Here is a 54,602-nt window from a genome sequence, read left to right on the forward strand (position 1 = left end):
ATTGAGTCAGGAGCTCAAACGCCTGCTGGACCAGTACGAATTGGCCGGGCGCTACGGCGGTGACGAGTTCTGCGTGATCCTGCCGACACTGCCCCTGCACAAGGCCGAAGCCCTGATGGAGCAATTGCGCGAGGCATTGCAGCAGTATCGTCATCCGCAGGTGCCAGAGTTGCGAGTGGGCCTGAGTATCGGTTTGGCGCGCTATCAATCCTTGTACAAGGATGCACTGGACTGGCTGGACGATGCCGACAAAGCGCTCTACATCGCTAAACACACGGGCCGCAACACCATCAGTGTGGCCTTGACCAGGACCGCGACTGACAACGCCGACGCCTAAAAAGTTATACAAAATTACAAATAATTACTCTCTTGTACAAGTTTATGAAGTTTTGTATAAGTAGCCATCTGCCAGCTAAGGAATACTGGCATTGAGCAGTCATTGCCGAATGCCGTCCGCGCATTCGGTCTGCCGGCGCGGAAATAGGGACTGAATCCTCGATCTTCCCCACTTCCTGAGTACTGCGAACATGTTCTTTAATCGCCACAAAGCCGTCGTCGACGATCTTCAGCGCACCCTCACCGAACAAGCCGGCTTGCTCGAAGCGATCAATCGCTCGATGGCGGTCATTGAGTTCGACCTCGATGGCGTCGTGCTGCGCGCCAATGACAACTTTCTCAAGACCATGGATTACACCGCCGAACAAGCGATCGGCCAGCCCCATCGACGTTTTTGCACACCGGAGTTCGGGCGCAGTGCTCAATACACGGATTTGTGGTCACGCCTGAAAAACGGCCAGTTTCAGTCCGGTACGTTTGAGCGGGTCGACGGCAAGGGCCAGCCGATCTGGCTGGAAGCCAGTTATAACCCGATCAAAGATGCCTCGGGACGGGTGGTGAAAGTGGTCAAGTACGCCATGGACGTGACCGCCAAGGTGCAGCGGGAAAGTGAGGCCAATGCCAAGTTACAGGCGATCGACCGGGCAATGGCGGTCATCGAATTCAACCTCGACGGCAGTATTCTCACGGCCAATCAGAACTTTCTGACACGTATGGGTTACACCCTCGCCGAGCTGAAAGGCAAACATCACCGTTTGTTCTGCACGCCGGCACTGGTCAACAGCAGCGCCTATGAGGATTTCTGGCGGCGCTTGAATCAGGGCGAATTGTTCCAGGGGCAGTTCGAACGGGTGGATAAACGCGGGCAAACAGTCTGGCTCGAAGCCAATTACAACCCGGTTTATGACGCTGCCGGGCGCTTGTGCAAAGTGGTGAAATTCGCCTCCGATGTGACCGCGCGCGTCGAGCAACACGAACAGGACGCACGCAGTGCCAGCGCGGCTTATCACATCTCGGTAGCGACGCGAAAAGTCGCCGAGCAAGGTACGCAGGTGATCCAGCAAGCCGCCAGCGAAATGCGCGAAATCGCCGAAGACATTGCCGAGTCTTCAACGCTGATTGCACAACTGGGGGAACGCTCCGAGCAGATCACCGCCATCGTCAACACCATCCGCTCGATTGCCGACCAGACCAACCTGCTGGCGCTCAACGCTGCAATTGAAGCGGCGCGCGCCGGTGAACAGGGCCGCGGGTTTGCCGTGGTTGCCGATGAGGTGCGCCTGCTGGCGGGGCGTACCAGCGGCTCGACGGCGGAGATATCCACCATGATCGGTTTGATCCAGAGCGAAACCCGTCAGGCCATCAAGAGCATGGAAGGCACCCGTGGCCGTGCGGCTGAAGGCGTCGAGTTGGCGAATCAGGCGGGGACGGTGATTCTGCAGATTCGTGATGGTGCCAGTGAGGCGGTGGATGCGGTGAGCATGTTTGCCAATGAACGGGTGCCGGGGTAATCGATGCAGGGTCAGTAGACCGAGGCGCGACCTTCGCGAGCAGGCTCGCTCCCACAGGGAAATGCAATCCAATGTGGGAGCGAGCCTGCTCGCGAAAGGGCAATGAGCCGCGATGCAGGACTATAGTGAGCTTCAGTCTCAAGTCCTGCCGAGTGCACCATGACCACTGAAAAACCCGCATTGCCTGAAACAGCTCCCGTCGACCACCTGCGCTTCCACCGCCCCCACGCCCACCTCAACACCACCTTCGGCAACGACAAGTTTGCCCTGCGCGCCGAGGCTTTCGCGCGGTTCTTCGGCACGCCGCTGTTTCTCGGGGCGCAAACCGTGATCGTCGCGGTGTGGATCGGCCTCAACGTGTCGGGCGTGACGCAATTCGACGTTTACCCGTTCATCCTGCTCAACCTCGCGTTCAGCCTCCAGGCCGCCTATGCCGCACCGCTGATTCTGCTGGCACAAACCCGTCAGGCCGCGCGCGACAAGGCACAAGCCGATGCCGATGCGCTACACCGTGAAGCGTTGGCACAGGCCAATACCGAGCGTCAGGCCCAAGCGGCGAAGAACACCGCGCAACTGCTTGAGCTGCTGGAGCAGAACACCCGCCTCACCGAGATGACCAAAAACCTCACCGAACGCATCGCCAGCCTGACCAGCGAGCTGCACGATCATATGCGCCAGAACCCGCAGCGCTGATCACGGCAAACGCAGCGCACGCCCAAGTTCATCGAACAACGTCACCACCGAACGCAAGGCTCGGCAATCCGCGCGGGTCAGCAACCATAACGCAGTGTCGTAACCGTGCAGCGGCTCGCTCAACGCCTGCAAACCGTCGATGATCAGAAAGTCCGGTAACGCCGCCACACCGAGGCCCGCACGAACCAGCTCTGTCACCGACAACATGCTGTTGCAGCGATACCCCGGAGTGACGCCGGGCAAGTGATGGCGACGCCAGGCGACAGTCGGATGATCGGGCAAAAAGTCATCCGGGGCGATCCAGGTCAACGTCGTCAGATCCGAAGCATCGACATTTTGCAGATAGCGCGAACTGGCGCAGACCCGGTAGGAAATCTTCGTCAGTTGCCGTCCGACCAGATGCTCGGGCGGTGTCCGCGTCAGGCGCAGAGCAATGTCGGCATCACGGCGACTGAGGTTGGCGAAGTCGTTGGAGGTGCTCAGTTCAAGGGTCAGCGCCGGATAATTGGGCATGAACTGCGCCAGCGCCGGCAGCAGCAAACCCTGCAACACCGAATCGGTGCAGGTCAGGCGCACCGTGCCGCTGACCACTTCGCCGCCCTGCTCCACGCCGATACGTGCGGCTTCCAATGCCTGTTCGGCGCGTTCAGCTTGCTCGGCCAGCGTCTGCGCGAGGTTCGTCGGCAGGTAGCCGGCGCGGCTTTTTTCGAACAATTGCTGGCCGAGTGCGGCTTCGAGACGGCGCACGGCACGGAATACCGTCGACACATCGACCTTCAACAGCTGCGAAGCGCGGGCCAGGGAGCCGCCACGCACCAAGGCTAGAATCAGGGCGAGGTCGGGGTAGTCGAGCTGATAGTGCGTGGCTGCATTAATCACTTGGGGAAACGCCCATATTGAGTGCGTGAACGCCAATCTATAGTGAGCACCATCAATCAACAAGCGCAGGGAACTCCCATGGAAAACAGCGCCGTCCGTATCGCCCTGAGTGGCGATTACGACCCGCAAGTCACCGCCCACCAAGCCATTCCCGTCGCCCTCGGTCTGGTCGCCGAACACCTCAATCGCAACGTGCAATTCGAATGGCTGGCCACCGAGCAGATCCACGCCGATACACCACTCGGCGATTTCGACGGTTTCTGGTGCGTACCGGCCAGCCCCTACAAAAGTGAAGAAGGCGCACTGCGAGCGATCCGTTTTGCCCGCGAACAGCAGCGCCCTTTCCTCGGCACCTGCGGCGGCTTTCAGCATGCCGTGCTGGAATTTTCCCGCAACGTGTTGGGCTGGGTGGATGCGGAACATGGTGAAACATCACCCGACTCAGAACGCGCGGTACTCACGCCGTTGACCTGTTCGCTGGTCGAAGCGGTGGACAGCATTCACTTGGTGCCCGGATCGTTGATCGCCAAGGCGTACGAAACGTCTGAGATTCGTGAAGGTTATCGCTGCCGCTTCGGTGTGAATCCGCTGTTCGAACGGCAACTGTTGAACGATCGGCTACAAGCTGTCGGTCATGATTCGTCAGGGGATTTGCGCGCGATTGAACTTAAGGATCAGCGGTTCTTTGTCGCCACGCTATTTCAACCGGAACGTGCGGCGCTCAAAGGGTTGATGCCGCCGCTGGTGCGCGCGTTTGTCGAAGCTTGTGCGGAGGCACGTTGATGGCTTCCTGCTTTGCGGTGATTTTTACCTCGACTCGAACCGAGGGTGACAACGGCTATGCCGAGGCCGCTGAGCGCATGGCTGAGCTGGTCAGTGAGCAGCCGGGGTTTCTTGGGGTGGAGTCAGTCAGAGGCGCGGATGGCGTCGGGATTACGGTGTCGTATTGGCAGAGCGAAGCGGCGATTCTGGCGTGGCGGCAGAACCCGGAGCATCGGGTGATTCAGGAGCGTGGGCGCTCGGAATGGTATTCGGCGTTTCATACGCGGGTGTGCAAAGTCGAACGCGAGTATCGGTTCAGCCTGTGATGTTGGTGGTGAACTCACCGGCCTCATCGCTGGCAAGCCAGCTCCCACAGGTTATGCGCTGTTCTGAAGATCACACCGTATTTGTGGGAGCTGGCTTGCCAGCGACGGGGCCGGTACAGCCACTAAAAATATCAGCCGCGCACCAGACTGCGCACCGCCTCAATCTCCGGCACCTCAACCTTGCTCATATACACCCGCAACGGCTCGGTGATGTTGATCCGCTCGTCGATGTTCTGATCCAGCAATAGCTGAATCAACTCGCGCTTAAGGGTCATGGTCTGCGCCGTCGCCGGCGCCCAGACGAATTCACTCACAGGAATAATGCCGTCATCCGCCACGTCCATGCCGAACGAATCTTCGCTGAAACGCACGATGTATTGACCGGTCTTGCGGTTGAGGCCGACAAACCCCTTGAGATCGTCGGCAGCCTGGCAGATGAGTTGGGAGGTGATGCGCATGGTAAACCTCACGAAAAATGATCGATGGTTTACACGCAGGGCAACGGAGCGGCGCGCCCTCTGCCGGGACGTCTGCCGAGGGCAAGCGTACTGCAAACCGCGCCACAAAAGTGCAGGAAAAATCGCTTTTAATACGTTTATGTCGGTCCTGCGATAGCACGCAATCGATTCAGTTGTTAAAAGGTAGGTCTTTGAAAATGCCCTGCGAAAGGAACTCGAACATGCCCGCCACTTTCACCAAAAGCGCCCTGGTTCTGAGCCTGCTGCTCGGCCTCGGTCAGGCGCACGCCGCCAGCCACGCTGATCCCGACGCCGTTGCTGCGGCCCACGGCATCCCGCACCCAGCGGTGATCGCTCACCGTGGCGCGTCCTTCGATGCACCGGAATCCACCGCAGCGTCCTACAAACTGGCCCGCGACCTGGGCGCCGATTACCTGGAAATGGACCTGCAGCGCAGCAAGGACGGCGTGCTGTTCGCCCTGCACGACGACAACCTGCAACGCACCACCGACGTCGCCAGCAAGTTTCCGGAGCGCAAGGACGCCTCGGCCACCGCGTTCACCATGGCCGAACTGAAAACCCTCGACGCTGGCAGCTGGTTCAACGCCAAGTACCCCGATCGCGCGCGCCCTTCCTACGCCGGGCTGAAAATTCTGACCCTCGATGAAATCATCGACATCGCCCAGGCCAACCCGCAACACAAGCCGGGCCTGTACATCGAGACCAAAGAGCCGCAGCTGTTTCCCGGGATCGAGAAAGACCTCAAGGAAAAACTCCAGGATCGTGGCTGGCTGAGCCCGGCCGGTTCGAAGCTGGCGAAAAGCGCACTGGGTGTGGGTCAGGGTAAAGGCAAGGTGATCCTGCAGACGTTCGAGAAGAACAGCCTCGCCCTGCTGGAAAAAGAAATGCCGCAAGTGCCGAAGATCCTCCTGCTATGGGTTGGCGAAGGCAGCATCGAGCCAAAATCGAAAGTGACCTTTGCCGAGTCTGGCGAGAAAGACAAAAACGTTTTCTACGGCAAACAAGAGCCGAAGTCCGAAGCCGAATTCAAGCAATGGGTGGATTACGCCAAGGCCCAAGGTGCCATCGGTACCGGCCCGTCGGCGAAGCTGACCAAGGGCGGCGACCAGAGCTATTCGGATCTGGTGCAACCGTGGATGAACCAGTACACCCATGATCAAGGCCTGCTGGTGCACGTCTACACCGTCGATGAGCCGGTGGACTTCGACAAAGTCATGGCGGCCGGTGTCGACGGCATCTTCACCAACCGCGCCAGCGAATTGTTGAAGTTCTACAAACGCCCGGCGGCTGGCACGGTTGATCAGGTGTTGAAGAACAACGGCTTCTGATCTGAAATCGAGGCGCCTTCATCGCGGGCAAGCCACGCTCCCACAGGTTCTGTGCCGGTGCATGGCTTGCCCGTTTTGTTTGGGTGCGGGGTTTTAAGGGTGAGTTAAGTTGCGCTGGTTAACCTGAGGCCACTTAAACGAATCACCCCAAGGAATGAACCGATGAAAACTTTGACTGCCCTGTTTACTGCCGCTGCCCTGACTCTTACCGCTGGCCTGGCCCAGGCTGATGTTCGCGTTGACCAGATTCCGCAACTGGTCAAGGAAGGCAAGATCAAGTCGCTGGAATCGATGAATGCCGAAGCGCTGAAACTGCATCCGGGTGCAACTATTACTGACACGGACCTGGATAACCACTTCAACGGTTATGAGTATGAAGTTGAATTGAAAACTGCTGATGGCAAAGAGTTCGATGTGGACTTTGATGCGACCACTGGCAATGTGTTGAGCAACAAGCAAGACACTTGATACCGCGTATAAAGCAAGCCGCACGATTGAGAGATCGTGCGGCTTTTTTGTGTTCGGCTTTTTTAATTGGTTGTCAGTGAGATTTTTTCCCCCTCACCCCAACCCTCTCCCCCAGGGGGGCGAGGGGGAAGGGAGCAGATCGGGGACTTTTCAATGCCTGAGTTCGACTCGCAATCTTGAAGCCGATCAGGAAAACAACAAGGGCCTGAGTGCGCCTCGATATTTCAGGTCGGCGTAGCTCGAACAGTCACCGCGGTCAGTTCCCTCTCCCTTGGGAGAGGGCTAGGGTAAGGGGAAAAGGCGTCACACCGAGATGCTGACCAACGCCCCCGAAGTGCTCGAGTCGGAATCCTGCAACGCCTGCAACAGCGAGGCGGTGGCGGTGGACAGGGAGGCCGAGGTGGCGGTGATCTGCGCTTGTGCGGCAGCTACTTCGGCGGTTTTGGCATCCGAACTTTCCTGCTTCGCCTGGGCCGCTTGCAGCGCTTGCTGCTCCTCCTGCAATTGCTTCTGCAACTCGGCAATCTGCTTGCGCAGTTCTTTCACCGAATCCGATTCTTCACCGCTGGAATCGCTGTCACCCGCGGGTGCCGCACCACCGCCCGCAGCCACTTTGCTGGTGTCCGCTTTCACGCCAGTGCTGGCGGCTGCCGTGGTCGAGGTATCGTCACCAACGTCGCTGATTGCGGTTTTACTGGTGGGTGTCGTGACGGTCTGATTGATCGAAACTGAAGTAATGCTGACCATGGAAAGGCTCCAATGCCGGTTATAGATAACCGGTCATCGACCACGGCTGCTTCAATTTGAGATCGACTGTGTACCGACTCGGTATCCGAACCGGTACACAGGCATTGGCGTCAGGCACTCAGACGCGCGGTGACTTCGTTCAGCTCCCCCGACAGACTATGCAGGTTCTGACTGGCGCTTTCGGTGCGCTGCACGTTGTCGAGGTTGGTGCTGGCGATCGAGGTGATCTCGGTGAGGTTGCGCGAGATGTCCTCGGCCACCGAGGTCTGCTCTTCGGCGGCGGTAGCAATCTGACGGTTCATGTCGCGGATCGCTTCCACCGCGTGGGTGATGCGCTCTAGCATCGCGCCGGCCTGGGTCACCTGCTCGACGCTTTCATCACTGCGCGTCTGGCCGCTGTCGATGGCTTGCGCCGCGTCCACCGCGCCGGTCTGCACGCTCTGGATGATCTGGTTGATCTCGATGATCGACTCGGCGGTGCGTTGTGCGAGGTTGCGCACTTCATCGGCGACCACGGCAAAACCACGCCCGGCCTCACCGGCGCGCGCCGCTTCGATGGCCGCGTTCAAGGCCAGCAGGTTGGTCTGTTCGGCGATGCCGCGAATCACTTCCAGCACTTTGCCGATGCGGCCGCTGTCGGCTTCCAGACGACGGATCACCGTGGCGGTATTGGCGATTTCGCCGCGCATCTGGGTGATCGAATGGATGGTGCTCTGCATGACCTTTTCACCCTGCTGGGCGGACTGGTCGGCATCGTCGGCCGCACGCGCAGCATCAGCGGCGTGACGTGCGACTTCTTGCGCGGTGGCGGACATTTCGTTCATCGCCGTGGCCACTTGATCGGTGCGATTGAATTGTTCGTTGGTGCCGCCGGCCATGGTCGTGGCGATCGCATTCAACTCGCCACTGGCGCTATCCAGATCGCTGGCGCTGCGTTGCAAACGGGTGAAGGTTTCGGCGAGGAAATCGCGCAAGGTGTTGGCGGCGGCGGCGAGGTTGCCCAGCTCATCCTGGCGGTCGCTGACCACGCGCTCGGCGAGTTTGCCGCGACTCAACTGAGTGACGTAATCGATGAGTTTGCGGATCGGTTCGACCAGGTTGCGGTTGACCAGCCACAGGCTCAGCAGGCCGATCAGCAGGCCCGATGCGAGCATCACCAACAGCCCCAGCCACACGGTGCGATCGGCGTCAGCACTGATCAGCGCCGATTGCGCGGTGCCCTGTTTGCGCAGTTCGGCAACCAGTTCACTCATCTGGTCGCTGGCGGCACGGTCGACACCTTTGACCGCGCTGTCGCCCGCCGTCGGATCGCCACCAGCCGCTACGTAGGCATCGCGGCCCTTCTGGTAGGCAGCGCCGAGCAGACGATGTTCTTCACGCAGACGTTCGATGCGGTTTTTCAGGCTCGGCTCGATGCCTTTCTGGCTGGCCAGTTCACCGAGGATGTTCTGCACATCGCGCTGACGATCCTCGAACTGACCCCAATATTTGGCCAGATCCGCCGGCTGCTTGCCGCGCAGCAGAACGTTTTTCCATTCCTGCACCTGCACCTTGAATTGCAGGTTGGCCTCGTCGATCAATTGCGAAGTGTGCAAGGGACCGGCGATCAACTGGCTGTAACTCTGCACGCCGTTGGAGAGGAAATGAAAACAGGCCAGGGCAATCAACAGCACCGCCAGCAGGCTGCCGCTCAGCAGGGCGAGAATTTGCGCTCTCAGGGATTTTTGCAGCATCGAAAGATACTCAGGACAAGGATGAGGCACGCCCGGTAAGGCGTGAAATTTTGCCGGACATCCCTGTCGGCACGCCTTGGCTCATGGCCAAGCGCGCGCAACGTAACCCAAGTGTGATCGGCACGCCAGAGCGCCTCTTGAAGAAAATCCGACCATCGGTAAGTCGCTGACTTGACGTCACTTTGCCGTCACATAAACGTCATGTGACATTGCGATGATGCGGCTCAGTGAACCTGCCATTTGCACAACCGACGCACCCTCCTCGCAGCGAGCCTTCATGAACCACAGCCTCGATATCAGCCATCGCGATCCCGATCTGTTTGGCCTGCTCTACGGCTATCGCTTCCTGCCCGGTGAACGTGGCCGCGAAGTCGATTCCGCCACGGCGTTGCGCTGTTTGCAGGACGACAGCGACAGTGGCGAATTTCTTTGGCTGCACCTCAATCTGGCGCACGCGGCGTGCGAGCGCTGGATGAAAAGTCATCTGCAATTGCCCGAAGAGTTTTTCGAGGCGTTGCATGAAGGCTCGCGGTCGACGCGCATCGAGCATGTCGACTCGGCGTTGCTGGCGGTGGTCAACGATGTGGTGTTCAACCTCAGCAGCATGGTCTCCTCGGACGTGTCGACGCTGTGGGTCTGTGTGCGCAGCAAACTGATCGTCAGTGCGCGTCTGCAACCGCTGCACTCGGTGGATAAATTGCGCTCGTCGGTGAAAGCCGGCGAGCGCTTTCGTTCGCCATCGGAATTGCTCGTGCATCTGCTGCGCGATCAGGGTGAAGTGCTGACGCAGATTGTGCGCAAGACCAGCATGAGCGTCGATCAAGTCGAGGACGAATTGCTCTCCTCCCGGCTGTCGACCAACCGTGCCGAACTCGGTGCCAATCGCCGCGTGTTGGTGCGTTTACAACGGCTGCTGGCGCTGGAGCCGGGCTCGTTGCTGCGTCTGCTCAACCGGCCGCCGCCCTGGTTGCAAAAGGAAGACGTCAAGGAGTTGCGCAAATCCACCGAGGAGTTTGCGCTGATCATCAACGACCTCACCGCCCTTGGCGAGCGGATCAAACTGTTGCAGGAAGAGATCGCCGCCAACCTCAACGAACAGAGCAACCGCACGCTGTTCACCCTGACCGTGGTGACGGTACTGGCGCTGCCGATCAACATCATTGCCGGTTTCTTCGGGATGAATGTGGGTGGGGTGCCGTTGTCGCAAGATCCGGAAGGGTTCTGGATTTTGGTTGCACTGGTGGCGACGTTTACCGTGATTGCCGGGCGTTGGGCGTTTCGCAAACGCGGGGATTACTGACGCCTGAACGCTCGTTCCCACGCTCTGCGTGGGAATGCATCAAGTGACGCTCTGCGTCACAGGGACGCGGAGCGTCCCGGGCGTCATTCCCACGCAGAGCGTGGGAACGAGCAGAAGACCGACGGTGGGGCTAATCAGCCAAACACTGACATGGCGCAGTCTCTCTGTAACATTCTGCAACGATCATGGGCGACATTCCTTCCCTCGCTCAGGATTGTCCTGCCATGGCTACTCCCTCCCTGACCGCCAGCCCCGCGTCCGCCCACAGTGGCAGGCCAGCCCTCGACAAAAAAACCGGCCCGTTTACCTACGTGATCTTTTTCGCCGTGTTGGCGATGGGAATGCTGTTCACCGCTTACAGCCTGATGCACGACATGCACGAACTCGGCACGGTAGTCACCACGTGGACGCCGTTCCTGCTGCTCGGCGTGGCGCTGCTGATTGCCCTGGGTTTCGAGTTCGTCAACGGTTTCCACGACACCGCCAACGCCGTCGCGACGGTGATCTACACCCACTCGTTACCGCCGAATGTCGCGGTGGTCTGGTCGGGGTTCTTCAACTTTCTCGGCGTGTTGCTTTCGAGCGGCGCGGTGGCGTTCGGCATCATCGCGTTGCTGCCGGTGGAGTTGATTCTGCAGGTCGGTTCGTCTGCCGGTTTCTCGATGATTTTCGCCCTGCTGATCGCGGCGATCCTGTGGAACCTCGGCACCTGGTGGCTGGGCTTGCCGGCGTCGTCTTCGCACACGCTGATCGGTTCGATCATCGGCGTCGGCGTGGCCAACGCCTTGATGCACGGCCGTGACGGCACCAGCGGTGTCGATTGGGCGCAGGCGACCAAGATTGGTTACGCCTTGCTGCTCTCGCCGCTGGTAGGTTTCGGTTGCGCGGCGCTGTTGCTGCTGGCGCTGCGTGCGTTCGTGAAGAATCGCGCGCTGTACAAGGCCCCTAAAGGCAACACCCCGCCGCCGTGGTGGATTCGCGGTTTGCTGATTCTGACCTGCACCGGCGTGTCCTTCGCCCACGGCTCCAATGACGGCCAGAAAGGCATGGGCCTGATCATGCTGATTCTGGTCGGCACATTGCCGATGGCCTACGCCTTGAACCGCACCATGCCCGAAGAACAATCGCTGCAGTTTGCCGCCGTGGCGCAAGTCACCCAGCAGGCGCTGGTGAAAAGTGCACCGCTGCCGACGCCCGCCGATCCGCGTGCGGTCCTCTCCGATTATGTGCGCAGCAAGGACGCCACGCCGCAACTGATCCCCGCCCTCGCCGCCCTCACTGGGCACATCGGTGAAGAAGTCAAAGGCTACGGTTCACTGGCGAAAGTCCCGGCCGAAGCCATGGGTAACGTGCGTAACGACATGTACCTGGCCAGCGAAAGCATTCGCCTGATGGACAAAAACAGGGTCGGCAATTTCGACGCCGACACCAGCGGCAAACTGCAACTGTTCAAGCAACAGATCGACAACGCCACGCGGTTTATTCCGCTGTGGGTGAAGATCGCCGTGGCCATCGCGCTGGCGCTGGGCACCATGGTCGGCTGGAAGCGGATTGTGGTGACGGTCGGCGAGAAGATCGGCAAGACCCACCTGACCTATGCCCAGGGCGCCTCGGCGGAAACCGTGGCGATGTTGACCATTGGCGCGGCGGACATGTTTGGTTTGCCCGTTTCGACGACCCATGTGTTGTCTTCGGGGGTGGCCGGGACCATGGTCGCCAACGGTGGCGGGTTGCAGATGAGGACCATCCGCAATCTGTTGATGGCGTGGGTGCTGACACTCCCCGCCGCCATTCTGCTGTCAGGCAGCCTCTACTGGCTGTTCACCCAGATCTTCTGACCGACGAAGATCCCCTGTAGGAGTGAGCCTGCTCGCGATAGCGGTGTGTCAGTCAACATTGATTAAACTGACACACCGCTATCGCGAGCAGGCTCACTCCTACAGTTTTGGTGTTCAGGTTCAGAGCGCGGAGCGAATCAGATCGCCAAGCCAATCCATGAACACGCGCACTCGCAAAGGTAAGTGTCGCTGCCTGGCATAGAGCAATGAAATCCCCATCGCCGGCGCGGTGAATTGCGGCAATACGGTCACCAGTTCGCCGTTTTCCAGATGCGGCTGCATACCGGTGCGCGGCACCTGCGTCAGACCAAAACCGCCCAGGCACGCCGACTCGTAAGCGTCAGTGCTGTTGACCGTAATGCTGCCAGCCATCGGCAAGCGTTTAACCTGACCGCCCTCCTCGTACACAAAACCTTCCGAACGCGAACCCAATACGCCGACGTAATGCACCAGCCGATGCTGCGCGAGATCTTCCAGGGTTTGCGGCACGCCGTAGCGCTCGAGGTACGCGGGGCTGGCGCAGTTGACCATCTGGAAGTCGCCGAGGTGCCTCGCGACCACCGACTGATCCGGTTGCGCGCCGATGCGCACCACGCAATCGAAGCCTTCGCTGAGCAGATCAACCCGGCGATCGGTGCTGCTGATTTCCAGTTCCAGGTTCGGGTGACGCTCCATGAACTGCGGCAGGCGCGGCATGATCAGACGCCGCGCGAGAATGTTCGGCATGTCCACCCGAATGCGCCCGGTCAGCGACGCCTCGTCCTGGCGGAACAAGCCCTCGATCTCGTCCATGTGCGAGAGCAGATCCTTGCTGCGCTCGTACAACACCAGGCCGTCCTGCGTCGCCTGCACCTTGCGCGTGGTGCGTTGCAGCAGACGCGTGCCGAGCAGGGTTTCCAGCGCTTGCACATGTTCGGACACGGTCGAGCGCGGCAAGCCAAGGCTCTCGCCCGCGAGGGTAAAACTCGACAGTTCGCTGACCCGGACGAAGGTGCGCAGCAGTTCCAGTTTGTTCATGGGCCACCTATTGATTGTTCGGTTTAACCGATCAGTGATTCCGGTTTCAGTCTGTTTATCACCATAGGACGGACAAATAAACTTTGATCCATCACCTGATCACTCACGGCAATCGAGGAAAAACCATGGACCGCAAAATCGCATTGATCACCGGCGCCAGTCGTGGCCTGGGAAAAAACGCCGCCCTGCACCTCGCCGCTCAAGGCATCGACATCATCGGCACCTACAACAGTCGCGCCGATGAGGCCCAAGCGCTGGTGCTTGAACTGGAAAAATTCGGCGGCAAAGCCGTGATGCTGCAACTGGATGTCAGCCGCAGCGAGAGTTTTGCCGGTTTCGGTGCGCAGGTTGAGCACGCGTTGCAGGAAACCTTCAAACGTCAGCGCTTTGATTTCCTGATCAACAATGCCGGGATCGGCGTGCACGCGCTGTTCGCCGAAACCACGCCGGAGCAGTTCGATCTGCTGATGAATATTCAGTTGAAAGGGCCGTTCTTCCTGACCCAGCAATTGCTCCCCCTGATCAACGACGGCGGCCGGATCATCAATATTTCCAGCGGCCTGACCCGTTTCAGCTTGCCGGGTTACGGCGCTTATGCGGCGATGAAAGGGGCAATGGAAGTGCTGACCCGTTATCAGGCCAAAGAGCTGGGTGCGCGGCAGATTGGTGTAAACATTCTCGCGCCGGGGGCCATCGAAACTGACTTCGGTGGTGGTGCCGTGCGCGACAATGCGGCGGTGAATGCGATGGTCGCCGACAACACCGCGCTGGGCCGGGCCGGGCAGCCGGATGATATTGGCGGGGCGTTGGCGTTGTTGCTGTCGCCCGGTGCGCAGTGGATCAATGGTCAGCGGGTCGAGGCATCTGGCGGCATGTTCCTCTAACCAACGCTGAAAACACTTGCCCCCTATAGGAGCTGTCGAAGGCTGCGATCTTTTGATGTTGCCCTTAAAAATCAACAGCAAAAGATCGCAGCCTTCGGCAGCTCCTACATGGAGATGGGGGTTAGCCCTGACAAGCGTTGCGGGTCATGAAGCGTTCGCGCAGTACGTCGTAGCCCCAGTGATACGCGTAGGTGTACGGCAGAAAGAACAGCAACACGCCGATGTCGAGCAAAAACGCCTGCCACAGGCTGACCGACAGCCACCAGGCAATCAGCGGCACGCCCATCACGATCAAACCACCTTCGAACAGCAACGCGTGCACCACCCGTACCCAGGCATTGTGCGCAACGTTCATACGCGCCAGCAGACGATCGAAGAAGCGGTTGAACACCACGTTCCAGCCCAGCGCCAACAGGGCGATCAACACCGTCACCGCGCCCATTTCAAGCATCGGTTTTTGCATGATCCACGCCAGCAACGGGGTGCAGATCAGAATCGCCAGCAGTTCGAAACCGATGGCCTGGAAAATACGTTCAGAGATGGATTTGTGGGCAGTCATGGCCTGACTCCTTGAGTGAAGATGGTTGCCATGATCTATCTTGATACCGATACTTCATAACCAATAACCATCGATCAAGGCGATAGTTGATGATCTCGCAGGAAGTGCTGTTGGCATTTGTCCAGGCGGCGACCCAAGGCTCGTTTTCGGCAGCGGCGCGCAAACTGGGGCGCAGTCAGTCGACGATCAGCGCGGCGGTGGCCAGCCTTGAGATCGATCTGGATCTGCAGTTGTTCGATCGCAGCAGCCGCAAACCGGCGCTGACCCCGGCCGGGCATGTGATGCTGCAACGCGCTGAGGCGATTCTGGCGGCCAGCAGTCGTCTGGAAATGACTGCGCGGCAGTTGTCCCAAGGCGTCGAGCCGAAGCTGACCGTGGCGATTTCCGACACTTATCAGTCGGACCGTTTTGAAGCGGCGCTGGTCGGGTTTGAGCAGCGTTATCCGGATCTGGAGCTGGAATGCCTGATCGCCGAATGCGATGACCTGATCGAACTGGTGCAGCGCGGTCGTGCGCATCTGGCCTTCGCCGAAATGCAAGAGAACTACCCACCGGACCTGGCGACCTCGACGGTGGCCGAGCGCACGGAAATCGCCCTGTTCGTCAATCGCGATCACGCGCTGGCCAAGCTTGATCTCGTTGATCAACACATCCTGGAACAACACCGTGAATTGCGCCTGGCGACTATCGTCAATCCTTACGACAGTCGCGGCAAAGGTCGGGTGTGGTCGGCGCCGAGTTATCTGATGTTGCTGGAAATGGCCGAAAAAGGTTTTGGCTGGGCGCCGTTGCCGCGTTGGCTGGCGCAGCGTTTTGGCAATGATTTGCTGGTGGAGTTGAAGGTGCGCGGCTGGCCTAAGCCGGTGTTTGTCGATGCGTTGTGGTCGCGGCTGTATCCGCCGGGGCCGGCGGGGAGCTGGTTGTTGAGCAAGATGCTGGAATAGCGGCGCTGCCAATCGCTGGCAAGCCTGAAGTCAAAAGCCCCTCACCCCAGCCCTCTCCCGGAGGGAGAGGGCTGGGGTGAGGGCCATTCCAGCGCCATGAGCCGCCCTTCGATAAAACGCCGCTCCGGCTCTTGCCGGGTCAGCTCCAAGGCCCGCATATACGCAGCCCGCGCTTCTTCCACCCTACCCAACTGCCGACAAAACTCCGCCCGCGCCGAATGCGCCAAGTGGTAATCCTGCAACTCGCCGCGACCCAAAATCCCTTCAATCAGATTCAAACCGTTCAGCGCCCCATCCCGCTTGGCCACCGCCACCGCCCGGTTCAACTCGATCACCGGCGAAGGCATCGCACGCAACAGCACGTCATACAAACCAACGATCTGCTCCCAATCCGTCTCCCCCGCCGACGGCGCCTCAGCATGAACCGCCGCAATCGCCGCCTGCAAACAGTATGGCCCAAACCGCCGTGTCGTCAGCGCACGCTCAACCAGCGCACTACCTTCAGCAATCAGCCCGGCATCCCACTGAGATCGATCCTGATCATCCAGCAGCACCAGTTCACCACTCGGCGAAGTGCGCGCCGACCGTCGCGACTCGTGCAACAGCATCATCGCCAGCAGCCCCATCACCTCCGGCTCCGGTAGCAATTCCATCAACAGTCGGCCAAGCCGTATCGCCTCGCGGGTCAGATCTTCACGGATCAACTCGGCTCCGCACGACGCCGAATACCCTTCGTTGAACACCAGATAAATCACCCGCAACACGCTATCGAGGCGCTCGGGCAGTTCGCTCAGGCTCGGTACTTGATAGGGAATTTTCGCGTCACGAATCTTCGCTTTGGCGCGCACGATGCGCTGGGCAATCGCTGCCGGCGCGGAGAGAAAGGCGCGGGCGATTTCCTCGGTGGTCAGGTCGCAGACTTCGCGCAACGTCAGCGGCACTTGCGCATCCGCCGCCAGCGCCGGGTGACAACAAGTGAAAATCAGCCGCAGACGATCGTCTTCCACGTCTTCACCGCTCCAGTCCGCCTGTTCCAGTTCTTCCAGCTGCGCCAACAACAATGGCTGCGAGGCCTTGAACCGCGCGCGGCGGCGCAACACATCAATTGCCTTGAAGCGCCCGGTAGACACCAGCCAGGTGCGCGGGTTGTCCGGCACGCCGTCGCGCTGCCAGCGTTCGACCGCGACGAAGAACGCCTCGTGCAAGGCTTCTTCGGCGAGGTCGAAATCACCCAGCAAGCGAATCAGCGTCGCCAGGATCCGCCGCGATTCTTCGCGGTAGACCTGCTCGACCCGCGCCTTGACCTCAGACATTCAATTGCCGCACCGGTCGTACTTCAACGCTGCCCACCCGCGCGGCCGGAATATCGCCGGCAACCTGAATCGCTTCGTTGAGGTCCTTGGCGTCGATCAGGTAGAAACCGGCCAATTGCTCCTTGGTTTCGGCGAACGGGCCGTCGGTGATCGACAGTTTGCCGTTGCGCATACGCACCGTGGTGGCGGTCTGCACCGACTCCAGCGCCTCGGCGGCAACCATCCGCCCGCTGCCCTGGATCGACTCGGCGTAGGCCCAGCACTCGGCGTCCTCCGGGCTGTCGGGCGATGAATGCAGCAGGCGTTCATCGCTGTAGACCAGGCATAAATACTTCATGGCGTTCTCCTGAATCGGACGGTTCAACTATGGCTGAAGATCAGGGGGTCACATCGAACAGCGTCGCACCGCTCATCGGATCAAACGGCGCCGACCAGTGTTCGTGGGCGATTTTCCACGCCCCACCAACCTGCCGATAGCAAACGGTGACGCGCATCCAGCAGCTCTGGGTTTCGCCCTTGTCATTGGTGCCGCCGCAGTTGGCCACCCAGTGGGCGAAAGCGATGTTGTCAGCACTTTCGATGGCGATTTCGTGGAACTCGAAAATGTGCGGGCCGGGGCACATTTCCATGCACTCGACCCAGTGCGCGCGGTAGGCGGCTTTACCCTTGAATTGCAGGGCCTTGATCGCGTCGAAAGAGACGATGTCGTCGGCGTACAGCGCCATGACTTTCTCCACGTCCTTTTTCATGACGGCTTCGCGGTAGGTGTTGATCAGGGTCTGGATATCGGTTTGTGCGCTCATGCTGTTCTCCGTGGTTTTTGTTGTGAAGACACCCTTAGTCGTTCGGCGAACGGGCAGATCGACAGGCGAAACAAAAAATTTCCGCAGAAGACAAAATCGCTAGAATCCGAGCCTCATCTTTGTAGGAAAAAGGAAATTCCCGTGTCAGCCCAACTCGTGCCGTACGACAACCTGAACGCCTTGCAGCGTGAGCAAGTCGAGGCGATTGAAATCCATGCCGAGCAGATCAAGTTCTCCGGTGATATCCACGGTGCTTTGCACACCCTGCTGTCGAAACCCGGCCCCGGGGTGAAGGGCTTTGCGCTGCTGGCGGATGACGTGCCGGTGGCGTTTCTGTTGCTCAAGCGCCCGCCGGTGTTGCCGGCTTGGGCCGATGAACACAGCGCCACCCTGCATGCGTTGCAGGTCGATCGCCGCGCTCAGGGCAAGGGTTACGGCAAGGCGTGTCTGCAAGCGTTGCCCGAAGTTGCACGTCAGGCGTGGCCGGAGATCAAGGGGCTGGAATTGTCGGTGGATGCGGATAACGACGCGGCCATCGCGCTGTACGCCAAGCACGGCTACGTCGACAGCGGCGAAGCGTACAAGGGCCGGATCGGTTACGAACGGCGCATGGGCCTGTTTTTCTAAGTCATCGAGGGAAGCACGATGATCGACTCAATCGAAGCACTGGAAGCGATTTACGGACTGCCGCATGAACGAGCGCTGCGCAAGCAGATCGGTTTTCTCAACGAGGACTATCAAGCAATGGTGCGCCTGTCGCCGCTGGTGATTGTCAGCTCGGTGGGCACCGATGGCCTGGATAATTCGCCGCGCGGTGACAAAGCCGGGTTTGTGCGGATCATTGACGAACGCACGCTGGCGTTGCCCGATCGCCCAGGTAACAACCGCATCGATACTCTGCGCAATGTGCTGCACGATTCGCGGGTGTCGTTGTTGTTCATTATTCCGGGGATTGGCGAGACGTTGCGGGTCAATGGTACGGCGACGATCAGCGCTGATCCGCAGTTGCTGGAAAGCTTTGCGGTGAACGGCAAACCGGCGAAAACGGTGTTGCTGGTGACGGTGGAAGCGGCGTTCTTTCATTGTTCCAAAGCGTTTGTACGCTCGGATGCGTGGAATCCTGAAACGCATCTGCCGCGCTCGGCTCTGCCCTCCGCCGGCGCGTTTCACAAACGCCTGAACGATGGCGAGTTCGACGCCGAAACCTACGACCGCGAAGCACCGAAACGAGTTGCCGACACCCTCTACTGATACTCCCGTAAATGATCGTTAAATGATCGTTCCCACGCTCTGCGTGAGAATGCAGCCGGGGACGCTCTGCGTCCCAAAGTCGTGACGCAGAGCGTCACAGGAAACATTCCCACACGGAGCGTGGGAACGATCAGTATCGGGCTGGCTTTAGAGAGTAAGGATCATCTCGTGCCACGCCATGCCGCCGTGATCCGACTCCGACGGTTTGATGTAGGCAAAACCAAACCCGGCATACAAAGGGATGTGCTTTTCCTTGCACATCAGATGAATCGTCGCCTTACCCATCCCGCGCATCCGCTCGATGAACTCGCCCATCAAGCGCTTGGCCAGCCCCTGCCCTTGATAATCCGGGTGCACCACCACGGACATGATCACCACGTTCGGCCCTTTCGGGTCGTGGCCGATCAGCTCCTTAAACGCCTCGTCCGACATCTGCACGTCAAACGCCGCGCCGGAATTGACGAAGCCTGCCACCACGCCCTCCACTTCGGCGACGACAAAACCTTCCGGCCAGGTGGCAATGCGCGTGGCGATCTTCTCGCGGGTGGCCGCTTCGTCACCTTCGTAGGCAACGGTTTCGATGGCGTAGCAGCGGTCCAGGTCGGCGGCGGTGACGTTGCGGATAACGGTGTTCATGGCGGCTCGGAAATCGGCAGAAGAAAGTGCCGAAAGCATAAAGGAATAAGGCCTGCATATCGATGCGCAAGGGCGGCGTAAAGCCTGCGTATAAGTGCTTTTCTTCGGGTTCGCGGCGGGCTATTTCTCAGGTGTGTCTCTGACTACCCTTGGGGGAAACCGCTTATGAGCAGCGTTGAAATCGGCCTGTTGATGGTGTTGGGCATCAGTACGTTCGGCTTTATCACTCTGGGCATCGACCTGTTGCGGGCGCGACGGTTGGGCAAAGGCAAGCGGGGTTGAAAACCATGAGGCGGATCATTGATCCGCCTCATGCTTGTCGGCTCAGGCCTTGGTATCGACCGGCACGCAGATTTCCAGTTTGCCGGTGTGCAGCTTCGGATTGAAATCCGCGCTGTAACGCTCCAGCTCCGGGGCGTTGAGCTCCACGTAATGAGAGGTCGGCAACCAGGTCTTGTAGATGTATTGCAGGGTTTGTGGCAATTGCTCGAGCGGTCCTTTGTGCTCGAATACTGCGTACTGGCGAGGCAGCACTTCGACCCACTGGTAGACCTTCTGGTCGAGGTCATCGAGCTTACTGATTTCCACCCCGGCGATGTAATCGAAGCCGCCCTTGCCGTCGAAATTGCTGCAGACACCGTAGGTCACTTCGTTCTTTTGCCCCTGGATCTTTCCCAGGTGCGGCAAGAACTTTTCCCACAGCGCCGGGATGTCTTTGGCTGTGTCTTGGGTAAATCGACCGCGAAAACCTGCAATCAGCAAGAAGTGTCCATGTTCGAAGCGAGGTTCAGCCACTTCGACGCGTTTTTGCTCATCCATGACTCGACTCCTGGAACAAAAAAAGGGGTTCGGCTGGGAGTATAGAAAGCCCGATCCAAATCGCACGGTTACAGCGCGTGCAACTGCTCGACGGCGCCCGAACCGACAAATTCGTTGTAGCCAGATACGATCACGTACACCGCGAAATAGCAGAAGATCGCTGCAGATGCCATGTAGGAATAGCGTAATAGCTTATCGCCCAAGAGCTTGCCGCCATGGCTCGCAGCGAAGCACAAACCGGCGGACCACAGCAGTCCGGCGCAGAGGAACCCACCGAGGAACAGCGCCGAACTCAAAGGACCGCCACCACCGGAACGCGCAATCAAGGTGCCGCCCACCGCCGCGAACCAGAGAATCGCGCTCGGCGACGACATGGCGAGAAATATCCCCCGGAAGAACTCTTTGCGATGGGAGTTCTGCCCCACTTCCGCCGTCTCGGCCAGCAGCGCTTCGTGATGGATCGCCGAGTAAATCATCTTCGCCGCAAAGTAGATCAGCAGCGCCGAACCACCAATCCACAAAACCCAACGCACGGTCTCGTATTGCAGCAAAACGGTCATCCCGGCCAGCGCCAGAACCGCATAAACCAGGTCGCCAACACAGGTGCCGAGGCCCAGCGCAAAGCCCTGAAAGTAACCGCGCTGCATCGCCAGGGTGATCATGGCGATGTTGGCCACGCCGATATCCAGGCACAGCGAAAGGCTCAGCAAGAAGCCGCTGGTGAATTCCATCTACCGATTTCCTTGGGACAAAATTGTTTACAAACGGGCTGGACAGTATGCCATCACTGACCTTATCTTCCGCCACAGGTCACCGCAGTGACCAGCGTCGCTCGGACGGTTCCGGGCGCTTACGTTATCCGAGGCAACAATGGCTGAACAAGGTTCGCCGCGCCGCTTTGCGCGCATAGATCGACTCCCCCCTTATGTTTTCAACATCACCGCCGAGCTGAAAATGGCTGCCAGGCGTCGTGGTGAAGACATCATCGACTTGAGCATGGGCAACCCCGACGGCGCCACGCCGCCGCATATTGTCGAAAAACTCGTCCAGGTTGCCCAACGCGAAGACACCCATGGTTACTCCACATCCAAGGGTATTCCGCGTCTGCGCCGGGCGATTTCCAACTGGTACAAGCAACGCTACGAGGTCGACATCGACCCGGAAAGCGAAGCCATCGTCACCATCGGTTCCAAGGAAGGCCTGGCGCATTTGATGCTGGCGACCCTGGATCAGGGCGACACCGTATTGGTGCCAAACCCGAGCTACCCGATTCACATCTACGGTGCGGTGATTGCCGGTGCCCAGGTGCGTTCGGTGCCGCTGGTGCCAGGCGTGGACTTCTTCGACGAACTGGAACGGGCCATTCGCGGTTCGATTCCGAAACCGAAAATGATGATCCTCGGCTTCCCATCGAATCCGACCGCACAGTGCGTGGAACTGGATTTCTTCGAACGGGTGATCGCCCTCGCCAAGCAGTACGACGTGCTGGTGATTCACGATCTGGCTTACGCCGACATCGTCTACGACGGCTGGAAAGCCCCGTCGATCATGCAGGTGCCAGGCGCCAAGGACATTGCGGTGGAGTTCTTCACCCTGTCCAAGAGCTACAACATGGCCGGCTGGCGCATCGGTTTCATGGTCGGTAACCCGGAACTGGTCAACGCTCTGGCGCGGATCAAGAGCTACCACGACTACGGCACCTTCACCCCGCTGCAAGTGGCGGCGATTGCCGCGCTGGAAGGCGATCAGCAGTGTGTGCGCGACATCGCCGAGCAGTATCGCCAGCGCCGCAACGTGCTGGTCAAAGGCCTGCATGAACTGGGCTGGATGGTTGAGAATCCGAAGGCGTCGATGTACGTCTGGGCGAAGATCCCTGAGGCCTACGCGCATCTGGGTTCGTTGGAGTTTGCCAAGAAACTGCTGGCCGAGGCCAAGGTCTGCGTCTCGCCGGGGGTGGGGTTTGGTGAGTATGGCGACGATCATGTGCGCTTTGCGCTGATCGAAAACCAGGACCGGATTCGTCAGGCGGTGCGCGGGATTCGCGGGATGTTCCGGGCGGATGGGTTAGTTACCAAATAACTGACCCACCTCTGATCGTTCCCACGCTCCGCGTGGGAATGCCTCAATGGACGCTCTGCGTCCGCTTTGGGACGCAGAGCGTCCCGGGCTGCATTCCCACGCAGAGCGTGGGAACGATCACCCACAAAAAAACCGCATCGCTGCGGTTTTTTTGTGTCTGCGTGAAGCCGCTTAAACGAACAGCGACAACAGCAGGATAAAGCCCAACGCGACGATGGAGAGGATGGTTTCCATCGCCGTCCAGGTCTTGAACGTCTCGGCCACGGTCATGTTGAAGTACTGCTTCACCAACCAGAAACCGGCGTCGTTCACGTGGGACAGGATCAGCGAACCGGCGCCGGTGGCCAGCACCAGCAACTCACGGTTAACGCCCGGGATCATCCCCACCACCGGCACGACAATGCCCGCGCCCGTGATGGTCGCCACAGTCGCCGAACCGGTCGCGATACGGATCACCGCCGCCACCAGCCACGCCAACAGGATCGGCGAGATCTGCGCGCTGACCGCCATGTGGCCAATCACGTCGCCCACACCGCTGGTGACCAGCATCTGCTTGAAGCCACCGCCGGCACCGATGATCAGAATGATCGCGGCGGTTGGCGCCAGGCTCGCGTCGAGCCACTTGAGCATCTGCTGCGAACCGATGCCCTGCTTGTGCCCGAAGGTGTACAGCGACAGCAGCAACGCCAGCAGCAGTGCCGAGATCGGGTGACCGATCATGTCCATCCAGGTGCGGAAGAAGTGACCGTCCGGCAGCGCCACGTCAGCGAAGGTTTTCAGCAGCATCAGGAACACCGGCAGCAGCACGGTGATCAGGGTGATGCTGAAGCTCGGCAGCGTGGTCGAGTCGTCATTTTCGCGGGCCAGTTGATCGACCAGTTCCTGATTCGGGTGACCCGGAATGTGCTTGGCGATGAACGTACCGAAGATCGGACCAGCAATGATCGCGGTCGGCAGCGCAACGATCAGACCGTAGAGAATGGTCTTGCCGATGTCAGCGCCAAACACGCCGATGGCCAGCAGCGGACCCGGGTGCGGTGGCACCAGACCGTGCACGGCGGACAGACCAGCGAGCAGTGGGATACCGATCTTGATGATCGACACGCCGGTGCGGCGCGCAACGATGAACACCAACGGAATCAGCAGGACAAAGCCGATTTCGAAGAACAGCGGGATGCCCACCAGAAACGCGGCGAACATCATCGCCCACTGGACTTTGTCTTTACCGAACGCACGGATCAGGGTCTGGGCGATCTGATCCGCCCCGCCCGATTCGGCCATCATTTTGCCGAGCATGGTGCCCAGCGCAAGGATGATGCCGACAAAACCGAGCACGCCACCGAAGCCGTCCTGGAACGCTTTGATGATGGTGCCGATCGGCATGCCCGACGTCAGGCCGAGGAACGCGGCGGCGATGGTCAGGGAAATGAACGGGTGAATCTTGAATTTGGTGATCAGGATAATCAGGCCGATTACCGTGACCACTGCATCGAGCAGCAGGTAGGCGTCGTGGGACATGCCAAACATTGGGGGTGTCTCCTGGATTGTTGTTGTTATTAAAGCGGGTTAAACAGAAGTCGGAAGGACAGCGCTATCTCTTTCAACACACTCATACCGCCTGCTTCAGACCGTGGGCCTGCCACCAGACGTGAGCCTGGGATGCCAGCTCTTCAACGCTGTGGATCGAAGCATTCAACGCCAACGTCAACGGCTCACCCTTCGGCGATTCGAGGGTGGCGAACTGGCTTTCGATCAACGTCGCGGGCATAAAGTGGCCCGGACGGTGGGACACACGTTCAGCGGCAACTTCAGGGGTCAATTCAAGAAACACGAAACCCAGGCCCGGCAAGGCGCTGCGCAACACTTCGCGATAACTGTGTTTAAGGGCCGAGCAAGTCAGCACCGGGCGTTTGCCCAGCGCGTCGACGCGACGCAGTTCATCGCACAGGCTGTCGAGCCAGCCGGCACGGTCGTCGTCGTTCAGGGGGATCCCCGCGCTCATCTTTTCGATGTTCGCGGCCGGATGGAAAGTATCGCCTTCAATGGCAGTGGCGCCGCTCAATTGGCACAGGGCCTCGCTGACGCACGTCTTGCCGCAACCGGCAACGCCCATGATGACCAGGGCGGTGATGGGATGACTCATATAACACCTCAGCGCGCAGACAGCGCTACCTTTGCTAGCTATGACTCTAGTGCACAGGCAGAAGTTGCCGACGCCTTCTTGTCGTTTTTTTGGGTTGCAGCAGGTTTGTTCCCAACGCCAAAAAGCGAAGATCAGGCAGGACCTCGCTTACGCATTTACAGCTGCATCAGGACAGCGCTACCTTAGTGCCTTGATTTTTGTTTGGCAAGCCGCCCGATGACCTCCCCTAAAAACGATAAAAATACCCGCACCACCGGCCGTCCCACCCTGAATGAAGTTGCCCGCCTGGCCGGTGTCAGCCCGATTACCGCCTCCCGGGCCTTGCGCGGTGTCAGCACCGTGGCCACTGACCTTGTGGAAAAAGTCCAGAAAGCCGCGCTCGAACTCAACTACGTGGTCAACCCTGCCGCCCGCGCATTGGCCTCGGCGCAGAGCCATTCGGTCGTGGTATTAGTGCCTTCACTGTCCAACCTTCTGTTCATCGATACGCTGGAAGCCATTCATCGGGTGCTCACGCCCAAAGGCTTCGAAGTGCTGATCGGCAACTTCCACTATTCACGCGATGAAGAAGAAAACCTGCTGCGCAACTACATGGCCTATCAGCCGCGTGGATTTTTGCTGACCGGGTTTGATCGCACGGAAAGTTCACGACGGATGATCGAGGCGAGCAATATTCCCTGCGTGTACATGATGGAACTGGACAGCGCTGCCGGGGTGAATTGCGTCGGCTTCTCGCAGCTCAGTGCCGGTGAAACGGCGGCCGAGCATTTGCTCTCACGTGGGCGCAAGCGTCTGGCTTACATCGGTGCGCAACTTGATCAGCGCACGTTGTTGCGCGGTGAAGGCTTTCGCAAAGCGTTGCAAAAGGCCGGGCGTTACGACCCGGATCTGGAAGTACTGACGCCTCGTTCTTCATCGGTGGGCTTGGGCGGGGAGTTGTTTTTGCAATTGCTCGCGGCGCATCCGGACGTTGATGCGATCTTCTTTGGCAACGACGACCTGGCGCAGGGTGCGTTACTGGAAGCGCTGCGTCACGGCATCAAGATTCCCGAGCAGGTGGCGATTCTCGGTTTTAACGACTTGCCGATGTCAGAGCACATGGTGCCGCGCCTGAGCAGCATCAACACCCCGCGTGAAGCGATCGGCCGGCGCGCGGCGGAGCAGATGCTGACGTTGATGGCCGGTAACAGCGTGGCGCGTCCGGTGGAAGACATGGGCTTTGAACTGAAGATTCGCGAAAGTACCTGACAACAGGTAACCGATCGTTCCCACGCTCTGCGTGGGAACGATCAACCGCCCAACAATTCGACGAGGGCATGCGCGCCCTTCTGCAATGGCTGGCTCTTGAGCCACACCGCATGCACCGGCATCACCAGTCCGTTTTCGATGTTGCGGAAATTCAGCCGTTTCAGTCGCCCGGATTCGATCCGCGACTGCACCACCGACAACGGAAAATTGCCCCAGCCCAATCCCGCCTCGACCATTTCCATCGCCGTCTCAAGGCTATCGGTGCGCCAATACGACTCCGCCACCAACGGCCGCGTTTCACTGATCGGCAAGTCACGACTGGCGACGATGATTTGCCGTACATGCACCAGATCCTCAAGAAACAGATCCTGACCCCGCAACAACGGACTGTCCGCCGCCAGGGTGGCAATCATCCGTTCGCTGCCGACAAACTGAAAACGCTCCAGCACATTCATGCTCAATCCGGCGAACGCCAGGCACAGGCTGACGCGGCCGCTGTGCAGCATCGCCAACACGTCGTCCTGCGGTGCGGTCAGCACTTCGATATCGAGCAACGGATGGTGCTCGGCGATCACCTTGATCGCCGCCAGCAAACGGCGCCGGTCGATGTCCGCGACTACGCCGATCGACAACTTGCTCTCCAGCCCCAACGACAGTTCCACCGCATGCACTTGCAACTGCTTGAGTTGCTCGGCAATCAGCCGCGCGTGTGGCACTAGCGACAGCGCCATCGCCGTGGGTTGCGGTTCGCGATGGCTGCGGTCGAACAGCAGATAACCGAGTTCCGCCTCAAGGTTGCCGATCCCCATACTCACGGCCGACGGGACTTTGCCCAACGCACGCGCCGCCGCCGAAAACGAGCCGCGTTCGATTACGGCAAGAAACAGCTCGATGCTGTCACTGTTGAAATTCAATTTGCACACCTATCAACAAAACTGAAAGCTACTGACTTTTTCTGTCAGCCCTATTGAAGCTATCTTTTGCCGCCTTCGCCAGTCCCGCTGGCGACAAACGGCAAGAAAGAGGCAACTCCCCATGCAAGGCGTCAAACGCAAACTGGTCTACGTGTCGCTCTACGAAGTGATCGGCATGACTTTCTCCGCCCTCGGTCTGGCGTTATTGTCCGGCACCTCACCGGGCAGCACCGGGCCACTGGCGGTGATCATCACCACCATCGCCGTGACCTGGAATTTCATTTACACCTCGCTGTTCGAGCGCTGGGAAAGTCGCCAGGTATCGCGCACGCGCACAGTGAAACGCCGTATCGCTCACGCGGTGGGCTTTCAACTGACGCTGATCGTGTTCCTGATTCCGTTGATTGCCTGGTGGATGAACATCAGTCTGGTGCAGGCGTTTCTGCTCGATCTGGCGCTGATCATTTTCATCCCCTGCTACACGTTTGCCTTCAATTGGCTGTTTGACAGGATTTTCGGGCTGCCAGCCTCGGCGCTACCAGATTCGGCGGCTGCGGCATAAATCGTTAATTCGTAAGCAGATATTGCGAGAATTCAGCGGTTTATCTGTTTAATCCGCCGATATTCACAATCCGTGAACTCCGATAGCAGGCTAAGCTTTTCCATCAATAAAAAATGGACCAGCCCATGACTGCACACGCCCCCGCCACCGCACAAAGCGACGGCATCGACCCGATCCGCGCTGCTCAGGTATCCGCCCGCATCGATCGCCTTCCGGCGGTCGCGACGATCTGGCGGCTGGTGGCGCTGCTGTCGATCGGTGGGTTTTTCGAACTCTACGACCTGTTCCAGACCGCTTACATCAGCCCCGGACTAATCCGCGACGGGATCTTTGCCACTGGCAATCAGGGCGTGTTCGGTTTCTCTGATCAGGCAGCGTTTGCCTCGGCAACGTTTCTCGGCCTGTTCCTCGGCGCCAGTCTGCTCAGCCCATTGGCGGATCGTTTCGGCCGCCGTGCGATCTTCACCTTCGCGCTGGTCTGGTACACGGTGGCGACGGTGTTGATGGGGATTCAGAGTTCGGCGCTGGGTATCATCTGCATGCGCTTTCTGGTTGGCATCGGCCTGGGCATCGAGCTGGTCACCATTGATGCTTACCTCTCGGAACTGGTGCCGAAACGCATGCGCAGCTCAGCCTTTGCCTTCGCGTTTTTCGTGCAGTTCCTGTCAGTGCCGGCGGTGGCATTGATGTCGTGGTGGCTGGTGCCGCAAGCGCCGTTCGGGGTCTCCGGCTGGCGTTGGGTGGTGCTGGCCAGCGCGGTGTTTGCGCTGTTTATCTGGTGGCTGCGCAAACGTCTGCCGGAATCGCCGCGCTGGCTCGCGCAGCATGGCCGCTTTGAGGAAGCCAACCGGATTCTCGATGGCATCGAAGCACGATGCGCGAAGGATCACGGCAAAGCGCTGGACGTTCCCGAAGCCGTACCGGTCGACGTCGAAGGCAAGGGCCGCTTCGCCGATATCTGGCAGCCACCGTATCGCCGCCGCGCGTTGATGCTGATCGTGTTCCACATCTTCCAGGCCATTGGGTTCTTCGGTTTCGGCAACTGGCTGCCGGCGCTGCTGTCCGGTCAGGGCGTCAGCGTCACTCACAGTTTGATGTACGCCTTCATCATCACCCTCGCCTACCCGCTCGGGCCGCTGCTGTTCGTCAAGTTCGCCAACCGCTTCGAAAACAAATGGCAGATCGTCGGTTCGGCCCTCGGCGCGATGACCTTCGGCACCTTGTTCGCCCTGCAGACCAGCGCATTCGGGCTGATCTTCTGCGGGGTGATGATCACTTTCTGCAACGCCTGGCTGAGTTTCAGCTATCACTCGTACCAGAGCGAATTGTTCCCGACCAACATCCGCGCGCGCGCCGTGGGTTTCTGTTATTCGTTCAGTCGCTTGTCGACAGTGTTCAGCAGCTTGTTGATCGGCTTGTTTCTCGACAATTTCGGTACGCCGGGGGTATTGGCGTTTATCGTCAGCAGCATGCTAATCGTGATGCTGACCATCGGCTGGTTCGGCCCGCGCACGCGCAATCTGGCGCTGGAAAACATCGCTCATCGCTGATGGACAACGGTCATCCTCTGCCGCTTATCGGCAAGGGATGACCGCCACGAATACCTGACTGACGATCAACTTGTTGAAATAAAAGGATTTATTCAGAAGGCACGGTAATTGCTCCGATACGCGAGCCAGCAATTACCTACAGGTCTACACGTCATGTTGATCAGTGCCAAACAACAGCAAATCATTCACCTGCCCAAAGCGCTGAATGACGATGCCACCACCACGGCAGCCGCCGGTCTGCAAGGTGGCCTGCACGGCGCCATGCTGCAAACCCTGCAAAACCAGACCCAGGCGCAAACCGCTGAAGCCACTGCCAAGGTGCAGGACTCGGCGACGCAGATCGCCACCCAGCAAGTCAGCGAAGCCACACGCATCAGCGATAACGTCGACGAAGCGTTCGCCAAGACCCGCGTGAACCTGCAATCGACCGACGCCACCAGCACCTCAGCGACATCCGCCACCGACGAGTTCAAGGACTACATGAGCAAGACGCCGGAACAGCGTCTGCGCGACAGTATCCTGCAATCCATGGGGCTGACCGAAGACGACATCAAAGCCATGCCGCCGGAGAAACAACTGGCCATCGGCAAAGAGATCGCCGAGCGCTTGCAGGACAAGATGAAGTTGGCGCAGGCGGAAAAAGACAACGATGTGAAGGACAGTGACAAGCAGGCCAACAAGTTTCTTGCTGCGCTCTGATCTTCAAGTCACCCGAAATCAAATGTGGGAGCGAGCCTGCTCGCGAAGGCGGTGTATCAGTGAAATTTCCACCTACTGACACATCGCTTTCGCGAGCAAGCTCGCTCCCACATTGATTGTATCCAGCTGAAGAAATCAGTTCAGTTGCAGGGTCTCATTGAACTGACTGATCGCGTCCACCACATGCCGCGAGCCCTGCTGAATTTCCAGAATCACCTCCCCCGCCTCATTGGCCAGCTCAACCCCGAGCCCGGTGCGACTCAGGCTCGACTGCATACTCGACACCGCACTCAGCGACAGGTCATGGTTCTTGCGCACTACCTCGACAATTTCCAAGGTAGCCTGACTGGTTCGCGCCGCCAGGCTGCGCACTTCATCCGCAACCACGGCAAACCCGCGTCCATGTTCACCGGCTCGCGCCGCTTCGATGGCGGCATTGAGCGCCAGCAAGTTGGTCTGGTCGGCAATCCCGCGAATGGTCTGGACGATGGTGCCGATGATGTCCGATTGCTTGCTCACCGCATCGATACTCGCCGCCGCTTCGTTGAGGTCGCGGGAGATGTCCTGAATGATCTGCACGGTTTGCTGCACGACCTGTGAGCCTTTTTGCGCGCAGGCGTCATTTTGTACCGAGGTGCTGTGGGCCGATTCGGCAGCGTTCTGCAGCGTGGTCATCTGATGGGTGATGTCGCTGGCGAACTTGACCACTTTGTACAGTCGGCCCTTGGCGTCGAACAACGGGTTGTACGAGGCTTCGAGATAAACCATCTGCCCAGACTTGTTCTTGCGCTCGAAACGGTGCGAGTGATATTCGCCGCGATTGAGCGACGCCCAGAATGCCTTGTATTGCGGGGACTCGGCTTCGGCGCGATGGCAGAACAGGCTGTGATGATGGCCGACGATTTCGTTGAGCGAGTACTGCATGGTCTTGAGGAAGTTGTCATTGGCGGCGATGACATTGCCTTCCGGAGTGAACTCGATCACCGCCATGGAGCGACCAATCGCGGCCAGCATGCTTTCTTCTTCGTGTTCCTTGTTGATCCGCGCGGTGATGTCCGCCGCCACTTTGATCACACTTCTGACTTGCTTGTCCGGGCCATACACCGGCATGTAACTGGCTTCGAGCCAGACTTCCCTGCCGGCCTTGTTCAAGCGCAGAAAAGTCCCGCTGATCGGCTCACCGCGAGCCAGGTCACGCCACAATTTGGCGTACTCCTCGCTGCGATAGAAAGCCTCTTCACAAAACACCCGGTGATGTTTGCCGCGCACCTCATCGGCGCTGTAGCCCATGGTCTTGCAGAAGTTTTCATTGGCATCGATAACGATGCCGTCAGGGCTGAACTCGATCATGGCCATCGAACGGCTGATCGCAGCCAACTTGGCATTGGCCTCGGTCAGGGCGCAGCTGAAGCGCTCGATTTCCTGCAGGTCAGCCTTGTGATGTAGGTTGAACATGGTTGTATCACCTTCCGCGCGGACTTTTGATTTGATGAAAGTTCAGTTCTTTCACGATCCACCACTACGTTCCACAGAACAGGCACACGCATTCCTCCACGGGAGGAAGTTGTCAGGTGATAAATGATGATCAATCGGAGCGTCCATGCAGCGACGCTCTAATCAAGACATCCTTCTCTTGATAGCCCGCACGCGGGCCAGCCCTAACGCGTTGAAGAACTTCCATGTAAGCGACGCTCCTTGTTGGTTCAGTGTCGGTGCCTTGGGTTGCGCACTCTGGCAGCATGAATTCACGGACCAACGATGTGTTTCAGCCATGTTTTGACATGACGGTCGACATAGTTAGTTACGGGAAGCATAGCCAGTGCAAAGACCTGCGCAAGGCCACTAGTCGGCCAGTATCTGGCACTTTTTGCACAAGAAACGGTTCAGCGCGGGAAGAAATGTTGCCGGGGCGGACGCTTTCGCTGGCAAGCCAGCTCCCACAGGATTCTGCGCTTCTGCAAATCAGCGCGATTCCTGTGGGAGCTGGCTTGCCAGCGATGAGGCCATTACAAACACTACAAAAACGACAGAAACGACTTACAGACTTCCAGTCACCTTGGTCGCCACCTCCGCGGGCACCCAAGGCTTCCAGACCTGCGGCTGATCACGCAAAAACGCCTGCGCCACCACTCTCGGCTGCAAACGTTTTTCGCTCATCCCCGCCAGTGTCTGGTTCAACAGATCGATCGGCAGATCGACCTTTTCAAAGAACGTCACCAACTCCGGATACTGCGCCTTGAACGGGGCCGACACGCCAATCGCCAGGCTCGCCGGCATTGAGCGGGTGCCCTTGGGGTTGGGATTGTTGGCATCGGCCAGGGTCTTCCAGGCCTCCGCATCGAATGGCGGCTCATCCAGTTTGACCAGTTTGAATCTGCCAAGCAGCGGCGTCGGTGACCAGTAGTAGAACAACACCGGTTTGCCACGCTTGATCGACGATGCCACCTCGGCATCCAGCGCCGCGCCGGAACCGGTACGGAAGTTGACGAAGCTGTCATTTAGCGCATAAGCCTTGAGCTTCTGGCTGTTGACGATCTCCGAGGTCCAGCCGGTCGGGCTATTGAGGAAGCGCCCGCGAGACGGATCTTCCGGGTCGCGGAACACGTCTTTGTAGCGCGGCAGGTCCGCCACCGACTTCAACTCCGGCGCCAACGCTTTGATCCCGCGTTCAGGGTCGCCCTTAATCACATACTCAGGTACCCACCAGCCTTCGGTGGCGCCTTTGACCGTATCGCCCAAACCGAACACCTTGCCTTCGGCGGCCGCCTTGACCCACGCCGGACTGCGCCCGGCCCATTCTTCGCCAATCACCTGGATATCGTTTTTCGCCAATGCGGCCTCAAGGCTGACCGTACTGCCGGGCAACGTGTCGGTCGGGTAGCCATAGCCTTTCTCAACGATCAGGCGCAGCACTTCGGTGATGAAACTGCCGCTCTCCCAGGTGATGTCGCCGAAGTGGATCGGCACGGTTTTCTCCGTAGCCGAAACAGTACCAACGCTGAGGCTCAGAGCCAGCAACGACGTGCCGAGCAGGGTTTTGATCGATCTCATGCAGACCTCTTGTTTTGCAGGAATTGGTTGGCGCTGTGGCGATCGCACAGCGCTTGGGAACGGCTCATGTACACGCTGACCGAACGCTGGGAGATACCCAGTTCGGTGGCGATTTGCGGGTAGGTCAGGCCGTCGATGCGGGCGAGCAGAAACGTCGCGCGGACTTTGCCGGGCAAGCGCTGCAAGCTGTGATCGATGCGGTTGAGGGTTTGCGACAGCGTTACGAGGTCTTCAGGCGAAGCGGCGTAATCGACATCGATGTGCTGGCGATGGTGACGTTCCAGATCACCGCGTCGCCAGCGCTGATAAAGCAGGCGTTGGGCGATAGTCGTCAGCAGGGCGCGAGGTTCACGAATGGCCCTCAGCGCTGGGGCTTCGAGCAATTGGGCGAAGGTTTCGGCGGCGATGTCTTCGCTGCTGGCCGCGTCATGCAGATGACGGCGCAGATAAGCACAGAGCCAACCATAGTGGGCGCGAAACAGGCCGTCCACGGTGTGACGATGGGAAAGGTCGGCGCCGGACATAGGGGCTCCTTGATGAGGGGTCGCTGAATGTCCGGTGTTCCGGTGGCGCGATCGTAGCAAGGCGCCTTATTCGTTAAAAATACTTAAAACGAATCTTTATATTCCATTTACAAATAAAAGATCAAAAGATCGCAGCCTTCGGCAGCGCCTACACCGATCCCCTGTAGGAGCCGCCGAAGGCTGCGATCTTTAGCGCAAGCGCCCATAGCCAAGTCCTTCAGCCTCACGCTGATAGTCGAGCAGGATTTGATAATCGCGCTCACTGGCCGCAAACACCTCAGGCAATCCCAAGGTCTGTACGACATCAGGGAGTTCGCGCAAGGTTTCATTCATTACCTGTCGGAGCTGCTCGACCTGCTCATCCGTAGCGCTACCTACCGTAATAAACGGCAGGGTCGGGCTCAGGGCGCTGCGCGCAATCACCCGCAAGGCGCTGACTTCTTCAGGCACATACCGGGCGAGATAGGCGTAGGTAACGCTGTCGATGGCAGCCAGATCGGCGCGGTTTTCCCGCAGCCAGCGCAGGCTCTCGCGATGGCCGCCGCTGATACCGACCGAGGCGAAGAATTGTCCGTCCTGATTCAGTGGCGCCAAGCGCTGACGCAGCAGGTTCATGCCACTGTTGGAGTCTTCGCTGTTGATCACCCCGCGACTGTTGTGAAAGTCCGCCAGGGTTTTGCGTGGGTCGTCAGCGTGGCCGAGGATCAGGCTGCAATGATTGCCAGCGCTGGCGTCGGGCAGTTCGTAGCGTGGGCGGCCGACGATGCGCACTTGTCCGCGCAATGCAGTCATCAGTGGATAGCCGCAGGTTTGCGTGAGCAGCAGATCGGGGGATAGCCAGAGTTCTGGCAGAGACAGGTCTTCAGCACTCAGGCGAGTGTGGCCAAGTTGCTCGATAATGCGCGCAATCCAGCGCTCATTGGCCGCGCGGATCGGCTCGGGGGCGACGTACATCAGCAGTTCGGTGTGGTGTTGAGCCATACACATTTTCCCCGAGTTACAAATAACCAATGTGGGAGCGAGCCTGCTCGCGAAAGCGCTGGGGCAGACAACAGATCCATCAACTGACACGACGCCTTCGCGAGCAGGCTCGCTCCCACAGGGTTTTGTGGTGTTCTTGGGTTAGTGGTAAGGATGCTCGGGACTGTCGATCGGCTTGACTCCATGGCGCCGCCAGAACTCGCCATACCCATGCACCAGAAACCCGCCACTGCGCGCGATCCATTGCTCGCGATGCATCCGGTAAACCGTCGGCAAGTCGTACCACGCCAGCTTCGGCAAGTCGTGATGCACCAGATGAAAATTCAGATTCAGGAACAACCAGCGCCATGGCCAACCCGCTTCGTTCAAGACGGTGCGCTGCTCCGGCTGCGCATGCGGGCGGTGTTCATAGTAGGAGCGGATCATCGCAATCGACAGCGCCGGCACGCTGATCAGCAGCACGTAATGCCAGACCGGCAGCACGCTGACACGGGCGACAAACCACAGCATCAATAACGTGAGCAGGCCGTGGGTCAGCCACATCAACCAGGCCTGGCGCTCGCCATTCTTCAGCCGCAGCAACTCTTCTTTGGCCAGCGCCATCAGCGCCAGCGGTGCGCCGATCACAAAGCGCCCGAGCACGGTTTTGTTCAACCAGTGCAAGCTGCGTTCAAACGGCGAACTGCCCTGCCAGCCAACGCGGGTCAGATAGCGGCTTTCCGGATCGACGCCGGGCACGGTGAGATCCTCATCACGGTGATGCAGCAAATGGCTGTCGCGATACAGCATGTACGGATACCACACGGCAAACGGCGCGTAGCCAAGGATCTTGTTGAAGCGAACCCAGCGCGTCGGATGCCCGTGCAGCAACTCGTGCTGCAACGACAGCCACAACACCAGCAGCGGAGTCAGCAACAGCGTGCTCAAGGCACGGCCCAGCCAATGACTATTGAGAACAATGGCAAACCAGCCGCCATAGACGCCGATCAGCAACAACCAGGTCGGCCACTCGGTACGGGCAGTAAAGCGTTGGCGCAGGGTTTCGATCTGCTGACGATGGGCGGCGTCGAAGTAATGGGGCATGGCATTGCTCGGAACGGGACTCTTCCCCTTCTGTGCAACGACGCGGTGCAATCTTGCAGATTATTTTCGGGTTCAGGCAGGAGCCCGAGAATCGGGCTCCGGAAAGGCGTGATCAGTGACCGAAGATGTCGACCTTTTTGGCTTTCTTCTCTGCGCGTTTTTCAATCGCGGTCTTGGCCGGTTTCTTCTTTGCGGCTTTCTTTGAATCCATACCTTTGGACATGATGCGTACTCCACTCACAGGGGATGTAGGCTCAGGTATACACCTATCCTGTTGCGCGCGTTCTTTTATAATCGCCGCTTTCAGCGCCGACAGTCCGATCCCATGCCCGACACCCAATACAGCCTGCTCGACGAGTCGTTATGGCCGTTGATGAACAAGTTTTACCGCAGCCACCAGTCCTCGATGAAAGCGGTTCGTGAGGCACAATTGTGGGTCGCGCGACGGGGCGAGATTGTTGCCGCGTTGTGCTTGCGGCCAGTGTCCGGCGGGCATTGGTTGACCGGGCTGTTCGTTGATCCGGGGTGTCGTGAACAGGGCATTGCCGCAAAGCTGATTGCAGCGGCGGTGCAGGATGTGAGCGAGCCGGTGTGGCTGTTCTGTCATCCGGATTTGCGCGAGTTTTATGAGCGACGCGGATTCACGTTCGACCCGGCGCTGCCGCAGGCGATGGCGGAGCGCTTGAGCCGGTATGCGCGGAGCAAGCCGATGATTGCGATGGAAAGGGTTCCCGCTCAATCCTGAAGGACATGCAAAAACCAATGTGGGAGCGAGCCTGCTCGCGAAAGCGGTGTGTCAGTCACAGAATCTGTCACTGATATTGCGGATTCGCGAGCAGGCTCGCTCCCACAGGGATATGTGCTGGGCACTGGATCAATCGTCAGCTGTGGGATCAAGATCCGGGAACATCACGTCGGTAAAACCGAACTTAGTGAAGTCGGTGATGCGCGACGGGTACAACCGGCCGATCAGGTGATCGCATTCGTGCTGCACAACCCGTGCGTGGAAACCTGAAGCAATGCGCACAATCGGCTCGCCCTTCGGATCAAACCCTTCGTAGCGGATCTGCTGATAACGATCTACCGCGCCACGCAAACCCGGCACCGACAGACACCCTTCAAAGCCCTCCTCCATCAACGGACTCAACGGCGTGATCAGCGGATTGATCAGGATCGTCTGTGGCACCGCTTCAGCGTCCGGGTAGCGTTCGCTGTGTTCGAAACCAAAGATCACCAATTGCAGATCGACACCGATCTGCGGCGCCGCCAAGCCGACGCCGCCGACGCTTTCCATGGTCTGGAACATGTCGTCGATCAGTTGCCACAGCTCGGGGCTGTCGAACATCTCGGCTGGCACGGGCGGGGCAATGCGCAGCAGGCGCTCGTCGCCCATTTTCAGAATTTCACGGATCATGATCAGACTTCGTCAGTGTCCGGCTTGAGCGAATGATCGCGGCCCAGGCCCGAGACGTGTTGTTTGGGATGTTCATCGAGTTCGCCGGGGACTTTCTCACCCGCATCCTTGCCCTCGCTGGACATGTGCTCAATCACCGCGTTCATCTCGGCGCCGAGCAACAGCACCGCAGCGGAAATGTAGAAATACAGCAACAGCACGATGATCGCCCCGATGCTGCCATACATCGCGTTGTAGTTGGCGAAGGTCTTCACGTAGAAAGCGAAACCCAACGAGGCGATGATCCACACCACCACGGCCAATACCGAACCGGGGGTGATGAAGCGGAATTCCTGTTTGACGTCGGGCATGACGTAGTAGATCAGTGCCACAGCGACCATCATCAGAATCACGATCACCGGCCAGCGCGCGATGGTCCACACGGTAACGATGAAGTCTTCCAGCCCCACCTGCGCGGCGATCCAGCCCATCACCTGCGGCCCGAGCACCATCAGCGCGGCGGCCACCAGGAGCATGCCGGCAATGCCGACGGTGTAGACAATCGACAGCGGGAAACGCTTCCAGATCGGCCGGCCCTCGACCACGTCGTACGCGGCGTTCATCGCGCTCATCATCAAACGCACGCCCGCGGAGGCGGTGTACAGGGCGATAACGATACCGACGGAAAGCAGGCCACCCTTGGACTGCTGCAACTGGTCGATCACCGGGTTGACCTGCTCCAGCGCCTGCGGTGGCAGGACCAGTTCCGATTGCAGGCGCAGCCAGGAGAAAAAGTCCGGCAGGTGCAGGAAACCGATCAGGGCGATCAGGAACAGAATGAACGGGAACAGCGAGAACAGCATCTGGTAGGCCAGTGCCGAGGCATAGGTCGACATCTCGTCGTCGACGAATTCAGTGACCGTGCGCACCATCACCCGATGCAGGGGCAGACCTTTCATGTCTGGAAATATCATTCGCGTCTCCTTTCGCCGCAATACAGGTTGAAGTCGTGGCGACTCAGGGGCCGTTTTTTACATCACGGTAGCCTGTTTGGCGAACCTCGTCGGGTTGCTGCAGGCTTTTGACACAAAAACGGCCATCCTTGGATGGCCGTTCATGTATTTCGTTCAAGGCTGAATTACGCCTTGTCGACACCTTTCTTGATGGCGTCCTTGGCTTTACCGACCGCTTGCTGGGCCTCGCCTTTTTTCTCTTGCAGTTTGCCTTCGGCTTGCAGCTTGGTGTTGTCGGTGGCTTTACCGACGCCTTGCTTGACGTTGCCGACTGCTTCGTTGGCCATGCCTTTTACTTTATCGCCTGTGCTACTCATGGTGTTTCTCCTTGGTGCAATTAGGGGGAAAAGTCAGTACGTAATGATTGACTGGCCGGGTTTGCGCCAAGTTTCATTTATTTTCAGCGGCTCATTTCGTCGCGGCGTGCAGGTTGGGCTTTATGTTTGCGTGCGTAGCCCCGAGAATGCGCAACATATGGGCGTCAAGCGCCAGGAACCGATCCCGCAGGAATGTTATGAAACTCGATAAAACGCAGGCCATCGCCCGTCGCAACAAGGAACTGGGCGGCGCCGTGCTCGGCACCAACAACTGCCACTTCGCCGAACTGAACCGTAACCGCAACATCTGGTGGTTCGATCTGCCGGTGTCGCGTCTGGCCATCGGTCAGTACGAGTGGATTCACCTGCTGATGCACACGCCAGCCACTGACGAACTGCTGCACCTGAAAGTGCCGACGGTGTTTCTGCGTGAAAAGCTGGAAGGGCTGGTGATTCGTAATGAAGGCAAGCGTAAAGCCGCGTTGAGCCTGGAATTGAGTGCGGACAAGGACTCGTATCTGCAGGACATGCGTCCGGCGGGGACCAATGTGAATTTTGCGCCGTTCCGTCAGTAGGATTTGGCAGCCCCCTTCCCCTCACCCTAGCCCTCTCCCAAGGGAGAGGGGACTGACCGAGGTGTCTGGACGAGGTACGCCGACCTGAGATTCCGAGTTGAACTCAGATTCTAAACAGCCCCCCGATCGGCTCCCTTCCCCCTCGCCCCCCTGGGGGAGAGGGTTGGGGTGAGGGGGTAGGATTTACCGGACACTGCAAACTCCCTCGCATACACCAACAAAAAGCCCCGCATCTGCGGGGCTTCGTGTTTTAGGCGGCGGACTTGGCCTTGATCTTCTTCAGCTCTTCATCACGCAACTCGCGGCGCAGGATCTTGCCGACGTTGGTGGTCGGCAACGCATCGCGGAACTCCACCGAACGTGGCACCTTGTAACCCGTGACGTTGGCGCGCATGTGCTCCATCACGGTTTCCTTGGTCAGCGTGACGCCCGGTTTGGCGACGATGAAAATCTTGATCGCCTCGCCCGACTTCTCGTCCGGCACGCCGATGGCTGCGCACTGCAACACACCCGGCAGGGTCGCCAGCACGTCTTCCAGTTCGTTCGGGTAGACGTTGAAACCGGAGACCAGAATCATGTCTTTCTTGCGATCAACGATGCGCATGTAGCCGTCCGGCTGGATCAGCGCGATGTCACCGGTCTTCAGCCAGCCTTCGCTGTCGAGCATTTCATCGGTGGCTTCCTGACGCTGCCAGTAACCCTTCATCACTTGCGGGCCCTTGACGCACAGTTCGCCGATTTCACCCAGCGGCTGCTCGACACCGGCATCATCGATGACTTTGCACAGGGTCGATGGCACCGGAATACCGATGGTGCCGATCTGGATGTTCTGGATCGGGTTGACCGTGGCCACCGGGCTGGTTTCGGTCATGCCGTAACCTTCGCAGATGGCGCAACCGGTGACCGCTTTCCAGCGCTCGGCAGCGGCCAGTTGCAAGGCCATGCCGCCGGACAACGTAACTTTCAGCGCCGAGAAATCCAGCTTGCGGAAACCTTCGTTGTTGCACAGCGCGACAAACAGCGTGTTGAGGCCGACGAAACCGCTGAACTTCCACTTCGACAGTTCCTTGACCATCGCCGGCAGGTCGCGCGGATTGCTGATGAGGATGTTGTGGTTGCCGATAAGCATCATCGCCATGCAATGAAAGGTGAACGCATAGATGTGGTAAAGCGGCAGCGGCGTGATCAGGATCTCGCAACCTTCATTGAGGTTGGACCCCATCAGCGCCTTGCACTGCAGCATGTTGGCGACGAGGTTGCGATGGGTCAGCATCGCGCCCTTGGCCACGCCCGTGGTGCCGCCGGTGTATTGCAGCACCGCAACGTCGCCGCTGTCGGGATTGGCTTCGGCCACCGGTTGACCCTGGCCCTTGCTCAGCACGTCATTGAACTTGACGGCTTTTGGCAAGTGATAGGCCGGAACCATTTTCTTCACGTACTTGATGACACTGTTGATCAGCAGGCGCTTGATCGGTGGCAGCAGGTCGGCGACTTCGGTGACGATGACGTGTTTGACGCCGGTTTTCGGCACCACGGTTTCAGCCAAATGCGCCATGTTCGCCAGGCAAACAAGGGCTTTGGCGCCGGAGTCGTTGAATTGGTGTTCCATTTCCCGCGCGGTGTACAGCGGGTTGGTGTTGACCACGATCAGCCCGGCGCGAATCGCACCGAAGACGGCCACCGGGTACTGCAGAACGTTGGGCAGTTGCACGGCGATTCGATCGCCGGGCTGCAAATCGGTATGCTGTTGCAGATACGCGGCAAACGCACCGGACAATTCGTACAACTCACCGTAGGTGATTGTCTTGCCCAGGTTGCTGAAAGCCGGTTTGTTGGCGAAGCGTTGGCAGGATTGCTTCAACACTGCCTGAATGTTCGGATACTCGTCCGGATTGATGTCGGCAGCAATTCCAGCCGGGTATTTATCCTTCCAAAAGTCTTCGATCATGGAAGCCCACTCCTCAGCAACGCGAATTCTTCACCGCATTTGATGCGATTATTATTGGTGTGTGTTTGGTATTGGTGAATCTGGCTTTTACAGAGGCCGAGAAGTCACAAAGCGCGCCGAGAGTAGCAGCTTTGCCAAGGGTCGACTAGAGCCAAAAGCGGCCCCTACAGTCATTATCATGACTCAAGACTACCTAGCAGTCATTTTAGAGCAAAAATCCTAGAACACCTTTTAAGCCCCGGTTTTCGGGGGCTTAAAGCAAAAGATCGCAGCCTTCGACAGCTCCTACAGGAAATGCATTCCAAGGTAGGAGCTGCCGAAGGCTGCGATCTTTGTGTTTTTGACTTTTACGCGATATCGCGCAACTCGCGCCGCAGAATTTTCCCGACAGGCGTCATCGGCAATGACTCACGCAACACGATGTGTTTCGGCACCTTATACGCAGTGAAATTCTCTTTGCAGTAAGCCTTGAGTTCTTCGAGACTGACCCCGGTTTCCCGCGCCACCACAAACAGCTTCACCGCCTCCCCGGAACGCTCGTCCGGCACGCCGATCACCGCGCAATTGGCGACCTTCGGGTGCGCCATCACTACGTCTTCGATCTCGTTCGGATAAACGTTGAAACCGGAGACGATGATCATGTCCTTCTTGCGATCGACGATGCGCACGAAACCGTCCGGATCGATCACCGCAATGTCACCGGACTTGAACCAGCCCTCGGCATCCAGCACTTCGGCAGTGGCCTCAGGCTTGTGCCAATAACCTTTCATGATCTGCGGGCCCTTGATGCACAACTCGCCGCGCTCGCCCATCGGCTGTTCGACACCGTCATCGTTGATGACTTTGAGCAACGTGCCCGGCACCGGCAAGCCGACCGTGCCCAGCCGCGACTGGTCGCCGTACGGGTTGGTGCAGGCCACTGGCGAGGTTTCGGTCAGGCCGTAACCCTCGGTGATGCGGCAACCGGTCATCTGTTCCCAACGCTCGGCGGTGGCTTTGACCAGCGCGGTGCCGCCTGAGTTGGTGAGCTTCAGGCTGGAGAAATCGAGGGTCTTGAAATCCGGGTGATCCATCAGCGCCACGAACAAGGTGTTCAGGCCCAATAGCGCGGAGAAGCGCCAGTTCTTCAGCTCCTTGATGAAGCCGGCAATGTCGCGCGGGTTGGTGATCAGCACGTTGTGGTTGCCGGAAACCATCATGCACATGCAGTTCGCGGTGAAGGCATAGATGTGATAAAGCGGCAGCGGTGCGATCATCACTTCCTGGCCTTCGCGCAGCAGCGGCTGCCCGTCCGGGCCGAGTTGCGCGAGACAGGCGCGCACTTGCTGCATGTTCGCCACCAGATTGCCGTGGGTGAGCATCGCGCCTTTCGCCAGCCCGGTGGTGCCACCGGTGTATTGCAGCACGGCGATGTCGTCGAGGCTGACCTTCAGCGGCTTGATGCCCAGACCTCGGCCCATGCGCAGTGCGCTTTTGAAGGAGATGGCCTGCGGCAGCGAATACGCCGGGACCATTTTCTTCACTTTGCTGACCACGGTGTTGACCAGCCAGCCCTTGGCGGTGGGCATCAGGTCGCCCATTTTGGCTTCGATCAAGTATTGGATGTCGGTGTCGGCCAGTACTTCCTGGACCTTCTGGCCGAACATGTTCAGGTACACCAGCGCCCGCGCGCCGGAATCCTTGAACTGGTGGCGCATCTCCCGTGCGGTATACAGCGGGTTGGTGTTGACCACGATCAGCCCGGCACGCAGTGCACCGAACACGGCAATCGGGTAATGCAGGATGTTGGGCATCTGCACGGCGATGCGATCGCCCGGAACCAGATCGGTATGCGCCTGCAGGTAACCGGCGAAGGCGGCGCTCTGCCGCTCAAGTTCAGCGTAAGTCAGGGTGATCCCCATATTGCTGAACGCCGGGCGATCAGCGAACTTCTTGCAGGAACGCTCGAACACCTCGATCACCGACTTGAACTCACCCATGTCGATGTCCAGCGGTACGCCGGCCGGGCGCTTGTCGTTCCAGAAATCAGGTTGCATTGTTCTTGTCCTCTTTACCTGAGCCGATCCGGGCCGCTTTCTGTCATTTCTGAAAAAGCGGAGCTTCACGGACACTAGCAGTTATGGCCATTGAGGCAAATATGGCCAAAGCCGTCATTGATCGTGTGAATCTTCCTGCCGTGGCGTGGGCTGATCAGACGCGCTATACAATGATCCGACTTTGAGCAAAGGAATCGCCATGATCCACGACACCCTATGGCTGGACGCGAGTGACCGCAGCCGCCTGTTCGTCAATCAATGGCTGCCGGCGGCGCCGTTGAAAGCGGTGATCCTGCTGGCCCATGGCATGGCCGAACACAGCGGCCGCTATGCGCGATTGGCGGACACGTTTTGCGACAAAGGATATGGCGTGTACGCGCCGGATTTACGCGGACATGGCAAAACCGCCAATCACGGTACCCTCGGCCACTTCGCCGATGACGACGGCTGGTGCAAAGTACTCGGCGATCTAGCCAGCCTCAATCAGCACATCGGCCAGCAGCACCCTGGTGTGCCGATCATCCTGCTTGGGCACAGTATGGGTAGCTACCTCGCCCAAGGTTATCTGCTGCATCACAGCGCCAGCCTGCACGGGGCGATTCTCAGTGGTTCCAACTTTCAACCCGTTGCGCTGTACCGCGCTGCGCGGCAGATCGCTCGCCTGGAAAAACTGCGTCAGGGTGGCAAGGGTCGCAGCGCGTTGATCGAGTGGCTGTCGTTCGGCTCGTTCAATAACAAGTTCAAACCGGCGCGCACACCGTTCGACTGGCTGAGCCGCGACCCGGCCGAGGTCGACCTGTACGCCAACGACCCACTGTGTGGCTTTCGCTGCACCAATCAACTGTGGATCGACCTGCTCGGCGGCTTGCAGCAGATCAGCAAAGCGTCCAATCTCGCCCAGATCGACCCGGGCCTGCCGCTGCTGGTAATCGGCGGCGAATGTGATCCGGTGAGTGAAGGCAAGCGTCTGACAGATCTGGCCAATGCGTTGCGCACGGCCGGCAGCCAGCACCTGCAACTGAAGATCTACCCGCAGGCGCGGCACGAATTGTTCAACGAAACCAACCGCGACGAAGTGATCGCTGATGTGCTGGCCTGGATCGATCAGGCCTTGAGCCATCCGCGACCTCATCGCAGCGAATAATTTTTTGTGGATTCACTGAATCCGTCACAGGAATCGAGACCGATGACCCAGGTTACCAACATCCCTTACGAAGCCCTCGAAGTCGGCCAGACCGCCAGCTACAGCAAGACCGTCGAAGAGCGCGACATCCAGCTGTTCGCCGCGATGTCGGGCGACCACAACCCGGTGCACCTGGACGCCGAGTTCGCTGCCGCCAGCATGTTCAAGGAGCGTATCGCCCACGGTATGTTCAGCGGTGCGCTGATCAGTGCCGCCGTTGCCTGCGAGCTGCCTGGGCCCGGCACTATTTATATCGGTCAGCAGATGAGCTTTCAGAAGCCGGTGAAGATCGGTGACACGCTGACCGTGCGCCTGGAAATTCTCGAGAAGCTGCCGAAGTTTCGCGTGCGCATTGCCACTCGTGTGTTCAACCAGCGTGATGAGCTGGTGGTGGATGGTGAGGCTGAGATTCTGGCGCCGCGTAAGCAGCAGACGGTGACGTTGCCGACTTTGCCGGCGATTAGCATTGGCTGATTGATTAGCGGGGTGTCAGGTAAAGCTTTTCCCCCTCACCCCAGCCCTCTCCCCAGGGGGGGCGAGGGGGAAAGGGAGCCGATCTTCGTGCTTTTCAAAACCTGAGTTCACCTCAGATCGCTCAAGTCGGTGTATCTCCAACAGCCACCTCGGTCAGTCCCCTCTCCCTCTGGGAGAGGGCTAGGGTGAGGGGCTTGTGCTTTTTCCAGACACAAAAAACGCCAGACTAGCTGGCGTTTTTTATAACCGGCAAACGCTTACGAACGAGCGCGAGCCTGGTTACGCAGGGCTTTCACCTGGTCGTGGTTGCGTTGTACGCCGTGGTATTGGCGTTCAACCAGATCACGAATACCTACCAGATTATGCTTGCTGATTTTCTCGAGGGCTTCTTTGTAGGCCTTCAGCGCATGGTCTTCACCGCGCTCTGCTTCGTTCAGTACAGCCTCTTCGTCTTTGCCGGTGAACATGGCTTTGACGTCGACCCAGCGACGGTGCAGGTCACCGCTGACGCTGGTGGAAGTTTCCGGATCGCCGCCCAGCTTGCGAACTTCGGCTTGCAGTTCTGCTGCAGCGGTGGCGCAATCAGCGGAGCGAGTTACAAACAGGGTTTTCAGTTCTGGGTGCTTGATGTCTTCAGCGCAAGTCTTGAACCCTTCCTGACCGTCCTTGCTGGTTTCAATCAGGTCATTGAGTACAGAGATGGCTTCTTTATTCATGTCGGTCATTTTTCAATTCCTTGCGATTGGTTGAAGATGCAAGGGATATTGCAGTGTGCATGCCAGCTTTTTTATTTTTAAAAAATACTTATAAATCAGTTAGTTAAAGATAAGTGAACTATCTGTATCACGGTTATTTGCATGATCTGTCATTTGGCCTGCATGCAGAATGCCTGTATTTTCCAAGCTGATTTGAAGCCAGACGATCTCACCGATGAATCCTGAAAAACTCGAACTGCTGATAACCCGCGAAATGCCCTTCGGTAAATACAAAGGCCGGATCATTGCTGACCTCCCGGGGCCATACCTGAACTGGTTTGCCCGCGAAGGTTTCCCGCACGGCGAACTCGGTGGCTTGCTCGCACTGATGCAGGAGATCGACCATAACGGCCTCTCGGACCTGCTCGAACCGCTGCGCGCCAAACACGGCAAACCTGCTCCGCGCCATTGAAGCGCCCTCCTCTCTCTTGAGTCAGCCGACCATGCCCGATAACACCCGCCGCGCCCGTGACGAAGCCTTTTGGCGAACGTTCGCCGATCGTTACGACGTTCAACCCGGCCCCGTGAACCTGGAAAACGGTTATTTCGGGCGCATGTCGCGCACGGTGATCGAGGAATACCAGCGCAACATCGAGCTGATCAACACCAGCAACTCGGTGTACGTGCGCCAGCGTTTCGAGCAGCACGACAACCTCGATATTCGCGCGCAACTGGCCGAGTTGATTGGCGTGCGCGCGCAGAGTGTGGCGTTCACCCGCAATGCCACCGAAGGCCTGCAGTCGCTGATTCGCAACTACAACCGCTTGCAACCGGGCGATCAGGTGCTGATCAGCGATCTGGAATACGACACGGTCAAAGGCGCCATGCGCTGGCTCGCCAGGCAGCGCGGCGCTGAAGTGATCGAGATTGCTCACGCGCACCCGACGAGCTACGACAGCCTGGTGGAGACTTACCGCGAAGCCTTCGTCGGTCATCCGCAAGTCAAGCTGATGGCCCTGACTCACGTCACTCACCGCACCGGTCTGGTCATGCCGGTGCAAGCCATCGCCGCGCTGGCCAAAGAGCATGGCGTCGATGTCATCCTCGATGGCGCCCATGCACTCGGTCAGATCGAGTTCGATCTTGATGCCCTCGGCATCGCTTTCGCCGGATACAACCTGCACAAATGGATCGGCGCACCGCTCACCCTCGGCTTCCTCTATATCGCGCCACACCGCCTGGCCGACATTGATCCGGACATGGGCGAAATGCATTACCCGGGCAATGACATCCGTGCGCGCACTTCGTACAGCACGCCCAACATTCCGGCGCTGATGACCTTGCCGCTGGTGTTCGAGGAGCACCGTTCCCTCGGCGGCGCACCAGCCAAGGGCGCTCGCCTGAATTATCTGCGCAACCTTTGGGTCAGCGCGGTGCGGCACTTGCCGGGCATCGAAGTGATGACGCCAGACGACCCTCGGCTGTATTGCGGCATCACATCCATGCGCTTCACTCGACACGACGATCAACAGGCGATGGCCGAACGTCTGCTCAACGACTACAACCTGTTCACCGTGGTGCGCCATGGCGCAGCCAGCGGGCCGAGCATCCGCATTACACCGGGGCTGACCACCACCGCTGCCGACATGCAGTTACTGGTGCGGGCGCTGAACGAGCTGCGCTAAAACACCGCGCCCGTGGACTTTTCGTAGCCCGCAAGGCCGATCTGCGACGACACCGCAAATGTGTCGACGCCGATCGTCTGGCAACCGAAGTAGCCATCCTCCACGCCTGCCCCGGCAATCGGTCGCAACTCCAGCCGCGAGGCGTCATTTCCGATGGTCTCACAGCGGCAGGCACAGGGCAGATGCAGCCGTCCGTTCCAGGCTTCGTGAAGTGCTTGCGAATGTTGATCGTCGCTGGCGATGCACACGGTCATGGCGATGCACGAAGCACCACCAGAGGGTCGATCCGGGTAAATACTGGTAAACCGTACGATGCCTTGACTGTCGGTCGACTGGGTTCCACACAGCGTATCGGCACCAATGTGCTGTTCGATCCAGACCCGGGCGCCAACCACCGGCTCACCGGTCATGAGATCGACCAGGGTCAGACGCAAAACCAGTGGCAGGCCTTCGACACCGCTACTGATGTTGCGCTCCTTGCCTTCGGTTTTGCGCCAATCGAAGCTGCCAGGGATTTGAATGGTCCGTTGCCGCAGAGGTGGGTGTGGCAAGGCTACTGATTGATGGTCATCCATGAGGCGTTCTCTCTTCCGTAAGATGAACGCAGATTAGCGCCACGCAAACGCGGCTGTGCGGTAACTATGTATCGCGTCGTAACGGTGTCGATGTAGGAGCTGCCGAAGGCTGCGATCTTTTGATGTTGGCGCTCAAGAGCAAGGTCAAAAGATCGCAGCCTCGTTTCACTCGACAGCTCCTACATGACTTCTACACAGCAATTTTCAGGCAAAAAAAAACGGTGCACCGACCAAGCGCACCGTAAAGCCGTAGAACACACAACGAAGTGTCTGGTAACAATCAGTCCAGCAGCGCCAGTGCCTCAGCGGTGCATTCCTGAATACGGGCCCAGTCGCCGTTCTTGATCCACTCCGGATCAAGCATCCAGCTACCGCCCACGCACATGACGTTTTTCAGCGCCATGTAGCTCTTGATGTTGGCCGGGCCGACGCCGCCAGTCGGGCAGAATTTCACTTCGCCGAACGGACCGCCGAGGGCCTTGATTGCTGCTACACCACCGCTGACTTCAGCCGGGAACAGCTTGAAGCGGCGATAACCCAGACCGTAGCCTTCCATGATGCCGGAGGCGTTGCTGATGCCCGGCAACAGCGGAATCGGGCTGTCGACGCTGGCTTCCAGCAGGTCGCGGGTGATGCCTGGGGTGACAATGAACTGCGAGCCAGCGGCTTCGGCAGCCGCGAGCATGTTGCGATCGAGCACGGTGCCAGCACCGGTCATCAATTCCGGACGCTGGTCGCGCAGGATCTGGATGGCCTTGAGGCCAAACTGCGAACGCAGGGTCACTTCCAGCGCGGTGAGGCCACCGGCAGCCAGAGCGTCAGCCAGTGGCAGCACGTCCTGTTCGCGAGCGATGGTAATCACCGGCAGGATCCGCGCCTTGGCGCAGAGGCTGTCGATCAGGGCAACTTTGTCCGCCATGGAAACGGTCGGGGATGGGGTTGTCATAGCGGCTGTTCCTTGGCTCATGGGCACCAGTAAATCTCTAACGTAGGTTGCAGAAACGCGCGCACCGGCATGGCGGCGACGTCGGATGCCAGTGCGGCATTCAGGGTGGTCAGTTTCGACTGACCGGAAATCGACAGAATCTTGTGTTTGGCCGAGGCCAGCAGCGCACGACTCATGGTCAGGCGTTGACGCGGCACGCTTGGCGCCAGCATCGGCCAGCAACGGCGCGTGCCATCAGCCTGCAGCGCTTCGGCGAGGTTCGGGCTGTCGGGGAACAGCGACGCGGTGTGACCGTCATCGCCCATGCCCAATACCAGCACGTCAATCGGCGGCAATTCGGCAAGCAAGCGATCAGCCTGTTCAGCAGCCTGCTCGACGTTGGCCGCCGCGCTATACAGGCTGAGGAACTGCGCCTTGGCTGCCGGGCCTTTGAGCAGGTATTGCTTGAGCAAACCGGCATTACTGTCGGCATGTTCAACCGGTACCCAGCGCTCGTCGGCGAGGGTCACGACGACCTTCGACCAGTCCAGTTCCTGCTTGGCCAGGTGCTGGAAAAACGCCACCGGGCTACGACCGCCGGACACCACCAGCACCGCGTTGCCGCGTGCAGCAATGGCGTCGCTCAATTGCTTGGCGACGTTCAGCGCCAGACCTTCGGCCAACAACACCGGGCTCTTGAATTCGTGAGCGTTCACGCCCGCAGGCAGTTGCACATCAGATATCGCCATACCACGACCTCCCGTCCCGCGTGATCAATGCAATGGAGCTCATCGGCCCCCACGACCCGGCCGCATACGGCTTGGGCGCGTCACCGGATTTTTTCCACCCGGCAATCAGCTGGTCACACCATTTCCACGCGGCTTCGATTTCATCTTTACGGACAAACAGGTTCTGATTGCCGTTCATCACTTCCAGCAACAACCGCTCGTAGGCATCGGGGATCCGCGCGCTACGCCAGGTGTCGGAAAAATTCAGTTGCAGCGGGCCGCTGCGCAGTTGCATGCCTTTGTCCAGGCCCTGCTCTTTGGTCATCACGCGCAAGGAAATGCCTTCGTCCGGTTGCAGGCGGATGATCAGTTTGTTGCTGATCTGCAGGCGTTGTTCCGGCGCAAAAATGTAGTGCGACGGTTCCTTGAAGTGGATGACGATCTGCGACAGTTTTTGCGGCATGCGCTTGCCGGTCCGCAGGTAGAACGGCACGCCGGCCCAGCGCCAGTTGCGGATATCGGCACGCAAAGCGACGAAGGTTTCGGTGTCGCTCTGGGTGTTGGAATTCGGTTCTTCGAGGTAACCCGGTACGGATTTGCCTTCGCTGTGGCCAGCGATGTACTGGCCGCGCACCACCTGTGTGGTGAGGCCTTCCGGACTGATCGGCGCGAGCGCCTTGAGCACTTTTACCTTTTCGTCGCGGATGCTGTCGGCGGACAGGTCGGCCGGCGGGTCCATGGCAATCAGGCAAAGCAGCTGTAACAGGTGATTCTGGATCATGTCGCGCAGTTGGCCGGCCTTGTCGAAGTAGCCCCAACGGCCTTCGATACCAACCTTCTCGGCCACGGTGATTTCCACGTGGGAGATGTAATTCTGGTTCCACTGGGTTTCGAACAGGCTGTTGGCGAAACGCAGGGCGATCAGGTTCTGAACGGTTTCTTTGCCCAGGTAGTGGTCGATGCGGTAGGTACGGTTCTCCGGGAAGAACTGCGCCACGGCGTCGTTAACCTTGCGCGAGGATTCGAGGTCGGAGCCGATCGGCTTTTCCAGTACCACGCGGGTATTTTCTGCCAGACCGACTTTCGCCAGGTTTTCGCAGATCGCGCCGTACACCGCCGCAGGGGTGGCGAAGTAGGCAATCATGCGTTGCGTGCTGCCAGCCAGTTCGGCCAGCGCCACGTAATCTTCGGATTTGAGGAAGTCGACGTGCAGGTAGGTCAGGCGTGCGAGAAAACGCTCGGCGACGGCCTCGTCCAGCTCTTTGCCCACATAACGACGCAGTTCGGCGGCGATGAACGCCATGTGCTGTTGCTCGGAACCTTCTTCACGGGCCAACGCGATGATGCGCGTGTCCTCGTGCAGCAGGTCGGCGCCATCGAGATGATAAAGGGCAGGAAACAGCTTGCGCAGGGCCAGATCGCCAAGCGCGCCGAACAAGGCAAAGGTGCACGGTTCAACCGTAATCGAAGGCATGATGTTTGTTCTTTTATCAAGTTAAGCTACAAATACCTTTTTTCAAGGCATCACTCAAGGGAAAATGTAGTAATAACCACAACATTTTCGCAAAATACAGATTCCGAGTGGTGGTCGGTCGGAGCCATCAGTAGGATAGGCCACCGTTACGGGCCATATCAAAGGCCCAATTTGCATAGCCCGGCGCACCTTTGCGCAGGTGAATTAGGAATTCCATATGGACCGCGTGCGAAATTTACTGGAACAGATCCAGAGTCGCCTTGAAGACCTGAACAAGGCCGAACGCAAAGTCGCCGAGGTGATCCTGCTCAACCCGCAGCAGGCCACCCGCTTCAGCATCGCCGCCCTCGCCCAGGCAGCCTCGGTGAGCGAACCGACGGTCAACCGTTTCTGCCGTTCGTTCGGTGTCAGCGGCTATCCCGAACTCAAGCTGCAACTGGCGCAGAGTCTGGCCAGCGGCGCGGCGTATGTCAGCCGCGCGGTCGAGGCCGACGACAATCCCGAGGCCTACACGCAGAAGATTTTCGGCAGCGCCATCGCGTCCCTGGACAGTGCCTGTCAGGCGCTGGACCCGAACCTGATCAGCCGCGCTGTCGACCTGTTGATTCAGGCGCGACAGATCCACTTCTTCGGCCTCGGCGCTTCGGCACCGGTGGCACTGGATGCGCAGCACAAGTTCTTCCGCTTCAACCTGGCGGTGACCGCGCATGCTGATGTGTTGATGCAGCGGATGATTGCGTCGGTGGCGCACACCGGTGAGTTGTTCGTGATCATTTCCTACACCGGCCGCACCCGCGAGTTGGTCGAGGTGGCACGTATTGCTCGCGAGAACGGGGCTTCGGTGTTGGGTTTGACGGCGGAGAATTCGCCGCTGGCCAAGGCCAGTACCTTGAGCCTGAATATTCCGTTGCCGGAAGACACCGACATTTATATGCCAATGACTTCGCGGATCATTCAGTTGACGGTGCTGGATGTGTTGGCGACCGGGATGACGTTGCGTCGCGGGGTGGATTTCCAGCCGCATTTGCGCAAGATCAAAGAGAGTTTGAATGCCAGCCGGTATCCGGTGGGTGACGAGTTTAATTAGGACGCTTCGCGTAAAAGATCGCAGCCTTCGGCAGCTCCTACAGGGGTTGATCGTTCCCACGCTCTGCGTGGGAATGCAGCCCGTGACGCTCCGCGTCACTGGACGCGGAGCGTCCCTTGAGGCATTCCCACGCAGAGCGTGGGAACGATCATCAAGCCGCCGCCCACGCCTGCAAACTCAAATGCGCCTTCTCCCCCGGCGCCAGGTGCAAGCTGTCCGTCCCACCCGCCGCCGCTTCCACACAGACAAACTCCGAAATCTCATCCCAGCTCACGCCCAACAACGGCCGCGCGCCCGGATGCCAGACCACCGTGTCGGCACTGTCACCGGTATCAATGCACAACTCGCGCTGCCAGGCGTGATCTTTCAGCTGCAATTCGCCGTCATGCTGGAACACCCGCTGACAGCCGCCATCCACACGCAACTCGCCTTCCTGCTGGCAAACCTGGCGATTCAACTGGTCATAGCCCTGCGCACCTTCAAGCCCAGACAGCGCTATCTCGCCGACATCGCCAATACGCCAGTAAGCGTGCAAAGCCTGGCTCAACTGGCACGGCATATCGTCTTGATGCTCGGTGCTCAGGCGCAGTTCCATGCGTTCGCCCAGATGTGCATGCAGGTCAACCTGCCAGTCGCACAGCTGCAATTGCCAGTGCAGGCGCACGCCATCTTCGGCGCTGCTGCTGTCGAGCAACTTCCAGTCGAGCAGTCGCGCCCAACCATGCGATGGCCAGGCGTTTTCGCTCGGATGACGGCCATACCACGGCCAGCACACCGGCACACCACCGCGAATAGCGCCGACATGCGGCCACTTCGCCGCACACCACAACCACGGCTTTTGCCCGCGCGGCTGAAAGTGCAGCAACTGCGCGCCCTGACGACTGAACACCGCCTGACACAGCGGGTGATCGATCACCAACACGTCGCGCATCTGATAGCGCTCCCAGGCGAACACCGGTTGTTCACGCAGGGATTTGAAGAAGCGTTGTAGCGGATGCTCATGCATTTGCCACGATCCTGAACTCGTCTTTCACAGGGGTGCGCCGCCCCCAAAAAAAAGCGGACAGCCTTGGCTGTCCGCAAATATGCGCACATAGAGAGGAGCTTATCGCAGACGCGTTAGAACGTAGACTGAATTTTCAGGCCAGCGACCAATGCGTTGTCCACTTCATCCACACCACCCGGGTGAGTGATGTACTGCAGGTTAGGACGTACGGTCAGCCAGTTGGTGACGTGGAAGCCGTAGTTGATCTCGTAGTTGTATTCGGTTTCACGAATTGGCGAGAACACCGGATTGTCGTAGTCCGACACACCGTTGGAAGCGTTCAGCAGTTCGGCGTTTTTCTTCACGTCATCGTTGACGTGGATACGCGCCGCGCCGATACCGACGTCATCCTTCGGACGCGCGTCGAACGGGCCTTTGTAGACAAACATCACCGACTGGTAGTTGTCGATGAAGTTGGTGTCCTTGTCGTGGAACGTGGCGTTGGCGGCAATATTCAGACCGCGAGAAGCATCACCGTCGTGGCTGGTGAGTTGCTGTTGCGCCACAAACCAGTAGCCGCTTTTGCTGCTGTGGGTTTTGTAGGCATCACCAGTGGTGGCTGCGTCGAAACCGTTGACGTCTTCGCGAACGTCGTCGGCATCGGCCGTGCTCTTGTAGTAACCCACACGGTATTCGCCCGGCAGGCTGTTGACCTTCGGCGACCAGACCAGCTCGACCGGAAGAACGGTACCTTTGGTGCCGCTGCCACTGAGCTTGAAGCCGTTGCCGTGTTCCAACTGCGACGGGTTCTGGTTGTACGCACCGATCTGCGCGTAGAGCTCGTCGTTGATGTTGTACTTCACACGGATCGCGGCCTGGCTGACCGGCCAGTTGTACCAGATGTTGGTCGCCCAGTTACCCACTTGCGAGCCGCAGAACGCCAGGTTCTGGAAGTCGCACGGGAAGGTGTTGAAGTCTTCGCCTTCACCGAAGTAACCGGCCTTGACGTCGAGTTTGTTGTCGAAGAACTGGTGCTGAATCCACAACTGGGTCAGACGCACCATGTGGCCACGGCCGTAAACTTCTTGCGACGAACTCAAGGTGCCGGCACGCGGATCGCCAACGCGGTCGTTGGAGATGTTGTAACCGTTACGGTTGGTCAGCTGGATCTTCGCCTGAGTGTTATCCCAGCCCCACAGCTTTTGCAGATCGAGTGCCACGCCCAGACCGAACTGATCAGCGTAACGCGCAGTCTTGTCGTCGTTGTAGCCACCGTTCAGGTTGCCACCGACTTCCCCAACGTAGTCAGCCTTGATATCGATACCCTGCTCGATCAGCTTGGTACGCTCGCCACCCCAGTCGCCGGTCATCCATTTCGAATCGGAACTGAAGGCATCCGCCGCCATGGCGTTACCGGCCAGCACCAAGGCCGCCGCAGCCGACACTTGGCAGATCAACCGGGCATTGACGTGTTTCTTTTTCATCCCTACATCCTCGTCTTTATTGTTATTAACTGTTTTTATCTAACGCGGTTTACATAAAGTGCGATGGATTACAGGCAATCCACCGCGTGCTCCTTTTGGAATCCAATCCCTGTGGGAGCTGGCTTGCCAGCGATGGCGGTGCTTCAGGCGACATCCATGTTGGATGTGCCGGCCTCATCGCTGGCAAGCCAGCTCCCACATGACCGCATTCCAGCATCGATCTTCAGCGGCCTTTGAATTGGGCGACGTTCGCAGACCGCGCATCGGTCTGTGGTTGCCCGGCAGTGCCGAGGCGCTCACCGGTGTTGGCATCAAACAACAACACTTTCGACGGATCGAATTGCAGCGTCAGGTTCTCGCCCACCTGCGGTGCCACATCCGGCGCCAAGCGACAGCAGACTTTGGTTTCATTGAGGTTGACGAATACCAGAGTGTCCGGACCGGTCGGCTCGGTCACCTGCACTTCGGCACGAATGCTCGGCAGGCCATTGCCCTCGCCGTTCGCCAGTACGATTTGCTCCGGGCGCAGGCCGAGGATCACTTCGCGATCTTCGAGCCCGGCGTC

At 58.9% G+C, this 54,602-nt stretch carries 57 protein-coding genes and 3 pseudogenes (2 of these 60 running past the window's edge); 26 read left to right on the top strand and 34 right to left on the bottom strand.

The window, feature by feature from the left end:
- The 4 genes and pseudogenes from CKW26_RS07770 to CKW26_RS07780 form a co-directional block, all read left to right on the top strand.
- Positions 1–337, top strand: partial view of a diguanylate cyclase gene (locus CKW26_RS07770; RefSeq protein WP_095048386.1) — the 3' portion only. 731 nt of this gene lie to the left of the window's left edge; 337 of the gene's 1,068 nt are visible here — the last part of the coding sequence; its start codon lies off the left edge, out of view; the stop codon is at positions 335–337.
- 280 nt (positions 338–617) lie between these two features.
- Positions 618–1,301: pseudogene (locus CKW26_RS30455) on the top strand (PAS domain-containing protein); the annotation flags it as partial.
- Positions 1,302–1,409: 108 nt separating this feature from the next.
- Positions 1,410–1,847: pseudogene (locus CKW26_RS30460) on the top strand (methyl-accepting chemotaxis protein); the annotation flags it as partial.
- Between the two features lie 159 nt (positions 1,848–2,006).
- Positions 2,007–2,540, top strand: coding sequence for a DUF1003 domain-containing protein (locus CKW26_RS07780; protein ID WP_095048144.1), 534 nt, complete (start codon positions 2,007–2,009; stop codon positions 2,538–2,540).
- Here CKW26_RS07780 and CKW26_RS07785 read toward each other — a convergent pair whose 3' ends face one another.
- The gene (locus CKW26_RS07785) at positions 2,541–3,482 is read right to left on the bottom strand and encodes a LysR family transcriptional regulator (RefSeq protein ID WP_095048145.1); all 942 of its coding nucleotides are present in this window, start codon (positions 3,480–3,482) and stop codon (positions 2,541–2,543) included. It abuts the gene before it with no gap.
- A gap of 15 nt (positions 3,483–3,497) precedes the next feature.
- On the opposite strand from CKW26_RS07785, the gene CKW26_RS07790 reads away from it, so the two are divergent.
- Together CKW26_RS07790 and CKW26_RS07795 are read left to right on the top strand one after the other, a co-directional pair.
- Entirely contained in the window at positions 3,498–4,202 is a 705-nt protein-coding gene (locus tag CKW26_RS07790) for a CTP synthase (protein WP_095048146.1), read from the top strand.
- Positions 4,202–4,507 (top strand): antibiotic biosynthesis monooxygenase, encoded by a 306-nt coding sequence (locus CKW26_RS07795; protein WP_095048147.1) that lies wholly within the window; start codon positions 4,202–4,204, stop codon positions 4,505–4,507. The genes CKW26_RS07790 and CKW26_RS07795 overlap by 1 nt, the downstream gene beginning before the upstream one ends.
- Positions 4,508–4,638: 131 nt before the next feature.
- On the opposite strand, the gene CKW26_RS07800 is transcribed toward CKW26_RS07795, so the two are convergent.
- The gene (locus CKW26_RS07800) at positions 4,639–4,965 is read right to left on the bottom strand and encodes a DUF2025 family protein (RefSeq protein ID WP_095048148.1); all 327 of its coding nucleotides are present in this window, start codon (positions 4,963–4,965) and stop codon (positions 4,639–4,641) included.
- Between the two features lie 221 nt (positions 4,966–5,186).
- Between CKW26_RS07800 and CKW26_RS07805 the strand changes: the two genes are divergently transcribed.
- Positions 5,187–6,314: a glycerophosphodiester phosphodiesterase gene (locus tag CKW26_RS07805; RefSeq protein WP_095048149.1), complete on the top strand. Its 1,128-nt coding sequence runs from the start codon at positions 5,187–5,189 to the stop codon at positions 6,312–6,314.
- 162 nt (positions 6,315–6,476) lie between these two features.
- Positions 6,477–6,782 (top strand): PepSY domain-containing protein, encoded by a 306-nt coding sequence (locus CKW26_RS07810; RefSeq protein WP_095048150.1) that lies wholly within the window; start codon positions 6,477–6,479, stop codon positions 6,780–6,782.
- Positions 6,783–7,085: 303 nt separating this feature from the next.
- On the opposite strand, the gene CKW26_RS07815 is transcribed toward CKW26_RS07810, so the two are convergent.
- Positions 7,086–7,529 carry a hypothetical protein gene (locus CKW26_RS07815; RefSeq protein WP_095048151.1) on the bottom strand — a complete coding sequence of 148 codons (444 nt, stop codon included), beginning with the start codon at positions 7,527–7,529 and terminating at the stop codon, positions 7,086–7,088.
- A 110-nt stretch (positions 7,530–7,639) separates the two neighbouring features.
- A complete protein-coding gene (locus CKW26_RS07820; protein WP_095048152.1) occupies positions 7,640–9,262 on the bottom strand; it encodes a methyl-accepting chemotaxis protein in 1,623 nt (540 codons plus the stop codon).
- A 277-nt stretch (positions 9,263–9,539) separates the two neighbouring features.
- Here CKW26_RS07820 and CKW26_RS07825 point away from each other — a divergent pair, with 277 nt between their 5' ends.
- Together CKW26_RS07825 and CKW26_RS07830 are read left to right on the top strand one after the other, a co-directional pair.
- Complete coding sequence (locus CKW26_RS07825; RefSeq protein WP_007917764.1) at positions 9,540–10,562, top strand: transporter; 1,023 nt, start codon at positions 9,540–9,542, stop codon at positions 10,560–10,562.
- Between the two features lie 224 nt (positions 10,563–10,786).
- Entirely contained in the window at positions 10,787–12,400 is a 1,614-nt protein-coding gene (locus CKW26_RS07830; protein ID WP_095048153.1) for an inorganic phosphate transporter, read from the top strand.
- A gap of 120 nt (positions 12,401–12,520) precedes the next feature.
- On the opposite strand, the gene CKW26_RS07835 is transcribed toward CKW26_RS07830, so the two are convergent.
- Complete coding sequence (locus CKW26_RS07835) at positions 12,521–13,417, bottom strand: LysR family transcriptional regulator (protein ID WP_095048154.1); 897 nt, start codon at positions 13,415–13,417, stop codon at positions 12,521–12,523.
- A gap of 125 nt (positions 13,418–13,542) precedes the next feature.
- On the opposite strand from CKW26_RS07835, the gene CKW26_RS07840 reads away from it, so the two are divergent.
- A complete protein-coding gene (locus CKW26_RS07840) occupies positions 13,543–14,301 on the top strand; it encodes an SDR family NAD(P)-dependent oxidoreductase (RefSeq protein WP_095048155.1) in 759 nt (252 codons plus the stop codon).
- A 121-nt stretch (positions 14,302–14,422) separates the two neighbouring features.
- Here the strand turns inward: CKW26_RS07840 and CKW26_RS07845 are convergent, their stop codons facing one another.
- Positions 14,423–14,860 carry a multidrug/biocide efflux PACE transporter gene (locus CKW26_RS07845; protein ID WP_095048156.1) on the bottom strand — a complete coding sequence of 146 codons (438 nt, stop codon included), beginning with the start codon at positions 14,858–14,860 and terminating at the stop codon, positions 14,423–14,425.
- An 89-nt stretch (positions 14,861–14,949) separates the two neighbouring features.
- Between CKW26_RS07845 and CKW26_RS07850 the strand changes: the two genes are divergently transcribed.
- A complete protein-coding gene (locus CKW26_RS07850) occupies positions 14,950–15,804 on the top strand; it encodes a LysR family transcriptional regulator (RefSeq protein WP_095048157.1) in 855 nt (284 codons plus the stop codon).
- A gap of 41 nt (positions 15,805–15,845) precedes the next feature.
- On the opposite strand, the gene CKW26_RS07855 is transcribed toward CKW26_RS07850, so the two are convergent.
- The 3 genes from CKW26_RS07855 to CKW26_RS07865 are packed head-to-tail and all read right to left on the bottom strand — an operon-like array spanning position 15,846 to position 17,920.
- Positions 15,846–17,117: an RNA polymerase sigma factor gene (locus CKW26_RS07855; protein WP_095048158.1), complete on the bottom strand. Its 1,272-nt coding sequence runs from the start codon at positions 17,115–17,117 to the stop codon at positions 15,846–15,848.
- The gene (locus CKW26_RS07860) at positions 17,110–17,454 is read right to left on the bottom strand and encodes a YciI family protein (protein WP_095048159.1); all 345 of its coding nucleotides are present in this window, start codon (positions 17,452–17,454) and stop codon (positions 17,110–17,112) included. The genes CKW26_RS07855 and CKW26_RS07860 overlap by 8 nt, the downstream gene beginning before the upstream one ends.
- 40 nt (positions 17,455–17,494) lie before the next feature.
- Positions 17,495–17,920 (bottom strand): nuclear transport factor 2 family protein, encoded by a 426-nt coding sequence (locus CKW26_RS07865; RefSeq protein WP_095048160.1) that lies wholly within the window; start codon positions 17,918–17,920, stop codon positions 17,495–17,497.
- 141 nt (positions 17,921–18,061) lie between these two features.
- Here CKW26_RS07865 and CKW26_RS07870 point away from each other — a divergent pair, with 141 nt between their 5' ends.
- Both CKW26_RS07870 and CKW26_RS07875 read left to right on the top strand, forming a co-directional pair.
- Positions 18,062–18,547: a GNAT family N-acetyltransferase gene (locus tag CKW26_RS07870; RefSeq protein WP_095048161.1), complete on the top strand. Its 486-nt coding sequence runs from the start codon at positions 18,062–18,064 to the stop codon at positions 18,545–18,547.
- A gap of 18 nt (positions 18,548–18,565) precedes the next feature.
- On the top strand, positions 18,566–19,171 hold the full coding sequence (locus CKW26_RS07875; protein ID WP_095048162.1) for a pyridoxamine 5'-phosphate oxidase family protein: 606 nt from the start codon (positions 18,566–18,568) through the stop codon (positions 19,169–19,171).
- A 147-nt stretch (positions 19,172–19,318) separates the two neighbouring features.
- Here the strand turns inward: CKW26_RS07875 and CKW26_RS07880 are convergent, their stop codons facing one another.
- From CKW26_RS07880 to CKW26_RS07890, 3 genes are all read right to left on the bottom strand, one after another.
- Positions 19,319–19,807, bottom strand: a complete 489-nt coding sequence (locus CKW26_RS07880) for a GNAT family N-acetyltransferase (protein ID WP_095048163.1) — start codon at positions 19,805–19,807, stop codon at positions 19,319–19,321.
- Positions 19,808–20,131: 324 nt separating this feature from the next.
- The gene (locus CKW26_RS07885) at positions 20,132–20,626 is read right to left on the bottom strand and encodes a GyrI-like domain-containing protein (RefSeq protein ID WP_095048164.1); all 495 of its coding nucleotides are present in this window, start codon (positions 20,624–20,626) and stop codon (positions 20,132–20,134) included.
- A gap of 68 nt (positions 20,627–20,694) precedes the next feature.
- Positions 20,695–21,357 (bottom strand): LysE family translocator, encoded by a 663-nt coding sequence (locus CKW26_RS07890; RefSeq protein ID WP_095048165.1) that lies wholly within the window; start codon positions 21,355–21,357, stop codon positions 20,695–20,697.
- A 139-nt stretch (positions 21,358–21,496) separates the two neighbouring features.
- Between CKW26_RS07890 and alaC the strand changes: the two genes are divergently transcribed.
- Complete coding sequence (alaC, locus tag CKW26_RS07895; protein WP_053122962.1) at positions 21,497–22,705, top strand: alanine transaminase; 1,209 nt, start codon at positions 21,497–21,499, stop codon at positions 22,703–22,705.
- Positions 22,706–22,876: 171 nt separating this feature from the next.
- Here the strand turns inward: alaC and CKW26_RS07900 are convergent, their stop codons facing one another.
- Both CKW26_RS07900 and CKW26_RS07905 read right to left on the bottom strand, forming a co-directional pair.
- The gene (locus CKW26_RS07900; RefSeq protein WP_095048166.1) at positions 22,877–24,232 is read right to left on the bottom strand and encodes a GntP family permease; all 1,356 of its coding nucleotides are present in this window, start codon (positions 24,230–24,232) and stop codon (positions 22,877–22,879) included.
- A gap of 82 nt (positions 24,233–24,314) precedes the next feature.
- Positions 24,315–24,848, bottom strand: a complete 534-nt coding sequence (locus tag CKW26_RS07905; RefSeq protein ID WP_095048167.1) for a gluconokinase — start codon at positions 24,846–24,848, stop codon at positions 24,315–24,317.
- Between the two features lie 216 nt (positions 24,849–25,064).
- Between CKW26_RS07905 and CKW26_RS07910 the strand changes: the two genes are divergently transcribed.
- On the top strand, positions 25,065–26,096 hold the full coding sequence (locus CKW26_RS07910) for a LacI family DNA-binding transcriptional regulator (RefSeq protein ID WP_095048168.1): 1,032 nt from the start codon (positions 25,065–25,067) through the stop codon (positions 26,094–26,096).
- A 41-nt stretch (positions 26,097–26,137) separates the two neighbouring features.
- Here CKW26_RS07910 and CKW26_RS07915 read toward each other — a convergent pair whose 3' ends face one another.
- Positions 26,138–27,010 (bottom strand): LysR family transcriptional regulator, encoded by an 873-nt coding sequence (locus tag CKW26_RS07915; RefSeq protein WP_095048169.1) that lies wholly within the window; start codon positions 27,008–27,010, stop codon positions 26,138–26,140.
- A 121-nt stretch (positions 27,011–27,131) separates the two neighbouring features.
- On the opposite strand from CKW26_RS07915, the gene CKW26_RS07920 reads away from it, so the two are divergent.
- The 3 genes from CKW26_RS07920 (at position 27,132) to CKW26_RS07930 (ending at position 29,821) form a co-directional block, all read left to right on the top strand.
- On the top strand, positions 27,132–27,572 hold the full coding sequence (locus CKW26_RS07920) for a PACE efflux transporter (RefSeq protein ID WP_093430448.1): 441 nt from the start codon (positions 27,132–27,134) through the stop codon (positions 27,570–27,572).
- Between the two features lie 125 nt (positions 27,573–27,697).
- Positions 27,698–29,122, top strand: coding sequence for an MFS transporter (locus tag CKW26_RS07925; protein ID WP_095048170.1), 1,425 nt, complete (start codon positions 27,698–27,700; stop codon positions 29,120–29,122).
- A gap of 153 nt (positions 29,123–29,275) precedes the next feature.
- On the top strand, positions 29,276–29,821 hold the full coding sequence (locus CKW26_RS07930; RefSeq protein ID WP_095048171.1) for a hypothetical protein: 546 nt from the start codon (positions 29,276–29,278) through the stop codon (positions 29,819–29,821).
- A gap of 135 nt (positions 29,822–29,956) precedes the next feature.
- On the opposite strand, the gene CKW26_RS30465 is transcribed toward CKW26_RS07930, so the two are convergent.
- The 6 genes and pseudogenes from CKW26_RS30465 to CKW26_RS07960 form a co-directional block, all read right to left on the bottom strand.
- Positions 29,957–30,496, bottom strand: coding sequence for a methyl-accepting chemotaxis protein (locus tag CKW26_RS30465; protein ID WP_225919999.1), 540 nt, complete (start codon positions 30,494–30,496; stop codon positions 29,957–29,959).
- Positions 30,497–30,499: 3 nt separating this feature from the next.
- Positions 30,500–31,276: pseudogene (locus CKW26_RS30470) on the bottom strand (PAS domain-containing protein); the annotation flags it as partial.
- Between the two features lie 582 nt (positions 31,277–31,858).
- Positions 31,859–32,872: an ABC transporter substrate-binding protein gene (locus tag CKW26_RS07945; RefSeq protein WP_095048174.1), complete on the bottom strand. Its 1,014-nt coding sequence runs from the start codon at positions 32,870–32,872 to the stop codon at positions 31,859–31,861.
- On the bottom strand, positions 32,869–33,396 hold the full coding sequence (locus CKW26_RS07950) for a sigma-70 family RNA polymerase sigma factor (RefSeq protein WP_095048175.1): 528 nt from the start codon (positions 33,394–33,396) through the stop codon (positions 32,869–32,871). The genes CKW26_RS07945 and CKW26_RS07950 overlap by 4 nt, the downstream gene beginning before the upstream one ends.
- Positions 33,397–33,585: 189 nt before the next feature.
- Positions 33,586–34,377, bottom strand: coding sequence for a phosphate/phosphite/phosphonate ABC transporter substrate-binding protein (locus CKW26_RS07955; protein WP_095048176.1), 792 nt, complete (start codon positions 34,375–34,377; stop codon positions 33,586–33,588).
- Positions 34,378–34,518: 141 nt separating this feature from the next.
- Positions 34,519–35,460: a fatty acid desaturase gene (locus tag CKW26_RS07960; protein ID WP_095048177.1), complete on the bottom strand. Its 942-nt coding sequence runs from the start codon at positions 35,458–35,460 to the stop codon at positions 34,519–34,521.
- Between the two features lie 325 nt (positions 35,461–35,785).
- Between CKW26_RS07960 and CKW26_RS07965 the strand changes: the two genes are divergently transcribed.
- Positions 35,786–36,205, top strand: a complete 420-nt coding sequence (locus CKW26_RS07965; protein ID WP_095048178.1) for a GNAT family N-acetyltransferase — start codon at positions 35,786–35,788, stop codon at positions 36,203–36,205.
- A gap of 129 nt (positions 36,206–36,334) precedes the next feature.
- Here CKW26_RS07965 and def read toward each other — a convergent pair whose 3' ends face one another.
- From def to CKW26_RS07980, 3 genes are all read right to left on the bottom strand, one after another.
- Positions 36,335–36,874 carry a peptide deformylase gene (gene def, locus CKW26_RS07970; RefSeq protein WP_095048179.1) on the bottom strand — a complete coding sequence of 180 codons (540 nt, stop codon included), beginning with the start codon at positions 36,872–36,874 and terminating at the stop codon, positions 36,335–36,337.
- A gap of 2 nt (positions 36,875–36,876) precedes the next feature.
- Positions 36,877–37,827, bottom strand: a complete 951-nt coding sequence (locus CKW26_RS07975; protein ID WP_007917840.1) for a YihY/virulence factor BrkB family protein — start codon at positions 37,825–37,827, stop codon at positions 36,877–36,879.
- A 164-nt stretch (positions 37,828–37,991) separates the two neighbouring features.
- Positions 37,992–38,183, bottom strand: coding sequence for a CsbD family protein (locus CKW26_RS07980; protein WP_027612573.1), 192 nt, complete (start codon positions 38,181–38,183; stop codon positions 37,992–37,994).
- A gap of 197 nt (positions 38,184–38,380) precedes the next feature.
- On the opposite strand from CKW26_RS07980, the gene CKW26_RS07985 reads away from it, so the two are divergent.
- On the top strand, positions 38,381–38,758 hold the full coding sequence (locus tag CKW26_RS07985; RefSeq protein ID WP_007917843.1) for a hypothetical protein: 378 nt from the start codon (positions 38,381–38,383) through the stop codon (positions 38,756–38,758).
- A 250-nt stretch (positions 38,759–39,008) separates the two neighbouring features.
- Here the strand turns inward: CKW26_RS07985 and fadD1 are convergent, their stop codons facing one another.
- The gene (gene fadD1 / locus CKW26_RS07990; protein ID WP_095048180.1) at positions 39,009–40,706 is read right to left on the bottom strand and encodes a long-chain-fatty-acid--CoA ligase FadD1; all 1,698 of its coding nucleotides are present in this window, start codon (positions 40,704–40,706) and stop codon (positions 39,009–39,011) included.
- A gap of 347 nt (positions 40,707–41,053) precedes the next feature.
- Complete coding sequence (gene fadD2 / locus CKW26_RS07995; protein ID WP_095048181.1) at positions 41,054–42,742, bottom strand: long-chain-fatty-acid--CoA ligase FadD2; 1,689 nt, start codon at positions 42,740–42,742, stop codon at positions 41,054–41,056.
- A 199-nt stretch (positions 42,743–42,941) separates the two neighbouring features.
- On the opposite strand from fadD2, the gene CKW26_RS08000 reads away from it, so the two are divergent.
- Both CKW26_RS08000 and CKW26_RS08005 read left to right on the top strand, forming a co-directional pair.
- Positions 42,942–43,886: an alpha/beta hydrolase gene (locus tag CKW26_RS08000; protein ID WP_095048182.1), complete on the top strand. Its 945-nt coding sequence runs from the start codon at positions 42,942–42,944 to the stop codon at positions 43,884–43,886.
- 42 nt (positions 43,887–43,928) lie between these two features.
- Positions 43,929–44,399, top strand: a complete 471-nt coding sequence (locus tag CKW26_RS08005; protein ID WP_003227420.1) for a MaoC family dehydratase — start codon at positions 43,929–43,931, stop codon at positions 44,397–44,399.
- Positions 44,400–44,656: 257 nt separating this feature from the next.
- Here the strand turns inward: CKW26_RS08005 and CKW26_RS08010 are convergent, their stop codons facing one another.
- Positions 44,657–45,124 (bottom strand): PA2169 family four-helix-bundle protein, encoded by a 468-nt coding sequence (locus tag CKW26_RS08010; protein ID WP_016983691.1) that lies wholly within the window; start codon positions 45,122–45,124, stop codon positions 44,657–44,659.
- 205 nt (positions 45,125–45,329) lie between these two features.
- Here CKW26_RS08010 and CKW26_RS08015 point away from each other — a divergent pair, with 205 nt between their 5' ends.
- Together CKW26_RS08015 and CKW26_RS08020 are read left to right on the top strand one after the other, a co-directional pair.
- Positions 45,330–45,566 carry a DUF3820 family protein gene (locus CKW26_RS08015; RefSeq protein WP_003227425.1) on the top strand — a complete coding sequence of 79 codons (237 nt, stop codon included), beginning with the start codon at positions 45,330–45,332 and terminating at the stop codon, positions 45,564–45,566.
- A 31-nt stretch (positions 45,567–45,597) separates the two neighbouring features.
- On the top strand, positions 45,598–46,779 hold the full coding sequence (locus tag CKW26_RS08020; protein WP_095048183.1) for an aminotransferase class V-fold PLP-dependent enzyme: 1,182 nt from the start codon (positions 45,598–45,600) through the stop codon (positions 46,777–46,779).
- Here the strand turns inward: CKW26_RS08020 and CKW26_RS08025 are convergent.
- The 4 genes from CKW26_RS08025 to zwf form a co-directional block, all read right to left on the bottom strand.
- Complete coding sequence (locus CKW26_RS08025; protein WP_095048184.1) at positions 46,776–47,354, bottom strand: hypothetical protein; 579 nt, start codon at positions 47,352–47,354, stop codon at positions 46,776–46,778. The two genes, CKW26_RS08020 and CKW26_RS08025, sit on opposite strands and share 4 nt — an antisense overlap.
- 280 nt (positions 47,355–47,634) lie before the next feature.
- A complete protein-coding gene (locus tag CKW26_RS08030; RefSeq protein ID WP_008082815.1) occupies positions 47,635–48,300 on the bottom strand; it encodes a bifunctional 4-hydroxy-2-oxoglutarate aldolase/2-dehydro-3-deoxy-phosphogluconate aldolase in 666 nt (221 codons plus the stop codon).
- A 17-nt stretch (positions 48,301–48,317) separates the two neighbouring features.
- A complete protein-coding gene (gene pgl / locus CKW26_RS08035; protein WP_095048185.1) occupies positions 48,318–49,028 on the bottom strand; it encodes a 6-phosphogluconolactonase in 711 nt (236 codons plus the stop codon).
- Positions 49,015–50,481, bottom strand: coding sequence for a glucose-6-phosphate dehydrogenase (gene zwf, locus CKW26_RS08040; protein ID WP_064119140.1), 1,467 nt, complete (start codon positions 50,479–50,481; stop codon positions 49,015–49,017). Before zwf ends, pgl begins: the two co-directional genes overlap by 14 nt.
- A gap of 226 nt (positions 50,482–50,707) precedes the next feature.
- Here zwf and CKW26_RS08045 point away from each other — a divergent pair, with 226 nt between their 5' ends.
- Entirely contained in the window at positions 50,708–51,568 is an 861-nt protein-coding gene (locus CKW26_RS08045) for a MurR/RpiR family transcriptional regulator (protein WP_171057240.1), read from the top strand.
- A 151-nt stretch (positions 51,569–51,719) separates the two neighbouring features.
- Here CKW26_RS08045 and CKW26_RS08050 read toward each other — a convergent pair whose 3' ends face one another.
- The 3 genes from CKW26_RS08050 to CKW26_RS08060 form a co-directional block, all read right to left on the bottom strand.
- Positions 51,720–52,574, bottom strand: coding sequence for a D-hexose-6-phosphate mutarotase (locus CKW26_RS08050; protein ID WP_064391715.1), 855 nt, complete (start codon positions 52,572–52,574; stop codon positions 51,720–51,722).
- Positions 52,575–52,687: 113 nt separating this feature from the next.
- A complete protein-coding gene (locus CKW26_RS08055; protein ID WP_095048186.1) occupies positions 52,688–54,037 on the bottom strand; it encodes a carbohydrate porin in 1,350 nt (449 codons plus the stop codon).
- A 223-nt stretch (positions 54,038–54,260) separates the two neighbouring features.
- Positions 54,261–54,602, bottom strand: the 3' end of a protein-coding gene (locus CKW26_RS08060; protein ID WP_095048187.1) for an ABC transporter ATP-binding protein. 819 nt of this gene lie beyond the right edge of the window; only the last 342 of its 1,161 coding nucleotides appear in the window; its start codon lies beyond the right edge, outside the window; its stop codon occupies positions 54,261–54,263.

The organism is Pseudomonas sp. Irchel s3h9 (assembly GCF_900187475.1).
Lineage (GTDB): Bacteria > Pseudomonadota > Gammaproteobacteria > Pseudomonadales > Pseudomonadaceae > Aquipseudomonas > Aquipseudomonas neuropathica.

Bases quoted from the DNA above. Each gene is read 5' to 3' on its own strand.
- CKW26_RS07875 (WP_095048162.1), top strand. From the start codon at position 18,566: ATGATCGACTCAATCGAAGCACTGGAAGCGATTTACGGACTGCCGCAT.
- CKW26_RS07955 (WP_095048176.1), bottom strand. From the start codon at position 34,377: ATGGCTCAACACCACACCGAACTGCTGATGTACGTCGCCCCCGAGCCG.
- CKW26_RS07890 (WP_095048165.1), bottom strand. From the start codon at position 21,357: ATGGAATTCACCAGCGGCTTCTTGCTGAGCCTTTCGCTGTGCCTGGAT.
- CKW26_RS07830 (WP_095048153.1), top strand. From the start codon at position 10,787: ATGGCTACTCCCTCCCTGACCGCCAGCCCCGCGTCCGCCCACAGTGGC.
- CKW26_RS07820 (WP_095048152.1), bottom strand. From the start codon at position 9,262: ATGCTGCAAAAATCCCTGAGAGCGCAAATTCTCGCCCTGCTGAGCGGC.
- CKW26_RS07980 (WP_027612573.1), bottom strand. From the start codon at position 38,183: ATGAGTAGCACAGGCGATAAAGTAAAAGGCATGGCCAACGAAGCAGTC.
- CKW26_RS07945 (WP_095048174.1), bottom strand. From the start codon at position 32,872: ATGAGATCGATCAAAACCCTGCTCGGCACGTCGTTGCTGGCTCTGAGC.
- CKW26_RS07965 (WP_095048178.1), top strand. From the start codon at position 35,786: ATGCCCGACACCCAATACAGCCTGCTCGACGAGTCGTTATGGCCGTTG.
- CKW26_RS07815 (WP_095048151.1), bottom strand. From the start codon at position 7,529: ATGGTCAGCATTACTTCAGTTTCGATCAATCAGACCGTCACGACACCC.
- CKW26_RS08030 (WP_008082815.1), bottom strand. From the start codon at position 48,300: ATGACAACCCCATCCCCGACCGTTTCCATGGCGGACAAAGTTGCCCTG.
- CKW26_RS08025 (WP_095048184.1), bottom strand. From the start codon at position 47,354: ATGGATGACCATCAATCAGTAGCCTTGCCACACCCACCTCTGCGGCAA.
- CKW26_RS08015 (WP_003227425.1), top strand. From the start codon at position 45,330: ATGAATCCTGAAAAACTCGAACTGCTGATAACCCGCGAAATGCCCTTC.
- CKW26_RS07930 (WP_095048171.1), top strand. From the start codon at position 29,276: ATGTTGATCAGTGCCAAACAACAGCAAATCATTCACCTGCCCAAAGCG.
- def (WP_095048179.1), bottom strand. From the start codon at position 36,874: ATGATCCGTGAAATTCTGAAAATGGGCGACGAGCGCCTGCTGCGCATT.
- CKW26_RS07790 (WP_095048146.1), top strand. From the start codon at position 3,498: ATGGAAAACAGCGCCGTCCGTATCGCCCTGAGTGGCGATTACGACCCG.
- CKW26_RS07855 (WP_095048158.1), bottom strand. From the start codon at position 17,117: ATGTCTGAGGTCAAGGCGCGGGTCGAGCAGGTCTACCGCGAAGAATCG.
- CKW26_RS07800 (WP_095048148.1), bottom strand. From the start codon at position 4,965: ATGCGCATCACCTCCCAACTCATCTGCCAGGCTGCCGACGATCTCAAG.
- CKW26_RS07810 (WP_095048150.1), top strand. From the start codon at position 6,477: ATGAAAACTTTGACTGCCCTGTTTACTGCCGCTGCCCTGACTCTTACC.
- CKW26_RS08050 (WP_064391715.1), bottom strand. From the start codon at position 52,574: ATGCATGAGCATCCGCTACAACGCTTCTTCAAATCCCTGCGTGAACAA.
- CKW26_RS07850 (WP_095048157.1), top strand. From the start codon at position 14,950: ATGATCTCGCAGGAAGTGCTGTTGGCATTTGTCCAGGCGGCGACCCAA.
- CKW26_RS07960 (WP_095048177.1), bottom strand. From the start codon at position 35,460: ATGCCCCATTACTTCGACGCCGCCCATCGTCAGCAGATCGAAACCCTG.
- alaC (WP_053122962.1), top strand. From the start codon at position 21,497: ATGGCTGAACAAGGTTCGCCGCGCCGCTTTGCGCGCATAGATCGACTC.
- CKW26_RS08000 (WP_095048182.1), top strand. From the start codon at position 42,942: ATGATCCACGACACCCTATGGCTGGACGCGAGTGACCGCAGCCGCCTG.
- CKW26_RS08020 (WP_095048183.1), top strand. From the start codon at position 45,598: ATGCCCGATAACACCCGCCGCGCCCGTGACGAAGCCTTTTGGCGAACG.
- CKW26_RS07840 (WP_095048155.1), top strand. From the start codon at position 13,543: ATGGACCGCAAAATCGCATTGATCACCGGCGCCAGTCGTGGCCTGGGA.
- CKW26_RS07860 (WP_095048159.1), bottom strand. From the start codon at position 17,454: ATGAAGTATTTATGCCTGGTCTACAGCGATGAACGCCTGCTGCATTCA.
- CKW26_RS07910 (WP_095048168.1), top strand. From the start codon at position 25,065: ATGACCTCCCCTAAAAACGATAAAAATACCCGCACCACCGGCCGTCCC.
- CKW26_RS30465 (WP_225919999.1), bottom strand. From the start codon at position 30,496: ATGACCACGCTGCAGAACGCTGCCGAATCGGCCCACAGCACCTCGGTA.
- CKW26_RS08055 (WP_095048186.1), bottom strand. From the start codon at position 54,037: ATGAAAAAGAAACACGTCAATGCCCGGTTGATCTGCCAAGTGTCGGCT.
- CKW26_RS07880 (WP_095048163.1), bottom strand. From the start codon at position 19,807: ATGAACACCGTTATCCGCAACGTCACCGCCGCCGACCTGGACCGCTGC.
- CKW26_RS07905 (WP_095048167.1), bottom strand. From the start codon at position 24,848: ATGAGTCATCCCATCACCGCCCTGGTCATCATGGGCGTTGCCGGTTGC.
- CKW26_RS07825 (WP_007917764.1), top strand. From the start codon at position 9,540: ATGAACCACAGCCTCGATATCAGCCATCGCGATCCCGATCTGTTTGGC.
- CKW26_RS07835 (WP_095048154.1), bottom strand. From the start codon at position 13,417: ATGAACAAACTGGAACTGCTGCGCACCTTCGTCCGGGTCAGCGAACTG.
- fadD1 (WP_095048180.1), bottom strand. From the start codon at position 40,706: ATGATCGAAGACTTTTGGAAGGATAAATACCCGGCTGGAATTGCTGCC.
- CKW26_RS07865 (WP_095048160.1), bottom strand. From the start codon at position 17,920: ATGAGCGCACAAACCGATATCCAGACCCTGATCAACACCTACCGCGAA.
- pgl (WP_095048185.1), bottom strand. From the start codon at position 49,028: ATGGCGATATCTGATGTGCAACTGCCTGCGGGCGTGAACGCTCACGAA.
- CKW26_RS07985 (WP_007917843.1), top strand. From the start codon at position 38,381: ATGAAACTCGATAAAACGCAGGCCATCGCCCGTCGCAACAAGGAACTG.
- CKW26_RS07925 (WP_095048170.1), top strand. From the start codon at position 27,698: ATGACTGCACACGCCCCCGCCACCGCACAAAGCGACGGCATCGACCCG.
- CKW26_RS07780 (WP_095048144.1), top strand. From the start codon at position 2,007: ATGACCACTGAAAAACCCGCATTGCCTGAAACAGCTCCCGTCGACCAC.
- CKW26_RS07845 (WP_095048156.1), bottom strand. From the start codon at position 14,860: ATGACTGCCCACAAATCCATCTCTGAACGTATTTTCCAGGCCATCGGT.
- CKW26_RS07920 (WP_093430448.1), top strand. From the start codon at position 27,132: ATGCAAGGCGTCAAACGCAAACTGGTCTACGTGTCGCTCTACGAAGTG.
- CKW26_RS07950 (WP_095048175.1), bottom strand. From the start codon at position 33,396: ATGTCCGGCGCCGACCTTTCCCATCGTCACACCGTGGACGGCCTGTTT.
- CKW26_RS07885 (WP_095048164.1), bottom strand. From the start codon at position 20,626: ATGGATGAGCAAAAACGCGTCGAAGTGGCTGAACCTCGCTTCGAACAT.
- fadD2 (WP_095048181.1), bottom strand. From the start codon at position 42,742: ATGCAACCTGATTTCTGGAACGACAAGCGCCCGGCCGGCGTACCGCTG.
- CKW26_RS08005 (WP_003227420.1), top strand. From the start codon at position 43,929: ATGACCCAGGTTACCAACATCCCTTACGAAGCCCTCGAAGTCGGCCAG.
- CKW26_RS07795 (WP_095048147.1), top strand. From the start codon at position 4,202: ATGGCTTCCTGCTTTGCGGTGATTTTTACCTCGACTCGAACCGAGGGT.
- CKW26_RS08010 (WP_016983691.1), bottom strand. From the start codon at position 45,124: ATGACCGACATGAATAAAGAAGCCATCTCTGTACTCAATGACCTGATT.
- CKW26_RS07900 (WP_095048166.1), bottom strand. From the start codon at position 24,232: ATGTTTGGCATGTCCCACGACGCCTACCTGCTGCTCGATGCAGTGGTC.
- CKW26_RS07805 (WP_095048149.1), top strand. From the start codon at position 5,187: ATGCCCGCCACTTTCACCAAAAGCGCCCTGGTTCTGAGCCTGCTGCTC.
- zwf (WP_064119140.1), bottom strand. From the start codon at position 50,481: ATGCCTTCGATTACGGTTGAACCGTGCACCTTTGCCTTGTTCGGCGCG.
- CKW26_RS07975 (WP_007917840.1), bottom strand. From the start codon at position 37,827: ATGATATTTCCAGACATGAAAGGTCTGCCCCTGCATCGGGTGATGGTG.